56 protein-coding genes and 3 tRNA genes (2 of these 59 running past the window's edge) are annotated in these 57,671 nt (G+C 51.0%); 18 read left to right on the top strand and 41 right to left on the bottom strand.

Translation table 11 applies throughout. The features are described 5' to 3' along the window. The 10 genes from BKD14_RS07890 to BKD14_RS07840 form a co-directional block, all read right to left on the bottom strand. Positions 1-1,968 carry the 5' portion of a terminase gpA endonuclease subunit gene (locus BKD14_RS07890; protein ID WP_075655048.1) on the bottom strand. The gene continues 63 nt to the left of window position 1, outside the view, so the window shows 1,968 of its 2,031 coding nt (coding positions 1-1,968); the start codon lies at positions 1,966-1,968; its stop codon lies beyond the left edge, outside the window. A gap of 11 nt (positions 1,969-1,979) precedes the next feature. Continuing rightward, positions 1,980-2,672 carry a hypothetical protein gene (locus tag BKD14_RS07885; protein WP_022711871.1) on the bottom strand — a complete coding sequence of 231 codons (693 nt, stop codon included), beginning with the start codon at positions 2,670-2,672 and terminating at the stop codon, positions 1,980-1,982. A gap of 190 nt (positions 2,673-2,862) precedes the next feature. After that, positions 2,863-3,651, bottom strand: coding sequence for a hypothetical protein (locus tag BKD14_RS07880; protein ID WP_139316357.1), 789 nt, complete (start codon positions 3,649-3,651; stop codon positions 2,863-2,865). 505 nt (positions 3,652-4,156) lie between these two features. Beyond that, on the bottom strand, positions 4,157-4,882 hold the full coding sequence (locus BKD14_RS07875) for a GGDEF domain-containing protein (protein ID WP_075655044.1): 726 nt from the start codon (positions 4,880-4,882) through the stop codon (positions 4,157-4,159). Between the two features lie 307 nt (positions 4,883-5,189). Then, positions 5,190-5,840, bottom strand: coding sequence for a transcription termination/antitermination NusG family protein (locus tag BKD14_RS07870; RefSeq protein ID WP_075655042.1), 651 nt, complete (start codon positions 5,838-5,840; stop codon positions 5,190-5,192). After that, on the bottom strand, positions 5,837-6,976 hold the full coding sequence (locus BKD14_RS07865) for a helix-turn-helix domain-containing protein (RefSeq protein WP_075655040.1): 1,140 nt from the start codon (positions 6,974-6,976) through the stop codon (positions 5,837-5,839). The genes BKD14_RS07870 and BKD14_RS07865 overlap by 4 nt, the downstream gene beginning before the upstream one ends. Next, complete coding sequence (locus BKD14_RS07860) at positions 6,973-7,371, bottom strand: helix-turn-helix domain-containing protein (RefSeq protein WP_075655038.1); 399 nt, start codon at positions 7,369-7,371, stop codon at positions 6,973-6,975. The genes BKD14_RS07865 and BKD14_RS07860 overlap by 4 nt, the downstream gene beginning before the upstream one ends. Further along, positions 7,368-7,649, bottom strand: a complete 282-nt coding sequence (locus BKD14_RS07855; RefSeq protein WP_075655036.1) for a DUF2312 domain-containing protein — start codon at positions 7,647-7,649, stop codon at positions 7,368-7,370. Before BKD14_RS07855 ends, BKD14_RS07860 begins: the two co-directional genes overlap by 4 nt. A 189-nt stretch (positions 7,650-7,838) precedes the next feature. Further along, on the bottom strand, positions 7,839-8,327 hold the full coding sequence (locus BKD14_RS07845) for a phage regulatory CII family protein (RefSeq protein ID WP_075655032.1): 489 nt from the start codon (positions 8,325-8,327) through the stop codon (positions 7,839-7,841). A gap of 163 nt (positions 8,328-8,490) precedes the next feature. Next, entirely contained in the window at positions 8,491-8,742 is a 252-nt protein-coding gene (locus BKD14_RS07840) for a hypothetical protein (protein ID WP_075655030.1), read from the bottom strand. Positions 8,743-8,907: 165 nt separating this feature from the next. Here BKD14_RS07840 and BKD14_RS07835 point away from each other — a divergent pair, with 165 nt between their 5' ends. From BKD14_RS07835 to BKD14_RS07820, 4 genes are all read left to right on the top strand, one after another. Next, positions 8,908-9,513, top strand: coding sequence for a hypothetical protein (locus BKD14_RS07835; protein ID WP_238481608.1), 606 nt, complete (start codon positions 8,908-8,910; stop codon positions 9,511-9,513). A 129-nt stretch (positions 9,514-9,642) separates the two neighbouring features. Then, complete coding sequence (locus tag BKD14_RS07830) at positions 9,643-9,861, top strand: hypothetical protein (protein ID WP_075655026.1); 219 nt, start codon at positions 9,643-9,645, stop codon at positions 9,859-9,861. Then, positions 9,861-10,370 carry a hypothetical protein gene (locus BKD14_RS07825; protein WP_075655024.1) on the top strand — a complete coding sequence of 170 codons (510 nt, stop codon included), beginning with the start codon at positions 9,861-9,863 and terminating at the stop codon, positions 10,368-10,370. Before BKD14_RS07830 ends, BKD14_RS07825 begins: the two co-directional genes overlap by 1 nt. A gap of 60 nt (positions 10,371-10,430) precedes the next feature. Then, the gene (locus tag BKD14_RS07820) at positions 10,431-10,637 is read left to right on the top strand and encodes a helix-turn-helix transcriptional regulator (protein ID WP_075655022.1); all 207 of its coding nucleotides are present in this window, start codon (positions 10,431-10,433) and stop codon (positions 10,635-10,637) included. A 137-nt stretch (positions 10,638-10,774) separates the two neighbouring features. On the opposite strand, the gene BKD14_RS07815 is transcribed toward BKD14_RS07820, so the two are convergent. Next, positions 10,775-11,305, bottom strand: coding sequence for a hypothetical protein (locus BKD14_RS07815; protein WP_075655020.1), 531 nt, complete (start codon positions 11,303-11,305; stop codon positions 10,775-10,777). A gap of 320 nt (positions 11,306-11,625) precedes the next feature. Here BKD14_RS07815 and BKD14_RS07810 point away from each other — a divergent pair, with 320 nt between their 5' ends. The 3 genes from BKD14_RS07810 to BKD14_RS07800 are packed head-to-tail and all read left to right on the top strand — an operon-like array spanning position 11,626 to position 13,168. Next, positions 11,626-11,889, top strand: coding sequence for a hypothetical protein (locus BKD14_RS07810; RefSeq protein WP_075655018.1), 264 nt, complete (start codon positions 11,626-11,628; stop codon positions 11,887-11,889). A gap of 2 nt (positions 11,890-11,891) precedes the next feature. Next, positions 11,892-12,080 (top strand): hypothetical protein, encoded by a 189-nt coding sequence (locus BKD14_RS07805; RefSeq protein WP_075655016.1) that lies wholly within the window; start codon positions 11,892-11,894, stop codon positions 12,078-12,080. Beyond that, positions 12,080-13,168 carry a tyrosine-type recombinase/integrase gene (locus BKD14_RS07800; protein WP_075655014.1) on the top strand — a complete coding sequence of 363 codons (1,089 nt, stop codon included), beginning with the start codon at positions 12,080-12,082 and terminating at the stop codon, positions 13,166-13,168. The genes BKD14_RS07805 and BKD14_RS07800 overlap by 1 nt, the downstream gene beginning before the upstream one ends. 171 nt (positions 13,169-13,339) lie before the next feature. On the opposite strand, the gene BKD14_RS07795 is transcribed toward BKD14_RS07800, so the two are convergent. Both BKD14_RS07795 and BKD14_RS07790 read right to left on the bottom strand, forming a co-directional pair. Further along, positions 13,340-13,413: transfer RNA gene (locus tag BKD14_RS07795), tRNA-Cys, on the bottom strand. Positions 13,414-13,568: 155 nt separating this feature from the next. Next, positions 13,569-13,829 (bottom strand): hypothetical protein, encoded by a 261-nt coding sequence (locus BKD14_RS07790; protein WP_075655741.1) that lies wholly within the window; start codon positions 13,827-13,829, stop codon positions 13,569-13,571. A gap of 482 nt (positions 13,830-14,311) precedes the next feature. On the opposite strand from BKD14_RS07790, the gene BKD14_RS07785 reads away from it, so the two are divergent. Both BKD14_RS07785 and BKD14_RS07780 read left to right on the top strand, forming a co-directional pair. Then, positions 14,312-14,386, top strand: a tRNA-Asn gene (locus tag BKD14_RS07785). A 271-nt stretch (positions 14,387-14,657) separates the two neighbouring features. Next, positions 14,658-14,732 (top strand) — tRNA-Asn (locus BKD14_RS07780). Positions 14,733-14,868: 136 nt separating this feature from the next. Here BKD14_RS07780 and BKD14_RS07775 read toward each other — a convergent pair. The 12 genes from BKD14_RS07775 to BKD14_RS07720 all read right to left on the bottom strand — a co-directional run bounded on the left by BKD14_RS07775 (position 14,869) and on the right by BKD14_RS07720 (position 27,624). Further along, positions 14,869-15,564, bottom strand: a complete 696-nt coding sequence (locus BKD14_RS07775; RefSeq protein WP_075655012.1) for a response regulator transcription factor — start codon at positions 15,562-15,564, stop codon at positions 14,869-14,871. Next, on the bottom strand, positions 15,561-18,320 hold the full coding sequence (locus tag BKD14_RS07770; protein ID WP_075655010.1) for a sensor histidine kinase KdpD: 2,760 nt from the start codon (positions 18,318-18,320) through the stop codon (positions 15,561-15,563). Before BKD14_RS07770 ends, BKD14_RS07775 begins: the two co-directional genes overlap by 4 nt. A gap of 31 nt (positions 18,321-18,351) precedes the next feature. Beyond that, on the bottom strand, positions 18,352-18,915 hold the full coding sequence (gene kdpC / locus BKD14_RS07765; protein ID WP_075655008.1) for a potassium-transporting ATPase subunit KdpC: 564 nt from the start codon (positions 18,913-18,915) through the stop codon (positions 18,352-18,354). 11 nt (positions 18,916-18,926) lie between these two features. Further along, positions 18,927-20,987, bottom strand: a complete 2,061-nt coding sequence (gene kdpB, locus BKD14_RS07760; protein ID WP_075655006.1) for a potassium-transporting ATPase subunit KdpB — start codon at positions 20,985-20,987, stop codon at positions 18,927-18,929. 87 nt (positions 20,988-21,074) lie between these two features. Continuing rightward, positions 21,075-21,281 (bottom strand): hypothetical protein, encoded by a 207-nt coding sequence (locus BKD14_RS07755; RefSeq protein WP_075655004.1) that lies wholly within the window; start codon positions 21,279-21,281, stop codon positions 21,075-21,077. Between the two features lie 9 nt (positions 21,282-21,290). Further along, positions 21,291-22,988: a potassium-transporting ATPase subunit KdpA gene (kdpA, locus tag BKD14_RS07750; RefSeq protein WP_075655002.1), complete on the bottom strand. Its 1,698-nt coding sequence runs from the start codon at positions 22,986-22,988 to the stop codon at positions 21,291-21,293. Positions 22,989-23,018: 30 nt separating this feature from the next. Further along, on the bottom strand, positions 23,019-23,108 hold the full coding sequence (locus tag BKD14_RS07745; RefSeq protein ID WP_022711895.1) for a potassium-transporting ATPase subunit F: 90 nt from the start codon (positions 23,106-23,108) through the stop codon (positions 23,019-23,021). 381 nt (positions 23,109-23,489) lie between these two features. Continuing rightward, complete coding sequence (locus BKD14_RS07740; RefSeq protein ID WP_075655000.1) at positions 23,490-24,626, bottom strand: aldo/keto reductase; 1,137 nt, start codon at positions 24,624-24,626, stop codon at positions 23,490-23,492. Positions 24,627-24,685: 59 nt separating this feature from the next. Beyond that, positions 24,686-25,525 carry a transporter substrate-binding domain-containing protein gene (locus tag BKD14_RS07735; protein ID WP_075654998.1) on the bottom strand — a complete coding sequence of 280 codons (840 nt, stop codon included), beginning with the start codon at positions 25,523-25,525 and terminating at the stop codon, positions 24,686-24,688. Positions 25,526-25,561: 36 nt separating this feature from the next. Continuing rightward, positions 25,562-26,224, bottom strand: coding sequence for an amino acid ABC transporter permease (locus BKD14_RS07730; protein ID WP_022711898.1), 663 nt, complete (start codon positions 26,222-26,224; stop codon positions 25,562-25,564). Continuing rightward, positions 26,221-26,862 (bottom strand): amino acid ABC transporter permease, encoded by a 642-nt coding sequence (locus BKD14_RS07725; protein WP_075654996.1) that lies wholly within the window; start codon positions 26,860-26,862, stop codon positions 26,221-26,223. Before BKD14_RS07725 ends, BKD14_RS07730 begins: the two co-directional genes overlap by 4 nt. Beyond that, entirely contained in the window at positions 26,863-27,624 is a 762-nt protein-coding gene (locus tag BKD14_RS07720) for an amino acid ABC transporter ATP-binding protein (RefSeq protein WP_075654994.1), read from the bottom strand. A 507-nt stretch (positions 27,625-28,131) separates the two neighbouring features. Here BKD14_RS07720 and BKD14_RS07715 point away from each other — a divergent pair. Beyond that, the gene (locus BKD14_RS07715) at positions 28,132-28,980 is read left to right on the top strand and encodes a D-amino-acid transaminase (RefSeq protein WP_075654992.1); all 849 of its coding nucleotides are present in this window, start codon (positions 28,132-28,134) and stop codon (positions 28,978-28,980) included. Positions 28,981-29,452: 472 nt separating this feature from the next. Continuing rightward, positions 29,453-30,484, top strand: a complete 1,032-nt coding sequence (locus tag BKD14_RS07705) for a P1 family peptidase (RefSeq protein ID WP_075654990.1) — start codon at positions 29,453-29,455, stop codon at positions 30,482-30,484. A 58-nt stretch (positions 30,485-30,542) separates the two neighbouring features. Here the strand turns inward: BKD14_RS07705 and BKD14_RS07700 are convergent, their stop codons facing one another. From BKD14_RS07700 to BKD14_RS07685, 4 genes are all read right to left on the bottom strand, one after another. After that, entirely contained in the window at positions 30,543-30,968 is a 426-nt protein-coding gene (locus BKD14_RS07700; RefSeq protein WP_075654988.1) for an OsmC family protein, read from the bottom strand. A 4-nt stretch (positions 30,969-30,972) separates the two neighbouring features. Further along, complete coding sequence (locus BKD14_RS07695) at positions 30,973-31,968, bottom strand: LLM class flavin-dependent oxidoreductase (protein WP_075654986.1); 996 nt, start codon at positions 31,966-31,968, stop codon at positions 30,973-30,975. 155 nt (positions 31,969-32,123) lie between these two features. Then, positions 32,124-35,216 carry an efflux RND transporter permease subunit gene (locus tag BKD14_RS07690; RefSeq protein WP_075654984.1) on the bottom strand — a complete coding sequence of 1,031 codons (3,093 nt, stop codon included), beginning with the start codon at positions 35,214-35,216 and terminating at the stop codon, positions 32,124-32,126. A gap of 9 nt (positions 35,217-35,225) precedes the next feature. Next, entirely contained in the window at positions 35,226-36,386 is a 1,161-nt protein-coding gene (locus BKD14_RS07685) for an efflux RND transporter periplasmic adaptor subunit (RefSeq protein WP_075654982.1), read from the bottom strand. Between the two features lie 575 nt (positions 36,387-36,961). Here BKD14_RS07685 and BKD14_RS07680 point away from each other — a divergent pair. Continuing rightward, positions 36,962-37,267 (top strand): hypothetical protein, encoded by a 306-nt coding sequence (locus BKD14_RS07680; RefSeq protein ID WP_245293595.1) that lies wholly within the window; start codon positions 36,962-36,964, stop codon positions 37,265-37,267. 213 nt (positions 37,268-37,480) lie between these two features. Here the strand turns inward: BKD14_RS07680 and BKD14_RS07675 are convergent, their stop codons facing one another. Both BKD14_RS07675 and wrbA read right to left on the bottom strand, forming a co-directional pair. Further along, positions 37,481-37,756, bottom strand: coding sequence for an HU family DNA-binding protein (locus BKD14_RS07675; RefSeq protein ID WP_022711909.1), 276 nt, complete (start codon positions 37,754-37,756; stop codon positions 37,481-37,483). A gap of 380 nt (positions 37,757-38,136) precedes the next feature. Continuing rightward, a complete protein-coding gene (gene wrbA / locus BKD14_RS07670; RefSeq protein ID WP_075654978.1) occupies positions 38,137-38,736 on the bottom strand; it encodes an NAD(P)H:quinone oxidoreductase type IV in 600 nt (199 codons plus the stop codon). A gap of 276 nt (positions 38,737-39,012) precedes the next feature. On the opposite strand from wrbA, the gene BKD14_RS07665 reads away from it, so the two are divergent. From BKD14_RS07665 to BKD14_RS07650, 4 genes are all read left to right on the top strand, one after another. After that, on the top strand, positions 39,013-39,759 hold the full coding sequence (locus BKD14_RS07665; protein ID WP_075654976.1) for a competence/damage-inducible protein A: 747 nt from the start codon (positions 39,013-39,015) through the stop codon (positions 39,757-39,759). A 179-nt stretch (positions 39,760-39,938) separates the two neighbouring features. Beyond that, positions 39,939-40,835, top strand: a complete 897-nt coding sequence (locus tag BKD14_RS07660) for a universal stress protein (protein WP_075654974.1) — start codon at positions 39,939-39,941, stop codon at positions 40,833-40,835. Positions 40,836-41,436: 601 nt separating this feature from the next. Continuing rightward, positions 41,437-41,934, top strand: coding sequence for a xanthine phosphoribosyltransferase (gpt, locus tag BKD14_RS07655; protein WP_022711913.1), 498 nt, complete (start codon positions 41,437-41,439; stop codon positions 41,932-41,934). Positions 41,935-42,289: 355 nt separating this feature from the next. Continuing rightward, positions 42,290-42,769, top strand: coding sequence for an NUDIX hydrolase (locus BKD14_RS07650; RefSeq protein WP_022711914.1), 480 nt, complete (start codon positions 42,290-42,292; stop codon positions 42,767-42,769). A gap of 237 nt (positions 42,770-43,006) precedes the next feature. On the opposite strand, the gene BKD14_RS07645 is transcribed toward BKD14_RS07650, so the two are convergent. From BKD14_RS07645 to BKD14_RS07605, 9 genes are all read right to left on the bottom strand, one after another. Then, positions 43,007-43,753 carry an SDR family oxidoreductase gene (locus BKD14_RS07645; RefSeq protein WP_075654972.1) on the bottom strand — a complete coding sequence of 249 codons (747 nt, stop codon included), beginning with the start codon at positions 43,751-43,753 and terminating at the stop codon, positions 43,007-43,009. Between the two features lie 130 nt (positions 43,754-43,883). Beyond that, positions 43,884-46,544 carry an alanine--tRNA ligase gene (gene alaS / locus BKD14_RS07640; protein ID WP_075654969.1) on the bottom strand — a complete coding sequence of 887 codons (2,661 nt, stop codon included), beginning with the start codon at positions 46,542-46,544 and terminating at the stop codon, positions 43,884-43,886. 297 nt (positions 46,545-46,841) lie between these two features. Next, positions 46,842-47,927 carry a recombinase RecA gene (recA, locus tag BKD14_RS07635; protein WP_028233868.1) on the bottom strand — a complete coding sequence of 362 codons (1,086 nt, stop codon included), beginning with the start codon at positions 47,925-47,927 and terminating at the stop codon, positions 46,842-46,844. Positions 47,928-48,247: 320 nt separating this feature from the next. Then, positions 48,248-48,910, bottom strand: coding sequence for an OmpA family protein (locus BKD14_RS07630; protein WP_075654967.1), 663 nt, complete (start codon positions 48,908-48,910; stop codon positions 48,248-48,250). A 240-nt stretch (positions 48,911-49,150) separates the two neighbouring features. Beyond that, positions 49,151-50,152: an ATP-binding cassette domain-containing protein gene (locus BKD14_RS07625; RefSeq protein WP_075654965.1), complete on the bottom strand. Its 1,002-nt coding sequence runs from the start codon at positions 50,150-50,152 to the stop codon at positions 49,151-49,153. A gap of 62 nt (positions 50,153-50,214) precedes the next feature. Then, the gene (locus BKD14_RS07620; protein ID WP_075654963.1) at positions 50,215-51,282 is read right to left on the bottom strand and encodes a Gfo/Idh/MocA family oxidoreductase; all 1,068 of its coding nucleotides are present in this window, start codon (positions 51,280-51,282) and stop codon (positions 50,215-50,217) included. Then, complete coding sequence (locus BKD14_RS07615) at positions 51,279-52,118, bottom strand: carbohydrate ABC transporter permease (protein ID WP_022711921.1); 840 nt, start codon at positions 52,116-52,118, stop codon at positions 51,279-51,281. Before BKD14_RS07615 ends, BKD14_RS07620 begins: the two co-directional genes overlap by 4 nt. Before the next feature lie 10 nt (positions 52,119-52,128). Then, on the bottom strand, positions 52,129-53,058 hold the full coding sequence (locus BKD14_RS07610; protein WP_022711922.1) for a sugar ABC transporter permease: 930 nt from the start codon (positions 53,056-53,058) through the stop codon (positions 52,129-52,131). A 175-nt stretch (positions 53,059-53,233) separates the two neighbouring features. Next, positions 53,234-54,508, bottom strand: a complete 1,275-nt coding sequence (locus BKD14_RS07605; RefSeq protein WP_075655739.1) for an ABC transporter substrate-binding protein — start codon at positions 54,506-54,508, stop codon at positions 53,234-53,236. A gap of 646 nt (positions 54,509-55,154) precedes the next feature. Between BKD14_RS07605 and BKD14_RS07600 the strand changes: the two genes are divergently transcribed. Continuing rightward, complete coding sequence (locus BKD14_RS07600; RefSeq protein ID WP_075654961.1) at positions 55,155-56,033, top strand: BadF/BadG/BcrA/BcrD ATPase family protein; 879 nt, start codon at positions 55,155-55,157, stop codon at positions 56,031-56,033. Then, positions 56,033-56,425: a pyrimidine dimer DNA glycosylase/endonuclease V gene (locus BKD14_RS07595; protein WP_075654959.1), complete on the top strand. Its 393-nt coding sequence runs from the start codon at positions 56,033-56,035 to the stop codon at positions 56,423-56,425. The genes BKD14_RS07600 and BKD14_RS07595 overlap by 1 nt, the downstream gene beginning before the upstream one ends. Positions 56,426-56,505: 80 nt before the next feature. On the opposite strand, the gene BKD14_RS07590 is transcribed toward BKD14_RS07595, so the two are convergent. After that, positions 56,506-57,671, bottom strand: partial view of an L-serine ammonia-lyase gene (locus BKD14_RS07590; protein ID WP_075654957.1) — the 3' portion only. 238 nt of this gene lie beyond the right edge of the window; 1,166 of the gene's 1,404 nt are visible here — the last part of the coding sequence; its start codon lies off the right edge, out of view; its stop codon occupies positions 56,506-56,508.

Raw genomic sequence — 57,671 nt, 5'->3', positions numbered from 1 at the left:
TTTCTGTTCATCTGCAAGTTTGGCTACCGACACCTGAGGCTGGCGTAAAAGCTGGTCTTCAAGATCCAGCTGTGCCGGTGGCTGCTCTTGTGAAAGACGTTCTGCCAATGCGTCCCATTCATCCTCAGTCCAGTAATTGATCCCTAAGCGCAGGGTCGCGGCCAAAGACTGGTTGAGCATATCCAGCGCCTCATTGCGTTTTCCAGCTGGCAAATCCCATTCATAATAAGGATGGCCAGAACGGCCACGGCGCTGAACACGTATCTCGGATGTTGCCTGTTCAAAGAAGTCATCCCCCAAACCATGCACAAAATCGATATAGCCAGTCTGTTCCGGATCTTCCTTGCGGTATGAACGGTAAAGAGCTGCTTTCATCACCGAAGCATTGAAGTTAAAAAAGCGCCGTGAGTATTTGAGTTGCCTACCTTTTTTGTCTTTCTCTTTTTTAACTTGCGCCAGCATTGGAGCGGCTTCGCGATTATCACCACGCACCATAATCACATCCGTGATCGGATGACACCGCGCCCACTCCCAAACATCTTCGGTATAGGCATTACCATCAATCGCCGTCAGATCGACCTTGCGCCGATTACCCCAACAATCCAGCCATTCACGTTTAACCAGTTGCGACAATGCCTGTTGCACTGCAGGCTCGGAGATATGGCCGGAATGCGCTGTAAAACCCGGTAGATTACGACCGGTATTATCGTCAAATATCCCGCGATCTATCACCACGCGGTAACGGTTCTTGCCATAACCAACCAGCAGCCATTCAACACGATCCCCCTGCACGTCTATGCCAATTGTCAGGATCAGTGCCTTTGGTGGGATAATCCCACGCGGCAGGCCAGTTTGCGCTGCCCTATCGCGCAACACTTCCCAGCCAATAGATTCCCCGTCAGTCTCAAAGGGTTGTCCCAGCCAGTCATTGAAGAATACCTGCTCAGCACCGGCCTTCTTACCTTTATCATCGGGACCACCGCGCTGCACATTGAGATAGGCACGCGCCAGCGCCTCCCAACTTTCCAACGGCGAATAGGCAACCCAGATATGAAATGAGCGATGATAGCGTGCTCGTTCCGGATATTTAGCAATCCATTTGGCACCATTCTCTCTCGCTACCATCCATGCGCGATGATGCTCCTTGATTTCGCCGCCACATTTAACGCAGTAAAAACACGCTTTCTCAGGATGCTCCGGATCAATGTGATCACGCATCTGCTCCCATTCGAGCGGTTGCAACTCCAAACAATGCGGACACGGCACATGGTAACGCTCCTGCGTGCCCTGCTCAAAGTTGGAGTTGATACGGCAGCCCGGCGCAATCAGCGGCGTTGAGATTTTCAGGATCTTCGCCGCGATGAATGCTTTTGACCGGCTCTCTGCCTGACTTTCCGGATCACCTGCCTCATTGTTTTGCCATTTCGACAGATCATCCTGCACCTGCTTACGCGGTGAGATCATCGACAAGCCGGAAGGTGAATTGGCGCCCGCTGCCTGAATAGCCCCGCGCCCGTCTGCACGCTCCTTATAGTGGATGGAATTACCACCCTCGCGGCTTTTCTCAGGAAACAGTGCCGTCAAAGACGTAGTTTCGCGGATCAGCGGCATCAGCTTCTGTTTCGACCAACGAGAGGCATTTTCCTCTGTCGGATGCACATACAGAAAATCGCACGGATCCATATCCATAGTGCCGAGCGTGAAGATATTCGCCAGCACCGTGCCGCCGACCTGTGCCGATTTGGCAATAGTCACAATCCGGCACGGGTCTTCCGGTGAAATAGCTTTCAATATCTCCGAGAAGAACGGAAACAGCGTTTCATTATAGGGACCAGGAAACTGTGTGATACGATCAGAAAAGACAATATTCTGTTTTGCCCAAGCTAGATAATCAACCGGTGGCGGTGGCATCGTCTCCTGTGCCAGAATGGAATATGTCAGCCATGCCGGATTGCAAAGCAGTGTCATGTACCAACCATTCAGTCTGGGTGTTGATCCTCACTTTCAAATAAATCAGGATCAATCACGTTTTCCGGCTCTGAAGCCTGTTGCTCTATGAAACCCTGTGCTGCTCGCTCACGTACTTTGCGGAAAGCTTGCTGCAGGTGATGTAGGATGTCGCGTTGTGGTAGTTCAAACTGGCCGGCCAGATGCGTTGCCATATCAGCCAGCCCGCCCTCCATCACACGGTAAGCCATCGCCACTGATCGCGTGATTTCTGATCTGGCTTCATCCGCCAACATGAACCGGCCAGATGCTAATGCTTCTTCGCGTTTGGCACGCGCTGTCTGCATTTTGGCTTGTTCAAGCTTTTCGCGGGCTATCTGGTCAGCAACCAGATCACTTGGTGTCTGAAACACTTCCGGTGGCCGCTTTTCTGCATTCTGCAGTAAAGGTGCATCCGTTTGTTCGACTGCAGCGCGTGGTACCGGTGAAACAGATATTCGCGTGCCTAGACCATTAATGCCTACACGCTGTGAGACATCAAGGCGCCCGCTCAAGTGGCGCTTGGCGCGTTCCACTACAATACGGGCGCTTCGTCCTTCGCCTTGCAAAGCATCCGGTCCAATCTGGCCGGACGCAATATATTGAGATATTCGTCCGGCAGAGACATTGATCAGCTTGGCAAACTCGCCCTTGCTCATCGTCTGATCTGACTGGATGGCCGTCATAACTTTTCCTGAGAATACAGCCGGATATTTAATCCTCTGAGTTTAGTGCCTGACTTTAGTTCTTTAGCCTTCGACTTTAGGCTTTGATTTCACGCTCAGACTGACCAAGACCCGCGGTGCGAAATACCCGCAGGCAAGGTGCGTCAGGAAGGACCCGAAATGTTAGAAATGATCCATATCGACTGACCAACTATCGGTGGCTTCGCTTGCCGACCTCTTCCGCGAAGTATCGGGCGAAACGTTCTTCTGCCACGCGCTTTACTGTCTCATGGAAGTTAACGGTTTGAACATAGGAGCGCATACGAACAAAGAGCAGCATGGGTTTTATTGAGTTATCCATGGGGTTTCGCTGCCATACCCCCGGATGCAAATGTGATCCGCGCTCTGGCACAAAGAACCGGGCATTCTTGTATCGCGCATTGCGCTTGGTGGAAGCTGCCGTTCGCTTACGATTATAACCAGCAGTACGTTCAGCAATTTGCAAATCAGCCAGAATGCGTACAATCAATGCCACGCGAACATTGCCATACTGATCAAGAGGACAATCCTTTGAAGGAACGACATAAAGCCCCTTGTCCATATGCCCTGCGGAGATCAGCTGGCGCTCAAAGGATTTGAGATTGCGCTGACCACCGAAAAATTGCGGCGTCAGAAAATTAGCAGGCGGCGTTGAATTCTTAGCCCATGACTTTCCTGCAATGATAACAGCTGCTGAAAGACTAGAACTACTTGCCTGCTCATAGGCAACACCCCGTTTTGCAAAAGGTGTCACTCGATCAAGCTTAGCCTCCATCTCATCCTGCACAGCCAATCGGCCAACTGCCGCGGTTCTGTTCAATGCACTGATCGTTGCCTTTGGAACTACTTCCTGCTCGAACCGGTCAAGCTCCTGCTCCCACCCCTTCGTGTCAAAACTCATGAACACGGATGGACCATCAGATAACAATGGTCCACTCAATGATGAGGTGACATTCAGCATGGTCAATTATTCCAGTGAAAGAGAGATCAGCAATACTCAGTCCTGACCGCCAAATATTCGCGCATGTTGAAATGTGCATGAATCTCAACACTCATGGTCCGCACGCATTTTACCGCGCACTACATTAATTCATACGCATTTGACGGAATAATATTCGCATGATTAGTGAAAGATGCTGCTGGCGGGGAAAATAATCCGGTCGGCAATTTCTATTGTACTTACGTGCAGCAAGGTCACGACTAGAACGTGGCTTGAGTGACGGGCTCGACCCCGTCTGCACCAGAGTGTGAATACAATGGAAACAAAGTTGAAACGCAAGTTAGTCGCCGTTCGGGCTTATGTTCGTAAGCGATGTGGAAAGTTAGAATATGTATGTGCGCATTTTCGCTCACATCCTAATCAGCTTTCCTTTAACTTTTAGGAAGAGTCACGCCCTTTCCCCTCAGCCAGCAGCACCCATCACTAAGCACCTTCATTATCTGGTTTGCGCCCCGCCATAGGGGCGCTATCTTGCTCTTTTCTTGCGATACATTCGCTCATCAGCAAGAGACATAATATCTTTGAATTTCTGCTTGGATTTTAATGGCATATATCCAACAGAAAGCGATAAAACATGCGTAATACCTGTCTGTCGCTGCTGAAACTCATCATGCGCTTTCGCATTCATCTGCTCAATTGCACCATCAACATCAGCACATGAGGCCTTTGATATGAAAGCGCAAAACTCATCCCCTCCAATACGAGCAATCAAACTATCTGTCGGCAATACGTTGACCATTGCGTGAGCGACAGAAACAACAGCATCATCACCGACAAGGTGACCATATTTGTCATTGATCACTTTCAGATAATCAATATCAGCTAACATAAACCAGCCTCGAACACCCGCTGCGCTTGCTGCATTAAACTGCTCGATAAAACTACGGCGGTTAAGGATACCGGTTAAAGGGTCAACACTTGCGATGCGCGCAAGCTCATTGGCTCTGCGGATGGCGCTGCGATAAGAGAGTTCCAGTTTTTCCAGACGAGAAAACCAATAAATACCAATCGGTATTGCGATCAGAAATGGTAGCGTCAATCTGACAAAGACCGTTATTAAATCGGACTCTGTTCCTGTGATTATTCGAATACCAGTTGAAAATGATATTGAAATAGCCGCTGCAAATATTGCGACTATTGCCGTTCGTTTCAACACAAACTTCGATAACAACCGCCCACCTTCCGGGATCATATCTTATTAAAAAACTGCAATCTAGCTTTTTAATCCGCCATGCAGTTTTACCGATATGGATTTCAGAAACATCTACATTTGTGCTTCGTCCGAATATAATCCACAACTCAGGTATGATGCAGTTATATTAATTTCTTAGGGTACGAAATTTCCTCATAGCTTCGCACTGGAGGAGAAGCGGTTGCCGAGTTATCGGTCGCTTCTCCGGGATCCGCAGGGAGCTCACTGCGGCTAATGCCGACTTACACCGCTCACCGTCTCGGAAGCATTACGCTTCACAGTCTACAGGTCGTCCCTGTTCATAGGGCTATGCCGATTTGATTAAATTGGCAAGGGGCACTTCTATCGTCCGCTGTTGACCAAATATAAAGGCGAGAACACGGGCTGCTCTTGTCCCGACATAGCCTTCTATGACGCCCTCAAAAACACCTGCAGAGCCAACCGGAAACGATACGCGTTCACCGTTTTTGTAACGCGGAAAATCCTTTAAATCATTAAATGAACCAACCTCGGTCAAATATCTGAGATCATTCATATATTTATCATTAACAATAATTGCTCCATTCTGTCCAAAAATGAGAGAAATTGCCCCATCAACACGTGATAATCCCACCCAACTTTCCACACATGGGACTACTCTTACAAACAAGTATCCATTGAAAATAGGCACTTCAATTTTCTTTGAACGGCGTGTGTATTTGACTGAACGTGCCTCCGATTTCATGGGCAACCATGTCTCAATTCCAAAGTTACTCACCGATTTACTAACAGCTTTCTCTTGTTTGTTCGCAGTTTTGAGAACAAACCATTGTTTTTCAGACTGCTCATTACCGGCAGCAATAGCCAAAAATTTCTCTTGCATCCGTATTTTGATACGATCTGGATCGCGCTCATCGAGCTGTCGTGCTATTTCCAAGATACGCGCTTCCTCAAATGGTCTGTTATTTGGCATCATCATTTTTCAATTCCTCGCAACAGAGCCTGTAATTCTTCCAGTGCATCGGGACCGCCTTCCGGCAGATAGACATATTCCATAGTTCCGGTATTCGGCAGCCAAGGCCAGCCACGCGCAGCATGAGCATCAAACCACGCCTGCCACAAATCACCACCAACCTTCACCGCAATCATGCGCTCAGCCACTGGCTGAAGATAAGCCGGGACAAGCGCACCACGTCTACCAGCTGCACGATCGAACAAATCATTCACTGCCGGAAACCCGAACTTGATCTGTTTCTCAGCCAGCAAATGCTCGACAGTAAAAGTACCAGCCTCAACCATGCGCTGCTCCAACGCTGTCAACTGGCCGAGATGAGTGGCACCAGTCAGTAACAGCTCATAAACTCGTGCCGCCCACATCTTGCCGAATGGCGCAGCCTGTGCCGGAGCGTTCGCAGAAAGGTGAGCAGAAGCTGGCAGCTTTTCCCAACGCTTTTCGCTCAGATAAACCGCAAACGAGCAAATGTGCTTGCGTCCTGTTGCCCGTGCTGCCTCGACATAGCGCCCGATTTCCTCAGAAGCCAACTGCCGATTATCAACCGAAAGATTCAACCACGCCCGATAAGCACCCGGTTCGCTGTCAGTCAGCCAAGTAGGCCAAGAAGCGAAAGCTTTTTTGAACGCCTTTTCGTTCGCCTTCCGAATTTCCTTGCTTTCCTGCTCATCCCCGCGCTCTCTCACTGTTACTGGTTCTATTACTGGTTCCCTTACAAGGTTAGTGTCCGAATTCCGGACACGGTTTTCGCCATTTTCCGGACACGGCTCCGGCTGTTTTTCGGACACGGCTTCACCCTGCCCGAGTCCGGATTTCGGACACGGAAAATCAACCTGAAAAGCGAAACGATAATAGGTAGAAATCTGCTTTCTGGAGTGCCTGTCGCGGCGTTGCTCTCGCAAAATCAAACCGGCCTGCTCCAATACAGCCAAATGGTCATTCAGGGCAGAACGCGACATTTCACAATCATTTGCGAGCGTTTCCTGACTAGGAAAACAGCCATGGTCTGGGTGATAGCGGTCGCATAAGTGCCAAAGAACCAGCTTTGTAGCCGGTTTAAACCCACGCTGTTTTAAGGCCCAGCTGGTAGCGTCGTGGCTCATTGTACAGCCCTCCGCAGTTCGCGCAAATTCCGCCCCATAGCAGCCCGTTTGCGCCGGTAGGTTCTAATCCCATACAACACGGTGGTGTGATCACGATTACCCATGCGACGGCCGATCTGGGAGGATGAAAGCTCGGTCAGGCGCCAAGCCCAATAATAGATGGCCTGCCGTGCCATAGAGACTTCACTATCACGGCGTTGAGAACGGATTTCCGTTAAGCTGACATTGAACACACGGCAGAACCGGTGCGCAATCTTATCAAGACGCGGCCTATACCCCTTATCGCCTGGCATTTGTGCAATCAGGGCCGCGTCATTTACAACGGAAGCAATAAACCGCTCGAATTTGACGGCTGTCGCATTGCGCATCGCAATAACTGCAGGATTGAAATTCATATCAGCCCCCGAAACAAAGTCATGCCAAGCGCATCAGCATAGAGCTGCACCATGGCCTCCTCTTCCTGCCGCTCAAGATCCTCTTTTTTGCGTAACCGGATGATCGTGCGTACAGCCTTCGTGTCGAAGCCGGAGCCTTTCAGTTCGGCAAAAACCTCTTTGATATCAGCACCGACAGTTTTCTTTTCTTCCTCAAGACGCTCAATTCGTTCAATAAAAGCACGAAGTTGCCCCACTGCGATGGTCTGCGAGCTGTCTCCTCCAACATCGTCAGTCATGATCTTGCCTCCGCTTTTTATCGGAACGAACAGGCACGAGACAAAGCCGCTGCAAACGGCCTTCTATGGTCAGCCGCGCCAGTCGGTCAGCATTATTAGGAAATTTTTTCAGCACGGCTTTAGATTTGGCCGCACCATACCGAGAGTGGGAAACAAACGGTTCGGAGCCGTGGAAGCGAAAGTGGCACATCATGCGTCACCGCCTTTTGAAAGCGCGCCATCAACCTTCCGTTGAAATGCTCGAAGCATTTGCACGGCTTCCTCAATTTCAATGTCTATTTGCTGCTTTTCACGGGGTGTGATTGAACCGTCTGCAATCGCCTGCGCGTATTCCTGCATCACATCAGATACAGACTTACTCAGGCGCGACATATCCCCGATATCCGGCAAGGTGTTGCCGAAATTCTGATTGCCAAGCGAAACCAGTTTATAGCCGAGCTGTGCAGCCATGATGGACACAATGCCGTTCGAGCGGGTGTCGAGCATCAAATCCATAGCCACATCAATCGGCATATGGTTGATCGCCTCATCAGGTGCGCCGTATCGAGAAAGCGCAGAGGCATTAACCCGTGTCACTTTTTCAAAAGCAGAAACGCCACCGGCCATTGGCAGCAAACGGCGCACGGCCGCTTTCAGCGCCTGCCTATCATGCTCAGTTGTGGGGCGAATTTTCACCATGACAGAACCTCATAAAAAAGACCTGTCTTCGCGCACACGGGAGCCAAAGCACGAAGACAGGCCAGCATCTGCCGTGGGAGGTGCCGGCAGAGATAAGGGAAAAATCTTTTGTGTGATTTTCGGTGACAGCCGCACTGCTGTCGTGTTTTGTGAGGAGGCACACTCATTGCACCACCTCAGCAACAGAAGGACGAATGATATTCTCAGGCCACACAGCCTTTTCCGGCCAATTGTGAGAAAACCACAGGACCACGTCATCGAATTTTTTAATCGTGAAGGTTCTACCGCCACGAATTCTTGAAAAAAAACGAGCATCAGCAGCGCATTGCCTACCGACCGTTGTCTCCTGCAATCCTATCGCAGCACCATAAATCGTGCCGAGAGTAATGAGAGTATTTGCGAGTTCTTTTTCCATACCCGCACAATAGTTGGTTTAAACCAACTTTCAAGCGGAAATTTCCAATTTTTAACCAGAAGGGATTTCCAATATCTTAAACACATGACAAATTTTAGAGACATTGTTGCTAAACGACTTGAGGAATTAGACCTGGGCCCTGTAGAAGCAGCCGTCCGTGCAGGCATGGAACGCAGCTATATTCGAGATATTGTTGAGGGCCGCAAGAAATCAGTTCGCAATGACAAACTTCAAGACTTGGCAAGAGCACTCAAATTGGATGCCGCTGCCCTTGCAAGCGGCGAACTCGTACGAGTTGACACCCAAGAAGGTCTAAAAGCCACGAATGCACCGGCGGGTTACGTAGCTGTGACAGGCAAAGTTGCAGCTAATACATGGCTAAGCGTTGATGATATGGACTTTAGTTACGACGATGTTGAGTATGTGCCAAGCATAGGAGACTACCCAATCGGCCATCAATTTGGCCTGATTATTGACGGTAACTGCCTAAATAAAATTGCAAATCACGGCGATCGCCTGATCTGCTTGGATGTAATTAAGGCCAATATTGATGTCGTACCGAACGATCTTGTGATCGTTGAACGCAGCCGATTTTCAGGCCAAATGGTAGAGCGGACAGCTAAACGAATTCGCCAAACTTCTGACGGATATGAGTTATGGCCGGAAAGTAATGACCCATCCCACCAAGCACCTATAAAATTAAACGGTGCAAACGAAGATGAAACAGTACGCATCGTCGGAAAAGTCCTCTGGATAGTCAGAAAACCATAAGTATGATTCTCTTATTTTCCAACTCCTTAAGCTCCCCACAATTAAGAAAGTTGGATTAATCCATTTTTACAGTTGACGAGTTGGTTATATCCAACTAGCATTTCATCAAATCAATGATGAGGTGCATTTATGATTATTTATGAAACCAGCCCCGCCCGAACACCCACAGCATGGGATACGCTGACTGTATCTGAAATGGCCGCGACTATGCAGGATATGGATGCTGCAGGCGATCCGGTAACACCAGACAATCTTAGACTGCGCGGCTACTCATCCGAAGATATTACACGCTATGGGCTCAAAGCCGCCCATCTTGCACGTTCTCTCTCTGTCAAAACGGTGATGTGATGAGCATCGCAACAACACTGGAACCACGGCCACACCAGCTCACCGATACCCTCCGCATGAAAATCGCGCGTGAAATCGCGCAAAAACTCTTCGACGATGACCTGATCAACGGTGAGGAAAGCATAATACCATGTGCAAACGATATATCGAACAATGCTTTAATCAGCATGGACGGCTATGAACTTGCCAGAGAATTAGAAGAGCGTTGCGGCTGGATACCGACACTCGAAATCGCGCAAATTCTTGACAACTACGGAGATGATGCACGGAGCGCCATAGATGATCTGCAAAAAGATTGGGTCATCCGGAATAACATACAGCCACCCTATTCTGTCGGCACACGTGTAGCCGTAAAACGCGGCTGGGATGACCGTTGCGGAGTCATCGTTAAAATATTCGAACACGGTCCAGCAAAGTACATCGTCAGGCTTGACGGGCAAAGCGCGACCACTGGTGCAATTGTGAACTTTGAAGACGTTACAACTGAACTGAGCAACCAGCCAACCTAATCACCCCAACAACCAGACACTGCCACAATTGCCGCACCTTCCGGCAGAAGGAGAACTTGTATGCAAATTAAGGTCAATATTAAAACACGTATGGCTGAAGCAGGCATCCGCGGCCGCCAATTGGCACCACTGCTCAATATCACCGAGCCAAATGTCTCCTTGCTCATAAACGGCAAATCCAAATCCATTTCTTACAAGCAGATGGCTACACTGTGCCAAATATTAAATTGCCAGCCCAACGACCTGTTTGAGTTAGTGCAGCCATGACAAAGGAACAGGCAAAGCTCATACACAGCTACAAGCTCCTGCTATCCAGTGTCTGCTGTACGAAGCGCATTACGCTGCAGACTGTAGATCTGCAAGCACTGCTGAATGTCGCCAAGGTTAATCATGTAGCACCACGCTCAACGATTGATTTCACTCGCCTTTTGGTACGTATGCCCTTCAAAGGAGTTCCAATTTTTAAACACCAAATGCCAAAAGGGAATGACCAAACGATCATCTGCGGGCAATTCCATCGCGGCATGCGCATCATTGTAAGCCTTAGCATCAATCGCACACATCGTCGGAGGCTCATCTCCCGTAATGCGAACCATATTACTATACCAATGAGCACATTGCTGCTCATCTGGATTGAGCGTAACTTCAATATCCGCCAGCAGGTTGTAATAATCACGTTGCAATTGTTGATGTGTCCTAGCCATACCACCGAGATCGAAGACCAGCTGAGCCGCAGCTATTATAGCAACGGCCGCACCGATCCAGGATTGCGGAATAGACAGACCGGAGAATATCTCACTGAAAGCAGCCGCACCCAGCAAGACTACTGCGAAATTCATAAATCTATTCAAGCGCTCAAAACGCAAACGTCTGGCCGTGTGATACAGCGCATTTCTGAGAACGTTGAAACGGATATTCTCAAGTCTGTCTTCCATAGTTCCTACTTTCCGGGCTTCGGCGCGCTAGGCCGTGTCGCTGGCTGGCGCGGACCTACACCAGCACCAACTCCACCTGAGGAGGTTGGTCGCGGCTGGCGCGTTCCCAAACTTCAGATTTCATATTCAAGATTTCTATTCATTCAGACCGTTCCTTTGTGCTGTTTCCATGAAGGAATGAGAGGTGATGGATCGCGTTCCCGCGCGATTCATCACCGCCAATCTTGCTGCAAATATTTGATTTTGTCCGTTTATAAGGCCGCAAAAACAGCTCTCTCCCAGCTATTCACAGGCCATGCAGCACTATTGGAGGCAGGCAAATGAAACTGACAAAAAGACAGCAGGCGAAAGCGGACAAGCTGCAGGCCATTTGTGACAAATTCAATGCCTCCTATCCAGTCGGAACAGCCGTGCTTTTGAAAAAGGACGGCCACGACGAATTGTTCCCGACAAAGACACGCAGCACGGCAAAGGTATTGAGCGGCCATTCAGCAGTCATTTGGCTTGAGAATGTGTCGGGCTGCTACCTGCTCGACCGAGTAACGCCAGCAGGCCGCGCAACCTTGGCGCAAGGAGGTAAATAAGCATGGATCACAAAGCCGAAAGAGAGAAAATGCGCTACACCCGCGCGCAAATCCGTAGTGCAGCGATCATTGCCAAAGAACAGGGCGTGAGCGTGCGCCTAGAAGCTGATGGCTCTTTATCAGTGCAACCTGCACCACTCACAGATACCTATCCTCATTTGATTGAACATAAAAATATAGTGCGGCTGTAATGACCAAACTGAGACGCAAACTCCCACCTCATGTTGTGCGTGAAGTGAGCCGCCACGGCAAAGTGAAATATTTTTACAGGATCGGGAAAGGTTTACGCGTGCGCCTGCCCGATGATGTGAACTCACGGGAATTCAAAGAAGGCTACAAGCAGGCTGTAATGGGCTATAAAATCGAAGAAGCCCCGCGTGGTATTCCTGCCCAGCCCTACAGCTTGCGATGGCTTATTGACCGTTATCGCGAAAGCTCCACCTGGAGAGCATTTTCGATTGCAACACAGCGCCAACGAGAGAACATTTTTATTGAGGCAATAAAACGCTCCAATAATACCCGCTACACAGCAATTGACCGCCGCTCGATGGTTATGGCTCTTGAAGCACGAGCTGATACACCTGCCCAAGCTAATCACTTCCTGAAAGCAATGCGAGGCTTGTTCAGTTGGGCGCTCCAAAATGATTACGTGACCATTGACCCAACTGCAGGCGTATTACCATTGAAGTACAAACCCGTGGGCTTCGCACCCTGGACAATGGAGGATCTGCTACAGTTCTATGATAAATGGCCAGTAGGCACCAAAGCCCGCCTTGCTGTTGAGCTACTACTTCATACCGGATTGCGTCGATCTGACGTTGTACGAGCTGGCCGCCAGCACATGCGCGGCAATATTTTCAGCATTAAAACTCAAAAAACCGGTTCCCAGATAACAGTGGAGTTTCCTAAGGCGTTGCTAGACGTAATTTCCGTTACTGAAACCGGCATCAACACATTCCTCATCAGTGAATCTGGTAATGCATTTGAAGTTGCCAGTTTTGGAAACTGGTTCAGAGACAGATGTAATGATGCCGGCATCAAGAAAAGCGCACACGGGTTGCGCAAACTTTCAGCAACTCTATCTGCAGAAGCCGGTGCAGCCACACATGAGCTAATGGCACAATATGGTTGGTCTAATGTTAAACAGGCAGAACTCTACACCAAAGGCGCAGACAGAGTTCGCCTGGGCATTAAAAACTCCAGACGAGTTGCAGACCAGATTGAGAGTGAAATCGCTCTCACCCGCTCAAGAAGAAAAAATAAAAAACAAGCCGATTAAAAACGGAATTTTACAACCATAAATGCCAGCTAATTCTCTAGCTGGCTTTTTAATTTCATTGTTTTTCATGATAGAAATTTAGAGATTATCTACGCACTTTGCCCTCACCTAGTTGGCTAGTGAGGGATTTAAGCAAAATAAATCATATATAACAAATGCTTAGATTTTGGATGGAGGCCTCGCCCGGAATCGAACCGGGGTGCAAGGATTTGCAGTCCTCTGCGTAACCACTCCGCCACGAGGCCATCCGTATGTGGTTGAGTGCTGAATAGGTTAAGCCGCATGACTCGTCAAGTACCCCCGCCATGCTTTCCGCGAAATTTTAAATTTCCTATCAAAATAATGCAGATAGCCGGGATTTTATTCACAGCACATACAATAATCACTCAGAAAAAGCCGGTTACTCATGCTGCTCCGCCTTCTCTGCTTTCTTGCGTGCCCTGTATTCACGCCAGCGGCGCAGCAAACCAACCTCAGACTTGCGTCTGATCCGTCTGATACGGCTGGAATCACGGGAAAGTATGATCAGCCCGAGCGGAAGCATCCAAACGCCGAGCACCGGCAAAAAGCTGAATACGCCACCGACAATAAGCCCGCCGCCGAGGATTCGCCTGAGCCAGACAGACTGCGGGAGCGGCAAATGCTTCCCGAACAATCTGATCCGGTGCTGCGTAGCAGCCTCCCCGCTTTCAGTACTCTGCTGTTCTGCAGCATTATTTATATCAGCATCCGGTTTCAGCAATCTGTCTACCCTGCCTGCACTCTCTCTGTTTATATGCCCCTTATATAAGTGTCCTTTTGTTCAAAAAAATACCACTTCCGTCAAAGCTGCATTTTTCTGAAAATTACGACTGCTGTGAATGGGATTATGAAATGCTCTTCCACCGAGCATCCGGAATCAGAGCGCATAATCATTGCTCCTGATTCCGCAGCTTGTTGCGTGCAATGCACGACGCCAGCAACTCTAAGATGTTGGAAACACTCAAAGCAGCGTCTTTAAACTGCGATATTTCAGATTTTAACACCTGAAATGCACGTCTCATCCACAGTTCCGCTAAAAAGTTGATTGAAAAGCGAAAAAGGGCTTGGCAAAACCAAAATGCTTTTGCTATACGCCAAATCGCTGAAAGCAAGAGCACCTGTTCCTCGGTAGCTCAGCGGTAGAGCAACCGGCTGTTAACCGGTTGGTCGCTGGTTCGAATCCGGCCCGGGGAGCCACTCTTTTCTCATAAAGAGTGTGCATAAAATTTCCATAAGCTAAAATCAGAAATGCCTGTATTGCGTATAGCAGTTCTCGTTTTCACGCATCATCTAATTATTTGAAATAAATGATTTTTATCATTTCCAGATGATAGTCGCTGCCTTTCAAACTGAAAAACAATGCTGCCTGTCATAAATCTGCTTTTTTCCTGTACAATATCAAAATTAGGGCTTGGCAAGAGCATTTTGCGTTGCTATACGGCTGTCATTGCAAATGCAGAGCAACTATTCCTCGGTAGCTCAGCGGTAGAGCAACCGGCTGTTAACCGGTTGGTCGCTGGTTCGAATCCGGCCCGGGGAGCCACTCTTCTTTCAAGAGTTTCAATCTGCACAAATCTCCCGATCAAAAATTATCCTAATTCTATCACTCAGAGTTTCTTGACGCGTATAAAATACGTTTCGCCAGAGACTTTGTAAAATCTCCGGCGAATCCGTCACATTTAAGCGTCCGGCTCACGCAACCGGTAGCCGACACCTGTCTCTGTCAGAATATAAAACGGCTGATCTGGCGAATCTTCGAGTTTCTGACGCAACTGGCGCACATAGACACGCAGATATTGCACATCACTCATGCCGCCCCAGATCTGATTGAGAATGAAACTATGCGTCAGCACTTTGCCTGCGTGCTGCACCATGATCCGCAAAATATCATATTCTTTCGGCGAGAGCTTAATCTCCTGCCCTTTGAGCCGTACGATACGCTTCACCAGATCAACCGACAGTTCACCGGTCTGGAAGACCGGCTTTTCACCCTGCTCCTGCAATTTATGACGTAGTGCCACGCGGATTCGCGCTGCCAGTTCTTTCATGCCAAATGGCTTGGTCACATAATCATCCGCACCAAGCTCGAGTGCTTTGACGATTCCACTTTCATCTGTGCGGCTTGAAAGAATAATCACCGGCAGATCAATCAGTTCCGAACGCCACAGCGTCAGAAGATCATGTCCCGACATATCCGGCAGGCCGAGATCCAGCAGCACCAGATCAGGCCGGTCATCGCGCATAATCTCTCGGGCGATGGCCGCTGATGGTGCCTCAAGGATCAAAAAACCTTCTGTCCCCAGCCCGACGCGCAAAAGTTTACGGATTGGCGGCTCATCATCCACCACAAGGATTTTGACAATATTCTGTGTCATCGGGGAGATAATCCCTCTTCTGTTCCGCTCATCATTTCAGCGCAGCTGCTAAGCGGTAATCGGATTGTAAAAACAGCACCACTGCGACCGCCGTGATCGCTGCGATTGGCCGCTGTAATGGTGCCGCCCATCGCCTCTGTAAAGCCCTTGCAGATTGCCAGCCCAAGCCCTGTGCCGGCACGCACCTGATCGGTTTTGCGCACACGGTAGAAACTGTCGAAAATCCGCATTTCATCACCCGCCGGTATGCCCGCGCCCTCATCACTGATACGCAGCACGATATCACCCTGCTCCGCCTGCCCATGAATATAGACCAGACTGCCTTCCGGTGCGTATTTAGCGGCATTGTCCAGCAAGTTGAACAACACCTGCTCAAACAAAACCGGATCAAGCTTCAGCATCGGCAAATCGGCGGCAATATCGGTTTCAACACGGTGATGTTGCAGAATTTTCGCGGCACGTTTCAAAGCACTGCCGACAATATCCCCCAGATAATGCAGCGATTTATTCGGCTGCATGGCCCCCGATTCAATCCGCGTCATATCCAGCAAATTGGCGATAAAGCGGTTGAGCCGCTCGGACTCATCCACCACAGTTGTCAGCAGTTCTGCACGGTCAGCATCAGGCAGAGAGCCGGAATAGCTCTTTAATGTGTCTGCAGCACCGAGAATGGCAGCGAGCGGCGTTTTCAGATCATGGGAGATCGAGGTCAGCAAGGCCGAGCGCAACCGGTCTGCCTCCACTGCAAGCTGCGCACGATCCAGATCATCCACCAGTTGAATACGCGCAATCGCCAGTGCCGCCTGCTCTGCCAGCGCATCAAACAAACGTTGCTGCTCCGGCGTCAGGATAGGCCCTTGCCGGTCATCATCCAGCCCGACCACACCAATTGTATTACCGACAGCACGCAACGGCAGATAAAGGCGCTTGGCACCAGGCAAGGTGTCTGCTCCTCGTCCTGCAGGATGGTCATGCTCCCACGCCCAGCGGGCAGCAGCAATATCGGCATCGGCAAGCGTATCATCCGGCGGATAACCGGCTCGTACGGAAATAGACGTGTTGGCTGTGCCTTCATCCGGCAACAGCACCACTACCCGCACTTTGAGCAGCGCTGCAATCTGATAGACCGTTGCCCAGAGCACATCTTCCAGCGTACCGGCACCGGCCAGCTTTTTACTGAACTGATACAGCCCTTCCATTGTTCTGGCACGGTTGCGCGCCGCAGCAGCCTGCCTCTGCACACGCGCAGTCAGATTACTGGCGACCAGCGCCACACAAATGAAGAATGCCAGTGCAATCACACTCTCCGGCCCTGCAATATGCAAAGTGTAGAGCGGTGGCAGGAAGAAGAAATTGAAAACAAGCGCACTGACCAGCGAAGCGAACAAGGCAGGCCGCAGACCGGAGGCCACAGCCGTCGCCAGCACGGCCATCAGGAACACCAGCGCGATATTGCGTACATCCAGCACATGATCGAGCAAAGTGCCAACAACCAGCGCAATCACGATATAGCCAAGGCTCAGCAGATAAGGCCGCAGCGAAAATGCTTTTTCCTCTGCGGTCGCCACCTGACGCACCGGCGCAGCCTCCTGCTGCGTACCGGAAATAATATGAATACTGAGATTACCGGCCTTACGGATCAGGTCATGCGAGACTGACCCTTCAAACATTTCACGCAGACGCGACTTATTCGGCTTGCCGATAACAATATGGCTGAAATTATGCGCCAAAGCATAATTGATAATGTCCTGCGCCACATCATGGCCGGTCAGCGTAATAATTTCACCGCCGAGCTGCTCTGCCAGCCGTGAGGTGGCGGCAATACGGTCTTTCTCTTCTTCCGAGAGCGTTGCTGCGCGGGATGTCTCCACATAGAGCGCTGTCCACGGCGTACGCAGCCGGTCGGCCTGTCTGCGGGCATAGCGGATCAGTGCCGCGCCATGCGGCTGTTCATCAATGCAAACCAATACACGCTCACCCGCCGACCAAGGGCCAGAAATGGCATTGGCCTGCATATGGCTCAGCAACTGATCATCCACACGCTGCGCCGTGCGCCGCAAAGCAAGTTCGCGCAATGCTGTGAGATTACCGGCAGAGAAGTAATTCTGTGTGGCGCGTTTCGCCGTCTTGGGCAGATAGACCTTGCCTTCTTTCAGGCGCTTAATCAGGTCTTCCGGCGTAATATCAACGATCTCAATATCATCTGCACGGTCGATAATACTGTCCGGCACGGTTTCGCGCACACGGATACGGGTGATCTGCGCCACCACATCATTGAGGCTCTCGACATGCTGAATATTCAGCGTGGTATAAACATCAATCCCGTTGGCAAGCAGTTCCTCAACATCGAGATAACGCTTGGGATGACGGCTGCCCGGAGCATTGGTATGCGCCAGCTCATCCACCAGCACCAGCTTGGGATGACGCGCCAGCACAGCATCGAGATCCATTTCCTCCAGCACATGGCCTTTATAATCGACACGCGCACGGGGAATGATCTCATAACCTTCGGTCAGAGCCTGTGTTTCCTGACGACCATGCGTCTCGACAACCCCGATCACCACATCCTCGCCGTCAGTCAAAAGACTACGGCCGGACATCAGCATTTCATAAGTTTTACCAACGCCCGGAGCCGCCCCGAGAAAAATCTTGAGGCGGCCGCGTGTTTCCTGTTCGGCTTTGGCGAGCAGCGCATCCGGTGACGGTCTGTTGTCACCATTGCGCATGCTTTCCTGCAGCTGACTGTCATCATTCATCAATTATGATCCGGACTCTGCATGTTCTGTCTTATTTAACCTGATCCAGTGCGAGATTAAGCGCAAGCACATTCACAACCGGCTCGCCCAGCACGCCCAGCAAACGCTCCTGTATCTGAGCATCCACCAGTGTTTTGAGCTTGGCCTCATCCAATCCGCGTGCCTTGGCAATGCGCGGTATCTGGAACAAAGCCGCTTCCGGCGTAATATGCGGATCAAGCCCGCTGCCGGATGCAGTTACCAGATCAACAGGCACCGGCTGGTTTGGATTCTCAGACTTCAGTTTGGCCACATCTGTCTTTACGCGATCCAGTAACGCAGCGCTGGTTGGCGCCAGATTGGAACCACCGGACGATGCAGCATTATAGCCATCACCAGCCGCACTCGGGCGACCGTGGAAATAACGATCAGACGTAAATTGCTGACCGATCAGTGATGAGCCGATCACCTTATTGTCCTTCACGATCAGACTACCATTGGCCTGAGAGGGAAACAGGGTCTGCGCCACACTGGTCATAGCCAGCGGATAGGCAATACCGGTGATTACGGTCAGACTGACAATCATCACCACAGCAGGACGTAATTGTTTCAACATGGGTTTATTCCTTACACCAGAGCCAGAGCGGTAATCGCCATATCAATCAGCTTGATCGCTACGAAAGGCACGATAATCCCGCCAAGACCATAGATCATCAGATTGCGGCTCAGCAGTGCACCCGCACCAACCGCCTGATATTTAACCCCGCGCAGTGACAGCGGGATCAGCGCCACGATAATCAACGCATTGAAGATGATGGCCGAGAGAATGGCACTCTGCGGACTATGCAGCCCCATAATGTTCAGCACACCGAGCTGCGGGTAGAATGCGAGGAACATTGCCGGAATAATCGCGAAATATTTGGCAATATCATTGGCAATCGAGAAAGTTGTCAGCGCACCGCGTGTCATCAGCAATTGCTTGCCGATTTCCACAATCTCAATCAGCTTGGTCGGGTCGCTGTCGAGATCAACCATATTGCCCGCTTCACGCGCAGCTACCGTACCGGTATTCATCGCCACGCCCACATCAGCCTGTGCCAGTGCCGGCGCATCATTGGTACCGTCACCGCACATTGCTACCAGCTTGCCTTTGGCCTGCTCCTCACGGATCAGCGACAGCTTGTTCTCCGGTGTTGCTTGCGCAAGGAAGTCATCCACGCCCGCTTCTGCGGCAATCGCCGCAGCCGTCATCGGATTATCACCGGTAATCATCACCGTGCGGATGCCCATGCGGCGTAGTTCTGCAAAACGCTCACGGATACCGCCTTTGACAATATCCTTCAGCGAGACAACGCCCATCAGTTGCCCGTCTTTGACCACAGCCAGCGGCGTACCGCCCGCCTTGGCAATCTGCGCGGCAATCGACTGGATTTCCTGTAGCTGGGCAGGTGTAGAAGCTTTACTGCCTTCTGCTTCAACATATTTCAGCACCGCATCTACAGCACCTTTACGGATGATACTGCCATCCACATCCACACCGCTCATACGGCTTTGTGCGGTGAAAGGCACAAAGCTTGCATGGAGGCTTGCCATATCGCGGGCACGGATACCGTATTTCTCTTTAGCCAGCACAACGATCGAGCGGCCTTCCGGTGTCTCATCGGCCAGTGAGGCAAGCTGCGCCGCATCGGCCAGTTGCTGTTCGCTGACACCTGTAATGGCACGAAACTCTGTAGCCTGACGGTTACCAAGCGTAATTGTGCCGGTTTTATCTAGGAGCAGCGTATCCACGTCACCGGCAGCTTCCACCGCACGGCCGGACATTGCCAGCACATTAAACCGCACCAGGCGATCCATACCGGCAATACCAATGGCGGAGAGCAAAGCGCCGATTGTGGTCGGGATCAGCGTGACGAACAAAGCCACCAGCACAATCACCGGCACGGAACCGCCCGCATAAGTGGCAAAGCTCGGAATTGTCACAACAGCAAGCACAAAGATCAGTGTCATACCGGCGAGCAGAATGTTCAGCGCAATCTCATTTGGTGTCTTCTGGCGTTCTGCGCCTTCGACCAGTGAGATCATCCGGTCAATAAAGGTCGATCCGGCAGCAGCGGTAATACGCACCCGTATCCAGTCGGACAGCACTTGCGTGCCGCCGGTCACCGCCGAACGGTCACCGCCGGATTCACGGATTACCGGCGCGGATTCACCGGTGATAGCCGCCTCATTCACCGAGGCCACACCTTCGATAACCTCACCGTCGGAAGGGATAATGTCTCCGGCTTCCACCAGCACCACATCACCGACTTTAAGGCTGTTGCCCGCAATAACCGTATAATTGGTCTTGCTGTCACCACTCAGCAATTTTGCTTCGGTTTCGGTACGGGTGCGGCGCAGGGATTCCGCCTGCGCTTTACCCCGTCCTTCAGCCACCGCTTCGGCAAAATTGGCAAACAAAATGGTAAACCACAGCCACAGAATGATCTGGAACGAGAAGCCCAGATCCGCTCCGCCACCCGTCAGATCGCGGATAAAGAGCACCGTGGTCAGCACGGTGACAACGGCAACGACAAACATGACCGGATTTTTCGCCAGCACCCGCGGATCGAGTTTGCGAAAAGCACCGCCAATGGCAGGCAGCAGGATTTTGGCATCCAGAATACTGGAAGATTTTGACTGGCTCATGAGAGCCCTCCGTCTTGATTTTATGCAAGTTAATTCAAAACTGCATAGAATTTTCATTGATGTAGAGTGATAAGTTAATGTTTTAACTTAAACTCCGGTCAGCGCCTTCACGAGGAAAACACCGGCCAGCATCGCCAGCACAAGGATCAGCATGATACTGGTGAGTTTGGGACAATCATCCTTGTCCGTGCCGCGCAGATTTTGCTTCTGCGCGGTATTGGAGCCGCACAGATTTTTCTTCTGTGCAGTTTTGGAGCAGAATAATTGCTTCATCAGAAAAGAATTCTTCGCCATCACGCACCTTTAAAACAGCTGACCGGAGAGCATTGCGAAATGCTCGACAACCGGCCCCAGCGCCAAGGCCGGAAAGAAAGTCAAACCGCCGACAATCATCGTCACACCAAAGACCAGACCGACAAACAACGGGCCAGTGGTCGGCAATGTACCGGCAGAGGCAGGAACAGTTTTCTTGGCGGCCAATGAACCGGCAATCGCCAGCACCGGCACGATCAGAAGAAAACGCCCCATCAGCATCGCAAAACCGATGGTGAGATTGTAGAAAGGCGTATTGGCATTGAGACCGGCAAAGGCACTGCCGTTATTGTTGGCACCGGATGAGTAAGCGTAAAGCACTTCGCTGAAGCCATGCGGACCTGCATCCTGAATGCTCGACAGTCCTTGCGGCAAAACCACAGCCAATGCAGCAAAACCGAGAATGGCAAGCGATGGTCCGAGCGTGGCCAGCAGGCTCATCTTGACCTCTTTGGCCTCGATTTTCTTGCCCAGATATTCCGGTGTGCGGCCAACCATCAGACCGGCAATGAAGATCGCCAGAATGAAGAACAGCAACATACCATAGATACCGGCACCAATACCGCCGAGATTTGGAATCTGCATATTGAATAGCGGCACCAGACCACCGAGCGGCATCAGGCTGTCATGCATATTATTGACCGCACCGGTGGAAGCCGCAGTCGTCACTTCTGAGAACAGCGCCGACAGCGCAATGCCGAAGCGCGCTTCTTTGCCTTCCATATTGCCGCCAACAATGCCCAGAACCTGCATCAGCGGATTACCGCCGGATTCAGCCCAATAGAGCACCGAAGTCCCCAGCACCACCAGCACACCGAAGACGGCGAACAATACCCAGCCCTGACGCTGATTGCCGACCATACGGCCGAACACATTGGTCATGGCAGTAGAGATCACGAAAATCGACAGCAGATGGATAAGGTTAGTCAGTGCAGTCGGGTTTTCAAACGGATGTGCCGAGTTGGCATTGAAGAAGCCGCCGCCATTGGTGCCCAGATGCTTGATAATCATCTGCGAGGCTACAGGCCCTTGTGCAATAGTCTGCTGCGCGCCTTCAAGTGTGGTTGCAAGCGTATAGGCATTGAGATTTTGCGGCACACCCTGCCAGACCAGCACAATCGTGCCGATAATGCAGATCGGCAGCAGCACATAAAGCGTGGCGCGGGTCAGATCGACCCAGAAATTGCCGATTGTATTGCTCGAAGAACGGGCAAAACCACGAGTAATCGCCATAGCACCGGCAATACCCACCGCAGCAGAAACAAAGTTCTGCACTGTGATACCGGCCATCTGGGTGAAATAGCTCATCGTGCTTTCACCACCATAACCCTGCCAGTTGGTGTTGGTCATAAAGCTGATGGCCGTATTAAAGGCAGAAGTCGGCTCCACAGCCTGCATACCCGCAGGATTATAAGGCAAAGCCCCTTGCAGGCGCTGCAACAAATAGAGCGCTACAAAACCGGCAATGCTGAACATCAGCAGTGATGCTGCGTAAACCGTCCAGTGTTGCTCTTCTTTTTCATGGGTTCCGGCCAGTTTATAGAGGCCGCGTTCAACCGGTGCGATCACCGGCGAGAGGAAGGTTCGTTCACCGGTGAACACGCGGGTCAGATACCCGCCGACCGGTTTCACCAGCAGAATTGTGAGCCCGAACAGGATCGCAATCTGCAATATTCCGTTGAAAGTCATTGGAAAATACTTTCCGTTTCTAAAACAGTTTTAAAAGCGCTCAGGTCGTGCCAATGCGTAAAGCAGATAGAGGCTGAGCAATGCGGCTACCGAGCCGCCGAGAACATAATCAAACCACATGACGCGCCCTCACAGCCGGTCGCAAACAAGGGCGTAGAAATAAGACAGGCCGATAAATCCGGCGCCTGCGGCAATCATGATGACATCCATTTTTCGAACTCCTGAATTTCAGCCGGTGCAAGTGCAGCGGCCACTTCCGGCAGCAGCGCTAAGCGCGACGAGCCGAAATCAGGCGGAACTATGGCGCCAAAACGCATAGTGGTTCGAGAGAGGGAAAGAAGGAGAGATATAAAAATCTCATATATAAAATGCTGTTGCCTTGCACATCACGCCAAGTAAATAAATCATAATTAATTGTTATAATTCAAAAATTTATTTAAATTTCTTAATGTATAAATTTAAATAGAGAGGCAATATATACCGCTCTCCGTATAATAAAAATCAACCCTTGCCATAGGTGAAATCATCCACCTTCGGCATCCATTGCGGCGGCGCGTAAGAGGCTGGCTTATCACCGACTGACGTACCGGTATTCAGCACCCCCGCCTGATAATCCGCATCAAACAAAGCATAAGGCTGCGGTGAAGGCAGAGCACTTGCGGCATCCAGTCTTGCGCTCAGTTCCGCAGGCATCTGCAATTCAAAGGCCGCAATATTATCCTGCAACTGTGCCAATTTACTCGCACCGATAATCAGTGATGCAACAGACGGGCGGTTCAATACCCAGCTCAAAGCCACCTGCGCCATCGAACGCTCAAGCTCTGCTGCCACATGCTGCAAGGCCGAGAGAATGGCGTGATTGCGCGCCGTAAACAGCCCCATGCCTTTGCCGGATGCATCAGTAGTCAGGCGACCTTCTCCTGCCCAGCGATCACCCTCAACGCGGTATTTTCCTGAAAGCAGCCCCATGGATAACGGGCTCCAGACGGTAATGCCCAAGCCCATATTCTGCGCCAGCGGCACAAATTCCTGTTCAATATTCCGCTCGGCAAGTGAATATGGCAATTGCAGACTGATCAGCGGTGTCAGCGCATGGCACTCCGCCCATGTCTGTGCCCGAGCCGCATACCATGCAGGCACATCAGACAGTCCGCCGTAACGGATCTTTCCTGCCCGCACCAGATCATCCAGCGTGCGCACCACCTCTTCCGCTGGCGTTATACGGTCCCATGTATGTACCATATAAAGGTCGATATAATCGGTTCCCAAACGGCGCAGGGAATCTTCAACCGCCCGCATCATGGCCTTGCGGCTGTTGCCACCTGCATTGGGATTGCCGGGCTCAAGACTGTTGCTGTATTTCGTTGCCAGCACCAGCCGTTCACGATTACCTTTCTCGCGCATAAACTGCCCGATCAGACTTTCACTGGCACCTGCACCATAGGAATTGGCGGTGTCAATAAAATTGCCGCCCATATCGGTATAATGATCAAATATCGCGCCTGATATCTCATCGGCGCTGCCCCAGCTGCCGCTGATCCCGCGAATAGCTGCATTGCCGAAAGTCATGGTGCCGAGCGCCATCCGGCTAACCCGCAAACCTGAGCGACCAAGCGTATAATAATGATCCAGCGCCATGTACTTTCTTCCTGCAAAAGAGAGACCGGACTAAAATTAATCCGGTCTCAACATTATTTTTAATCAATCAGACGTGGCTCACCGACATCACCGGCTGAAGCTTCCATACCATTGGCAGTCAGAATAGATTTGATTGTACCATCTTCATGCAGTGCCTTGATATTGGCATCAAGCGCCGCACCAAGTTCCGGATTTTTCTTGGAATATGGGAAGCTGCCCTGTCCGGCCTCAGTCGTGGCTTTCACACGATCATCGCTCTTGGCAACCTTCACTTCAATATCCGGCATGGCTCCGGCCTTCTTGGCGACAACACCGGTAGAATAACCGTCAATGCCAACAGCAATACGTCCGGCAGCCAGATCCTGCTGCATGCTCACGGAATTCGGATAGAGTTTGAGATTGCTGCCAAGCAGCTTCTTCAGGTCAGCAACCCAGAGATAACCCTGTACGGTGCCAACGCTTTTCCCCTCAATATCCTTGACCTCTTCAAAACCTTCCTTGGTATAAATACCCATCTGGTCATTATAGAGCTGCCATGAAAGGTTCATCACCTTGGCGCGTTCTGCCGTGCGATACCAGTCACCGGTGGTGATATCGGCCTTGCCAGACAACACATATTGAATACCGGCAGCGGTATCCACGGCAACGGCCTTAACCTTCAGGCATTCCATCTCGGCGATCTTATTGGCAATATCGCCGTCAACGCCTTTGGCTTCGCCTTCCGGTGAGAGATAGGAATAAGGCGCATAAGTGGTAACAGCGATGGTCAGCACACCTTCTTCAACAGTTTTAAAACTGTTTTTCGGTGTGCAGCTCTGTGCATTGGCCTGCACTGCAGCCAGTGCCGTCGCACCGGCAAGAACCGATGCTGCGACAATCATTTTTCCCATTAATTTCATATCACTACCCCATATTGTTTATGTTTATTGTTATATTTACCGCGAGAAACGTCCCGCACGTTTTTCAACCCAGCTTACCAGCATAGATGCCGGAATGCAGATCATTGCATAGAGAATACCTGCCGCCAGCAGAGCCGGAAAATACAGGAAAGTCGTCGAACCGATTTCATAGGCACGGCTTATCAGTTCCGGCATAGCAATGGTGAAACACAGAGATGTTGCCTGAAAAATCAGGATCGAAAAACCGAGCAAAGCAGGTACGGCCACACGCAATCCCTGCGGCAGGATCACATAGCGCAAACCGTCAATCCGGCTCATATTCAGCGCCATCACCGCTTCTTTCTGCCCTGCAGGCACGGATTCAAGCCCTGCACGGATGATCTCGCTTGTATAGGCACCGGTATTCCAGCTCAGCGCGGCAATCGCTGCCACAATCGACGTCATCGTGATACCGGCACTCGGCAATCCGAAATAGATGAATTGCAGCAGGATCAGAGCCGGAGCACCGCGCCCGATTTCAACAATCACCAGACACAGCCCGCGCGTGAATTTCGACTTTGCCTGCACACCCAGCGCCAGTAGCAAGCCAAAAGGAATGCCAATCGCCAGACTGGCCAGTGTAACTTTGACGCTCAGAGCCAAACCGTCGAGCAGTTCCGGCATCCATGAAATGACATCATCAATCGGAAAATCAATCATCGCGCCACCTTTGCCCGCAGATAGATATCCGCAGTCCGTGACAGCCATGCAACCGGCAGGCTGAGAAGAATGTAAAGCAAAGCCACCACGGCAAATACCTCAAGGCCGCGGAAGGTCATCTGTGACAGCTGGCTGCCCTGATAGGCCAGTTCTGTCACGCCAATGGCTGAGGCAATCGCACTGTCTTTAAGCAGGCCAATCGCATAACTGGCAGCAGATGGCAGCGATACGCGCAGCATCTGCGGTGCCACCACATCCTTGAAAGCATGATAACGGCTGAGATTAAGCGCTTCTGCAGCTTCAAACTGCCCGTGATGGACAGCCATCATGCCGCCGCGAAAAATCTCCGCCATATTGGCTCCGGCAATCATGCCAAAACCGGTCAGCGCCGCCATAAACGGATTGATTGTTATGTAACCGGTGCCAAGACCGAAAAAGATCACAAACAGCCACACCAGTGGCGGGATACCGCGAACCAGATTGATATAGGCGGTTGCCAGCAGGCGCAGCGGCCAGAACTTGGAACGCCGCATCAGCATCAGGATCAGTCCGAGTATCGTACCGACAGCCAGAGCCGAGACCGTGAGTGCAACAGTCCAGGGCAATCCGCGAATGATATAGGAGAAATCTGCCAGCATTTAACGCTCATTCACCGCTTTGAGGAAACGCTGCGCCCGCTCCGTCTGCGGATTGCGCATCACTTCGCGGCTGGGCCCGCTTTCAATCACATTACCGTCGGCCATTACCATCACTGTGTCAGAGACGTTCTCGGCAAAGCCCATCTCATGGGTCACAACAATCATGGTCATGCCGCTGTCAGCCAGCCTGCGCATGACGCTCAGCACTTCCAGCCCCAGCTCGGGATCAAGCGCCGAGGTCGGCTCGTCAAACAACATCACTTTCGGATCAAGTGCCAGAGCGCGGGCGATAGCAATCCGCTGCTGCTGGCCACCGGAACAGCGCATCGGATATTGCTGCGCTTTGTCAGCAAGACCGACTTTCTCCAGCAGATCCATCGAGCGCTCATCGGCCTCTTTCTTCGAGCGGCCAAGCACACGCTCCTGTGCCAGACTGACATTGCGCAGCACACTCATATGCGGAAACAGGTTAAACGACTGGAACACCATGCCGATCGAATGGCGCAGATCATGCAATTGTTTGGCAGAGGCTTTTTTCTCGGCCTGCAGGGTCACATCACCAACCGTGACAATACCGGCATCCGGCGGCTCGATATAATTGATGCAGCGCAGCAATGTGCTTTTGCCCGAACCGGAAGGCCCGATGATCGCCAGCACCTCACCGGAGGTCACAGTCAGATCGATCTCTTTGAGAACAATATGCGCGCCATAATGCTTTTGCAGTTTTTCAAGCCGGATAACCGTTTTCTGACTGGTTTTCACCCGCAGTTTCTCCCCTTATGCATTCTCCATGCCTGTCCGCAGCATTGCACAACCGGCACAGGATATTTCAACGGATCACAGCGTTCTTTTATCTGATTGCAGACCGACGCTTTATGCCGTCCGGCTTGTTTTTGTTTTTATTGTTATAAAACAAAGCCCGTCATACATATTTATAAACCGGACAGACTGAGAGCCTGTAACCGGCATAGTTCCTCTTATGCTTATCAGCTTAGGCAAACTGGCCGTGCCAGCGAGAGCATAAAAAATAGCGGTTCCGATAACCCGTGGTTATGACTTGACCACTATTAAAAGTTATTGCTCTTTTTGCGCCCCGAAACACGCTTTTCCGGCATTATATGTCGCATTATCACAGACAGAATATCTGTCATGCAGAATATGCAAATCTTGCATAACAACCAAAAAACAAAGCATTGGCTCTGCCGGATTTTTTTTCATAGCTTCAGTTTCAGCAGATTCCCATAAAATTTTAACGCCAAGGAATGCGTTGTGAGCCGAATTGTATATGTAAACGGTGCCTATGTCCCTGAAGAAGAAGCCAAGATCTCGGTCTTTGACCGCGGTTTCGTATTCGCAGACGGGATTTATGAAGTCAGTGCAGTTATCGATGGCAAGCTCGTTGACAATGATGCCCATATGGCGCGTCTCGGCCGTTCTTTGAAGATGATTGATGTACCGGCGCCGATGAGCGACGAAGACATCATTGCCATGCAGAACGAACTGATCAAGCGCAACAATCTCACTGAAGGTGTGGTCTATATGCAGATCACCCGCGGTGCTGCGGATCGCGATTTCGTTTACAGCGCGGATATGAAACCGACACTGGTTGCTTTCACACAGGTGAAAAAGCTGATCGGTTCCGCCTCCCAGCAGAACGGTATTGCCATTCACGTTGTGGATGATATCCGCTGGCAGCGCCGCGACATTAAAACTGTGATGTTGCTGGCTCAGGTACTTGCCAAGCAGGAAGCAACCGCGCATGGTTGTCAGGACGCATGGATGCAGGAAGACGGCTATATTACTGAAGGTGCGTCCTCCAGTGCATTCATCATCACCGCAGAAGGCTCACTGATTGTGCGCCCGAATTCGAATGCAATTCTGCCGGGCTGCACACGTCTGGCCATGCTTAAAATTGCTGAAGAACAGAGCCTGAAGATTGAAGAACGCCGCTTTACGCTTGAAGAAGCCTTCAAAGCGAAAGAAGCCTTCCAGACCAGTGCTTCCGGTTTTGTGACCCCTGTTGTGAAAATTGCAGGCACAGTCATTGCAGACGGCAAGCCGGGTGCAATTACCCGCAGCCTGCAGGAAAAATATATCGAGATTGCTAAAGCAGTTTAAAAAACGGAACCGGTTTTCTTTGAAAACTGTGTCTCTAAAAACTGTCGGCTTAAATCTTCGATAAAACTGAATTCATCCGGCCATAATTTCGTAATTCTGGCCGGATACCGTCATGATCGCAAGCGCCCCGTAAACGGTTCTGATCTTTTGGGCCTCCCCCGGAAAAGACCGTTTAATTTCCTTGGCACTGATCATATGTCGGGCATTAGCACCACACTGAAACGGCAGTATCGCCGCAGAAGTGATACTACGTTTCTTTTTAATGCCTGATGATAATGCCCTGACAGCCCCTCCGGAAACCGGTCGGGCTGTCATTCTTTATCTGCGATCTGTTTCTTACCTCATGCCTCTACGGATTTAGAGCCGTTGCATTTAAGATGGATTTTTAACCGCTCTAAATCTTTGTTTTCACGCATTATCCGACGCAATCCGCTTCGCACTTTTGTTGGAAATGCTTTAACAGGAGTATCCTATGTCTGCTTCAGCACGCGATTTCGGTATTGTTTGCGGCATCATGCCGACCGGTGCGCATAATGCCATTACCGATGTTCCGGGCGTTAAAGTCGGTCACACCACCATCCGTGAAGGCAATATCAATACCGGTGTTACTGCGATTGTGCCGCATGACGGCAATATGTTCCGCAAGAAGGTTCTGGCAGCATCCGAATCCATCAATGGCTTTGGCAAAAGCGCCGGTCTTGTGCAGGTCAACGAGCTTGGCTCACTGGAAACGCCAATCCTGCTGACCAATACACTCAGCACCGGCACCTGCGTGAATGCACTTATCAAACGCGCTATTGCTGCGAACAGCGATATCGGCCGCACCACCTCAACCGTTAATGCGGTTGTCGGCGAATGCAATGACGGCCCGCTTAATGATATTCAGGCTATGGCCGTTATCGAAGAGCACGCTTATGCGGCACTCGATGCTGCAACCACGGGCGCAGTGGCACAGGGTAATGTCGGTGCCGGCACCGGCATGACCTGCTTCGGTTTCAAAGGCGGTATCGGCACTTCATCCCGCCGCATCAAACTGGATGGTAAAGACTATCATCTGGGCACTTTGGTACTCTCCAATTTTGGTCGCAAAGGCGATCTGACGCTGCCGGATGGCCGTCATCCGACACCGGATTTCCCCGACAACGAAGAAAAAGGCTCGATCATGATGATTATGGCAACCGATATTCCGCTGGAGCACCGCCAGTTACAGCGCGTCATTCGCCGCTGCGGTGCGGGTATCGCACGCCTTGGTGCATTCTGGGGTCATGGCAGCGGGGATATTGTGATCGGCTTCACCACCGGCAACACTATTGATCACGACCAGAAGTCCGATCTGGTGACCATGCAGGCGCTGAATGAAGATAAGATTGACCAGCTGTTCCGTGCAGCAACAGAATCCACTCAGGAGGCCATTCTCAATTCCATGTGCGCCGCAGAGAGCTTTACCGGCCGCGACGGCAACAGCCGCAAATCACTGGCGGACTGGCTGAAGCTCAACAGCTGATCGTCAATATTCTGCTCAAAGAAAAAAGCCTGCTGTGATTTCACAGCAGGCTTTTTATTTATCTGCCAATTGTCAGCACGACATCAGCACTGGCTTTGAGTGTATTACTGACCGTACACATGGCTTCTGCTGCTTCTGCCAGTTCATGGCGCTCATCATCAGACAGTTCACCGGCAATCAGAAACTGCACATTGAACCGTGTAATGCGGTATGGCTCATGCTCAGTTTTCTCACCGCTGACTTTGACCTCATAGCTGGTGATCCTCTCAATCAACCCCAGTTTTCGCGCAGCTATGCGTGCACTCATTACCAGACAAGCCGAGAGAGAGGCATAAAGCAGATCAATCGCATTAAAACCCGCACCGGAAACCGTATTTTCCAGTGTCAGCTCGCCGCCGGTCAGTGAGCGGATCAGCGGCTTCTCCTGCCCCTGTAATGTCGCTACAGCGCCTGTTTCTCTGGTACGTACTGCCAATCCAACCATGCTCTTATTCCGGTTTCAGTCCGACTGCTTCCGCCAGCAATTCAAATGAATGCAGACGCGCCTGATGGTCAAAAATTTGCGCTGTAATCATCAGTTCGTCAACATCAGTACGGGCAACAAAAGCATCAATCTGCTGACGCACAGTTTCTTTATTACCCACAGCCGAGCAGGCAAGCGCAGCTTTGATGATCGGAACAAAGCGCGGATCGAGATTTTCCTCATAGCCTTCGACCGGCGGCGGCAACTGCCCTGCATTACCGGTGCGCAAATTCACAAAAGCCTGCTGGATGGAAGTGAACAGCAAACGGGCTTCCGCATCCGTATCGGCTGCAAAGACGTTAAATCCGGCCATCACATAAGGTTTATCGAGATATTGCGACGGCTCAAAACGGTGCCGGTAAAGCGCAATCGCATCATCCAGATCACCCGGGGCAAAGTGGGAAGCGAAAGCATAAGGCAGACCAAGCATAGCCGCCAGTTGCGCCCCGAACAGGCTGGAGCCAAGAATCCACACCGGCACATTCAAGCCAGAGCCCGGATAAGCACGCACACGCTGTTCTGTAGTCGGCTCGCCGAAATAGCCCAGCAGCTCCACCACATCCTGCGGAAAGGACTGCGCATCCGAGCTGGAATTGCGCCGCAAGGCATAGGATGTCACCTGATCCGTGCCCGGTGCACGCCCTAGGCCCAAATCAATACGGTTCGGATAAAGCGAGGCCAAGGTGCCGAATTGTTCGGCAATCACCAGTGGCGAATGGTTGGGCAGCATAATACCGCCTGCCCCGACACGGATGGATTTTGTGGCACCGGCCACATGGCCGATCAGCACGGCTGTCGCCGCACTGGCAATGCCCGGCATATTATGATGCTCGGCCAGCCAGTAACGCTGGAAGCCGAGTTTCTCGGTATGTTGTGCAAGCTCAACGCTGTTCTGCATGGCTTGTGCTGCGGTGCTGCCGAGTGTGATCGGCGCGAGATCAAGAACGGAAAATTTGGTCATGGATCATATATATATAGTAATGACTACACAATACCAGAGCCTGAAATCACCACAGTGAAAAATTTTGTATTTTTACCGGTAAAATTTGGAAGCAACATCTTCAAATAAAAAGGCCGGTCTTTTGACCGGCCTTTTCCTTATTTTATATAACCGCTCTAGTGATGGGCAGACTGCACTTCCGCCTTCAGTTCTTCCTCTGTCGGAACCGAAACCAGAGGTTTAACGGTCTTCGCAGAGATCAGCGTGTAGAACATCGGCACCACAAACAGGGTGAACATTGTACCGACCATCAGACCGGTGAAGATCACCAGACCCATGGAGTAACGCGCTGCCGCACCGGCACCGGTTGCCATCATCAGCGGCACAACGCCGAGCGCCATAGCTGCAGTTGTCATCAGGATCGGACGCAGACGAGTTTTAGCCGAAGCGATAATCGCATCGTGACGACTCAGTCCGTGTTCATGGCGCTGCTGATTGGCAAATTCCACCATCAGAATACCATGCTTGGTAATCAGTCCCACAAGGGTAATCAGACCAACCTGCGTATAGATATTCAGCGTACCGAGACCAAGGTTCAGCGGCACAATCGCACCGAAAATCGACAGCGGAACGGTCATCATAATAATGAACGGATCGCGGAAGCTTTCGAACTGTGCAGCCAGCACCAGATAAATCACGATAACAGCGAGCGAGAAGGCGATCAGGATTGTATTACCCTGCTCGATTTCCAGACGTGACTGACCCGAATAGTCAATGAAGAAGCCTTCCGGCAACTTGGCATTGGCAATATCAAGGATCGTTTTCAGACCGTCACCGGTTGTAACACCTGGCAGCGGCAGAGCCGAAATCGTTGAGGAGTTCAGCTGGTTGAACTGTTCAATTGCAGTCGGGGAAGCCTGATTTACAATCTTCACCACGGCAGACAGCGGCACCATCTCACCCGAAGCACTGCGAACATAGAATTCACCGAGCTTGGACGGATTGCGGCGATACTCATCCGGCACCTGCATGATAATATCATAGCTGTTATTATCACGGTCGAACTGGGCAACCTTACCACCACCGGTCATCAGACCGAGGGTTGCACCGATTTCGCTGACAGTCACACCCATTGCGGATGCACGTTCACGGTCAACTTCAATCGTTGTCTGCGGAGAATTGAACGACAGGGAGTTCTGAACAATGATGAACTGTCCCGAAGCCTGCGCTTCATTCTTGATTTCCTCAGAGATTTCGAAAACCTGATCAGACGAACCTGTCGACTGGATAGCGATCGAAATCGGCAGACCACCACCGGTACCCGGCAGCGACGGCGGAGCAAAGATGAAGGCCTGTACGCCGGTCACATCTTTAATACGCTTGGTCAGGTCTTCCTGAATCTGCTTCTGCGAACGGTCACGCTGCGACCAGTCTTTCAATGCCCACAGAGCAATACCTTCGTTTGTCGCACTGCCGAAACCGACAATGTTAAAACGGGCTTTCAGTTCAGGCAGATCTTTTGTCAGTTCATCGATCTGGTCTGCATAAAGCTTGGTATAGTCTGATGTCGCATATTTAGGGCCGCTGAACATCGAGAACAACGCACCGGAATCTTCTTCAGGAGCCAGTTCCGATGAGGTGTTCACGAACAGGAAGCCCATAACACCAACCAGAGACACAACGACCAGCATGGTGATCGGACGATAGTTCAGAGAACCGGAAACCCAGCGTTCATAGCCGTTTTCAAAACGGGTGAACAAACGGTCTACAAACTGGGCAAAGCGGCTGGCTTCACCATGTTTCAGCATGCGCGAACACATCATCGGAGAGATGGTCAGCGCCGCCACACCGGACAGAATAACCGCACCGGCAAGTGTGAACGCAAATTCACGGAACAGCGAACCGGTCAGACCACCGGTAAAGCCGAGCGGTGCAAACACCGCAGCCAGTGTAATCGTCATCGCCACGATGGAAGAGGTAATTTCCTTCATGCCCACAAAGGATGCATGGATCGGTGTCAGACCTTCTTCAATATGGCGGTGAATATTCTCAAGCACCACGATCGCGTCGTCCACCACCAGACCGATGGCCAGAACCATCGCCAGCAAGGACAGAAGATTGATCGAGAATCCGAGAATGAACAGGAAGAAACACACACCGATCAGCGAGATCGGAATGGTAACAATCGGGATCAGAACCGAACGGAACGAACCAAGGAACAGCAGGATCACGATAACAACGATAATCATCGCTTCAGCGATTGTTTTGAAAACCTCAACAATCGAAGAAGAAATCTGCTCGGTCGCATCATAAACCAGAATGATGTTCATGCCCTGCGGCAGGCTGTCCTGAATGCTCGGCAGTTCCTTGTTCACGGCTGTTGCCATGTCAATCGGGTTAGCCGAAGGCGTCGGGAACACACCGATAAATGTACCGCTGGAACCGTTGAATGTCACAACAGTATCCGTGCTCTTTGCGGCCAGTTCAACATTGGCAACATCGCGCATACGGATAATATCGGAACCTTCCGCACGGATAGGCATCTCCGCAAAAGCCTCAGGCGTCTGCAAAGTGGAACGCAGGGTAATCGCAGTTGCGAAATATTCGTTCTTTGTCTTACCCGGTGCCGACAGGAAGTTGGATGCTTTAATCGCAGCCAGCACTTCCGAAGCTGTCACATTACGGGCAGCCATACGGATAGGATCAACCCATACGCGCATGGAATATTCCTGACCACCGAGGATCTGTGCATCGGCCACACCTTCAATGGTGGACATGCGCGGACGGATCACGCGGTCAATATATTCCGTGATCTGCTCATTGGTCATATTCGGGTTCTGAACGGCGAGATACATGGTCGCAAAGGACTGACCGGTACCTTTGGAGATGACCGGATCTTCCGATTCACTCGGCAGATCGCCGCGAACCTGATTGACCTTGGAGATAACCTCTGTCAGCGCCGCATCGGGATTAGCCCCGAGCTTCATCTGAACCGTAACAGTGCTGAGTGACTGGCTACTTTTGGAAGTCACATAGTCAACATTTTCAGTCGTCGCCACTGCTTTCGCAATAGGCGCGGTGATGAAGCCCTGAATGAGCTCCGCGCTGGCACCGGCATAGGCGGTCGTAACGGTAATAACCGTTTCGTCCACTTCCGGATACTGCCGCACTGACAGATTAAAAATCCCCTGCAAACCAAGCAGGATAATCATCAGCGCAACAACAATCGAAAGAACCGGCCTGCGTATAAAACTATCAGAAAAGCTCATCTCTCGACCTTATGGTTTCTTCTGGGCATCAGCAGGATTGACCTTATTGTCAATATGCGCACCCATCCCGTTGCTCAGGCGGTTCTGGCCGGAAGTCACGACAATATCGCCTTCCTTAACGCCGCTCAGAACTTCAACATTATTACCGGTACGGCGGCCAAGCTTCACAAACACCTGATGCAGGATCAGATCATCAGCTGTTGCTGCTGCATCTGTCTTTGGTGCATCTGCTGCCTGAGCGGTATCGGTTTTCGCAGCTTCTTTTTTCACAACAGTGAAAACATAATCACCATAAAGGCTGGTCACGACACTGGTCAGCGGCAGAACAATCACATTGTTTTCTTCCGGCAGCACAACACGAACCTGTACGAACTGACCCGGTACCAGTGATTTTTCAGAATTATCAACCTGTGCCTGAATGGAAACCAGACGGCTTGCAGGGTCGATTTTCGGGTCAATACCGATGATTTTGCCTTTGAAAGCATAATCCGCAGCGGATGCACCGATCTGAACTTCCTGACCGATCGACAGGTTCTTCAGTTCCTGTTCCGGCACGGTGAAGTCCACACGCATCGTGTCAACATTCTGCAATGTTGCCACAACATTGCCGGGTGCCATGAACTGGCCGATATCCACGCGGGAAATACCGATCACACCGGAGAAAGGTGCAATAAGGCGTTTCAGATCAACTGTTGCCTGTGCCTTGGCAACATTTGCCTTTGCAGAAGACAAAGCCGCAGCGGTTGTATCAACATTGGATACAGCGCCGACGCCCTGTGTGCGCAATGTCTGTGCACGCTTGTAATTCTGCTCGCTCAGCTCGGCTTCAGCCTTGCTTGCTGCGAGATCAGCTTTCTGGATTTCATCATCCAGCTGCACCAGAAGATCGCCTTTTTTGACGTGCTGGTTAGGCTTGAAGAGGATTTCTTTGACAATACCGTCGATCTGGAAAGTCAGATTGACACCGTCTTCAGCACGGGCGGAACCGATTGCTTCAACGCCGGGCAGCCACTGGCCCGGTTTGACCTCGAGGGTTGAAACCGCCTGTGACGGCTGCTTCATATTTGCAAAGAAGTCCTTAATGGCCTGCGCACGGAACAGGTTAAACCCGATCAGCCCTCCGCATACCAGAACAAGCAATATAATCGCGATGATGAAACGCTTAATCATCTTATGTGGCACTCCTGCCGCAGAATGGATACAGAACGAAGAATGTCCAATCGGCATGGCTGGACACACGTTTTTATTAAATAGGGTGCGATAACTGTACGTTAAGCTGAAAATTGTCAACTCATGCTTGGTCACGCTATGGTCATCAGCATTGTCCGGCAACGAAATTACCGGCTCATATCAGGCCGGTTGATAAACCCGTTTCCGGCTCAACGCATTCACAAGAAGGAAAATGCGGATCAGAAATGTCAGGATTTGCCCAATTTCGGCGCAAGATTTTGTCTGCAAACGGTAAATTTATCTCCGATCAATATAATTTTTGCCGTTTTCACATCAATTCTTTGAAGCTTAGACTAAAAACCGGATTTTTACACCTTATATTATCGGCCGCGCATCTTCCGGCATTACTCACGAAATTGTTATGAATTTTAACCATTCCGCCGGCGCGATCCGGCGGTTGTGCACTACGGGAATTGTTTTCCTGCACTATATTATGCCATGATTCATTGCTGATTATGAAGACAGCTATTATGTCAAATTCATCTCAGCCTGTAACAAACGGACAATGCTTTCCCATGAGAAAACGACAAACGGCAACATTATCCGCATTCATGACAGGGGCAGCCCTGCTGCTGATCTTGCCCGCCTCAGCTCAGGACATGCGCGTACCGGTAAAGGCAAAGCAGGAAACTCCCGAACCTGTCTACTCCCTGCCCGGTGTTAAACCTGCCAAACCCATTGTGACGCCGCCGCATGCAGAACCGGATGAAACCTATCTTCAGAGCAATCCGGACGGCAGCTTTATGGTCGGCAAGACCAGAGTGAAAATCAGCGGCTCGATCATCATGGATATCGGCAACAATCCGCCGAGCAATAAATAACAAGCGCCGCTCAAAATTCGGGTCACATATATTCCTGCATAAAATAAAAGCCGCAGAGACCAGACAGTCTTCGCGGCTTTTTTATATCAATTCAGATCGGCCGGAAATTACCGGCACTTGCTGCTCTTGTTAAAAATCACAGCAATGCCGTTTCCGCAGATCTCTGGCAGAGCAGGAATAATCTGAATTTCCCCTGCCCTCGTCACAGACTGATTAGCTGTTAACAGCGTCTTTCAGGCCTTTACCAGCCGAGAATTTTGGTACGTTGCGCGCAGCAATTTCAACTTCCTTGCCGGTCGAAGGATTACGGCCTGTGGAAGCTGCGCGATGGGAGACGGAGAAAATACCAAAACCTGGCAGACGAACTTCGCCGCCGTCCTTCAATGCACCGGTGACGGATTCAAGCACAGCGTCAACGGCTGAAGCAGCATCGGTCTTGGTGAGACCTGATTTTTCTGCAACGGCAGCAACCAGTTCATTCTTGTTCATGAGGTAATTCCTTTCGTGTTTTTTTCCGCTGGTTACGACTCAGCCGGATTGGCGAAGTTTATTCAAAGAAACAGCTGAACCAAGCAGAGTTTTCCTTTTCGACCCCGCAAAAGCAGGGTTAAACACAGAAATAACCCCTGAAAACCGGCATTTTGCCCTCTGTAGCACCAAGAGGTTCCCAATTTTACACGATCCAAGGCACGAAATGCCGGCATTGCGAATCTGCAGACTGCTAAGGGATTCTGTCGCTGACAGGCCAGAATTCACCTGTTTACCGGTCATTTTTCACGCAAGTTTCCGGTCGTGAACACGCAATAAAAAAAGCGGCCGGAGCCGCTTTTTCAGATTATCCGCGAGGGCATTCCTGCCCTGCTCTATAATCAGCCGTGAACTTTAGCGGCGATTTCAGCAACGCGCTTGCCCTGGAAACGTGCACCTTCGAGTTCCTGCTCGGAAGGCTGACGGGAGCCGTCACCATCGGCAGTGGTTGTCATACCATAAGGTGCACCACCGCGAACAACATCATTACCGAGCTGCCCCTGATAGGCATAGGACAACGGAACGATAATCATACCGTGATGCTGCAGCTGCCACTGGGTGGAGATCAGCGCCAGTTCCTGACCGCCATGCTGTGTTGCAGACGAAGCCATAACGGAACCGATTTTGTTCACCAATGCGCCTTTGGCCCACAGACCGCCGGTCTGGTCAAAGAAGTTTTTCATCTGCGAAGACATGGTGCCGAAACGCGAAGAAACGCCAACGATGATCGCATCGTAATTTTCGAGATCTGCAGGTGTTGCAACTTCTGCTTCCTGATCCAGCTTGAAGCCGGAAGCCTTGGCAACTTCAGCAGGCACCAGTTCTGCAACGCGTTTAATATCCACCTGAGCACCGGCTTCGCGCGCACCTTCTGCAGCGGCTTTCACCATCTGTTCCATGTGACCATAAGCGGAATAATAAAGTACCAGAACCTTAGCCATATTCGAAAATTCTCCGTTCTAATCAGGTCTGCCGATGCTGTTCTGAGACAAAACCGACAACCACATTGATATCCATGCATCCTATTTAATACAGAAATTGAAATGCACCAGTCGCGACTTACAGGACGCACTGTTCAACATTCAGGACAATAACCGGCCGTTAGCACAGCAATGCTTCCGCTTTATGAAACAATGCGGATCGCAAATCAGCACATCAGCATCACTTGACGATCGGTGCCCAGTCCGGTCATGTTCTGGTTGTGAATGGAGTCTCCCATGACGAATAAACAACCCGTGATTATCTGTGCGGCAATGCTGGCAATCGGCGACGAACTGCTCTCCGGCCGCACCAAAGATAAAAATATCGGCTATATGGCCGACCGCCTTTATGATGCCGGTATCGACCTGACCGAAGTTCGTATTGTCGCCGATGATCAACCGGCCATTGTTAAGGCCGTGCTTGAGCTGAGTGAAGCATATGACTATCTGTTTACGTCCGGCGGTATCGGCCCGACCCATGACGATATCACTGCGGATGCCGTATCTGCCGCTTTCAGCCTGCCTTGTATTTATGATGAAAAAGCCATGGCCTTGCTGGCTGCTCATTATAAATCCAGAGACATGGAATTCACGCCGTCGCGCCAGCGCATGGCGCGTATGCCGCAAGGCGCACAGCATATTGAAAATCCGGTCTCTGTTGCCCCCGGCTTCATTATTGCGAATGTCTATGTGATGGCCGGTGTGCCTTCCGTTTTTCAGGCAATGGTCGAGAATATTCTGCCAACTTTGCGTACCGGCAGCCGCTTTCATTCCCGCACAATTATCTGCCCGTTTGGCGAGGGTGTGATCGGCATTCCCCTGCGTGAAGTTCAGGAATCCCATCCTGAAACAATCATCGGCTCTTATCCGAAATTCGAGAACGGCAAGTTTTCGACAGAGCTGGTTGTGCGTGCACGCGATGAGGAAAAACTCGCCGCGGCAGCCGCAGCCGTTGAGAAAATGCTGGCAGATATTCAGCAATAATTGCAAGCATTTGCGTTTATCACCGCCATAAAATACGTTATAATACACGTCAGGTATTATTGAGGAAACGGACAGCAGATTATGATTGATCCCCCGCTATAAAAGGGGGATTGATGCCGAGAAATAAAGTCATCTGAATTTGCGCAGCTTTCACGCGTAACGAATACGGAGTGTTATCCATGTCCTATCGTACCGTCATCGCCTATATCCGCAGCACACAGGAATTGCAGAGAATATACAGGGCTCTTGCGCTGCTCGCGCAAGACGGGGAGCCCATGCATGTAACCGGGCTCTATGTTATTCCGACACCGGTTATTTATTCTGATGCAAGCGGCTTTATAGATGCCAGTTTTTATGAAGGGCATCTTCGGCATCATCAGAAAAATGCCGAGGCTGTTGCCCACCTCTTTCAGGAACAGATTACCCGCTATGCCACAACGTCTGAATTCCTGATCGTCCGCTCCGAAAGCGACAATGCGAGCCAGACCATCAATGAATTCGGCATGGCTGCAGATCTCATCCTGGCCGGACAGGCCGATCCGGATGATCCGGACACACAGATCACCCCTCTGGATCAGCTCGTATATAATACCAAAACCCCGACACTTATCGTGCCGTATAATTTCCATCCGCCCCGCAGCATCCGTCAGCTCGCAATCGCTTTTAACGGAAAATATGAAGCGTCCAGCGCTGCTTTCGATGCTTTGCCGCTGGCACGCCATTGTGCGACTGTACGCATTGTCTGGGTCAATGCGCCAAAACCCGAGAGTGAAGAAGCGGCAACAACGGTTATCCCTGACCCGCATCGCGACCCTGACGCGCCGCGCGAAGCACCGGAAATCGCGGTCAGATTGCAGCAGGCCTATCAGCGCCACGATATCTCAGCCAGAATTGATCTGATCCCTTCCGAAGGGCAAACCGTTCAGGATCGTCTGCGCGCCTATGTCGAAGCCAATGAAATTGATGTGCTGATTATGGGGGCCTACAGCCAGTCGCGCTTGAAAGAGCTGATCTTTGGCGGTGTCACACGCTCATTTCTGGCGAACATGCCCTGTCTGACACTGTTTTCACGCTGATCCTTGTTTCCAGAGCATTTCCGGCAAAAGTGCGAAGCGGTTTTGCGTAGGATCATGCGACAAACTAAAGAATCTAGAGCGAGTATTGCGATCCAGCATGGACGTAAACCGCTCTAGAGCGTGTTGCATTGAATTGCATTCACTGCGCTCGCTCTATCTCTTTGTTTTTACGCATGTCACTATCGGAAAACCGGCACCCGCTTTTCCGCGACATGCTCCAGCGCAGAAGTGCTCTATATCCGGCACCAGAAACGAAAGAAAACGAAAACAAGTGAAAATCACGTACAACAGCAGATTTATCTGCGGTTGTGGCAAAGTTAATATTGCCAGAAAAGTGCTTTTTCGTTTATCACGGTAAATCACCTGAAAACGGTAAATCTGCAATGATGTGCCGAATTTAGGGTCTTGTACTCTGCCGGAATACCGTCATTATTTCTGATCAGAAGCGGATGTAATGAATCCGGTTCCCGGCGGATATTTTACTGTTTTCAAACTCTCTGCCGGTTTGAATCATACTGAAACGAAACAACAGTACAGAGCCACCGCAACTTTCATCTGAGACGGCGGATCTGTCAGACTATTTTATAAACGGAGCATTTCGATGTCCTTGCCTGATAAAGCTTTCCCGGTTTCCTGGGACCAATTTCATCGCGATGCCCGCGCACTCGCATGGCGTATTTCCGGACAGGGTAAAGACTGGCACGCAATTGTCGCCATCACCCGTGGCGGTCTGGTACCGGCAGCCATTATCTGCCGTGAGCTTGGCATCCGCATGATCGAAACCGTCTGCATTGCCTCCTATCATGATTACAGTGAACAGGGTGAATTGCGCGTTATCAAATCCATCGGTGAAAAACTGCTGGAAAACGGCGGCGAAGGCGTTCTGGTCATTGACGATCTCACCGACACCGGCAAGACCGCAAAAATTGTACGTGATATGATGCCAAAAGCACATTTTGCGACTGTTTATGCCAAGCCGCAGGGACGTCCGCTGATTGATACATTCGTCACCGAAGTCTCGCAGGACACATGGATTTATTTCCCTTGGGATATGGGTTTCACCTATCAGGAACCGATTGCCAAAGGCCATCGCGGTTAAATGATTTGTGTCGCCGTCAGATTTTTCTGATGGCGACACTGCAATGCCGGCTCCGAGCAACTGATAAAACCGGCAGCTGTGCTAAATTTTTATCTGCGTAAACTACAAAAAATAAGCGCTGCCAGATCATACTGACCGGAATGGGTGGTCAACATGATATCCTGACAGATAAAGCGCCGGAACTTAACAAATATAATTCGCCTTATTCTTAAGACGATCACACCTCAGACAATTTAAAACCATATTGATGAGGATAATGATTTGCATAAACAATATGCATCTCAGAATAAGCATATGAATAAATGCCATATATTCAAAATGGCCAACAAAATATATAAAAAGGTAAGTAAACTCAGTGAATATACAGGGAAGCGGAATTGTCGCGACAGATAAACGGATTTTAACAGCTGCAGGACGCCTTCTGCAGGTTGCGGCATTGGTCTATCGAAATCCCGGCCCCTCTCCTGAAATTCTGTTGATTACAAGTCGCGGCACCGGTCGCTGGATTACACCAAAAGGCTGGCCTAAAGCCGGCAAGACATTGCATGACATGGCACTGCGTGAGGCTTTTGAGGAAGCGGGCATTCGCGGCTCTGTTAATCCTGATCCTGTTGGTCAGTTTGATTATATGAAATATGATCTGCCAGCCGAAGCCATTCCAAGCTTTACCGTTAATGTCTATGCCGTTGAATTTGAACGCATGGCGAAGAACTGGCCGGAGCGCGGTCAGCGTATCAGTGAATGGGTCAGCCCTGAAGAAGCTGCAGCGCGTGTTGATGAACCGGAATTGAAAAAACTGCTACTGAACCTGCCGGACTTCATCTACAGCAAATAAATTTCATTAGAGCGCCGTGTGCCGGACCTGGCACAGAAAACTCGCTCTAACACTTTAAAATCAGAGCATAATGTTGCCTTAAACTGATCCAAGTTTAAAGAAATATGCTCTAAAATTGTAAAGGCGCTGTGCATCAAACACAGCGCCTTTTACTTTGTCTCAGATTTCCGCTGCAATGCTGCGTACGCCTCACATTTTCACCTCTGCTTAAAACAGCGCGACTTGGGGCATTATGCTTCAACGACCACCGGATACATCCAGCAGCGCACCGGATGTATAAGATGAAGCATCACTCAGCAACCAGACAATTGCTTCGGCAATTTCAACGGCTTCACCCGGCCGCCCCATTGGCGTATTCACACCCAGCCTGTGTGCTCTGTCCGGCTGCCCGCCGCTGGCATGAATATCCGTATTCACCAAACCCGGCCGCACAGCATTGACGCGCACCTTCTGGGCACCCAGCTCTTTTGACAGGCCGAGCGCCAATGTATCCACGGCAGCTTTTGAACCGGCATAGTCAATATATTCAAACGGCGAGCCAATCCGCGAAGCAACGGATGACACCAGAACAATCGAACCGCCCTTGCCGCCCCGTTCAACAGACAGGCGTCGTGCACTTTCACGCGCGCAGAGATAGGCACCCAGCACATTTACGTCGAACATGCGTTTCAGCCGTTCCGCACTCATATCAGCCAATTGCTGTGACGGCGCAACAATACCGGCATTGACCACAACGCCATCCAGCTGACCAAACTGCTTTTCAGTCTCGTCAAACATCGCGATGACATCGGCTTCAACAGCGACATCGCCCTGTAAGATGATCGCTTGTCCGCCTGCTTTGCGCACATCCTCGGCAGTCAGCTCTGCAGCTTCGTGATTTCCGGCATAGTTAATCCCGACCGACCAGCCTCTTTCACCGCCCAAAATTGCTGCCGCCCGCCCGATACCACGGCTTGCACCTGTAATCAGAACAACTTTACTCATAGTTCTCCGCCCGTTTCCTCAGCCCAAATTCGTGATGAAGATACCTCCTCCGGCATCTTGCATATCTTTTACAAACAAAAAGCCGCCGGAAAATTCCGGCGGCTTTCTTATTTCAGCATTTTCTCAAAGCTCAGCCTTCAATGGCTTTAGCAAGGGCAGTCAGTGCTTCATCAGCCTTGCTACCATCCGGGCCACCAGCTTGCGCCATATCTGCACGGCCGCCGCCGCCCTGACCGCCAAGCGCTGCCGACGCAACACGCACCAGATCAACAGCACTGAAGCGGGATGTCAGATCATCCGTTACAGCAACAACTGCACTGGCCTTACCGTCTTCGCTTACACCGATGAAAGCAACAATGCCGGAGCCGAGTGCTTTTTTACCTTCATCCGCCAATGGCTTCAGGTCTTTCGGTGCAACGCCGGTCACACTGCGCCCCATGAACTGAACACCATTAATGGTCTTCGCTTCATTGTCCGATTTGGAGGAACCGCCGCTAAGAGCCAGTTTCTTACGAGCTTCTGTCAGCTCTTTTTCCAGCTTACGGCGTTCATCAATCAGACTGTTCACGCGATCAAGCGCTTCCGACGGCGTGGTCTTCAGAGCAGATGCAATCGCTTTAACACGGTCATCCTGCTCTTCCAGATAAAGACGTGCGGCTTCACCGGTCAACGCTTCCATACGGCGAACACCGGCCGCAACCGCACCCTCCGACACGATGCGAACCAAACCAATATCACCGGTCTGACGAACATGCGTACCACCGCACAGTTCCAGAGAATAGGTTTTACCGGCTTTATCGCCCTGTGTCGCAGTGCCCATGGAAACCACGCGCACTTCGTCGCCGTATTTCTCGCCGAATAACGCCATAGCACCGGCTTCAATCGCATCATCCACGGCCATCAGGCGGGTAACAACCGGCGAGTTCTGCAGAATGATTTCATTAGCAATGCTCTCAACCTTGCGCAGCTCTTCTTCGCTGATCGGCTTCGGATGCGAGAAGTCAAAACGCAGACGTTCAGGAGCAACGAGAGAGCCCTTCTGCGCTACATGATCACCAAGCGTTTCGCGCAGTGCTTCATGCAGAAGATGGGTTGCCGAGTGATTGGAGCGCATACGGCTGCGGCGATCATGAGCAACCACCAGCTCAACGGCATCACCGGTTGCGAGCTTGCCTTCGCGGATCACAGCCTGATGGACAAATACACCATCAGCTTTCTTCACTGTGTCGGTCACTTCAATGACAAAACCATCGCCATAGATGAAACCGGCATCGCCCTGCTGACCACCGGATTCCGCATAGAATGGTGTCTGGTTGACGATAATGCTGACAGTTTCACCCTGCGCAGCCTTGTCAATGATCTGACCATCACGCACGAGAGCGGTCACAACGCCCTCAGCCTTTTCGGTATCATAGCCGAGGAACTCTGTTGCGCCGACTTTATCACGTACCGAGAACCAGACTTTTTCCGTTGCTGCGTCACCGGAGCCTGACCAATTGGCACGGGCTTCAGCCTTCTGGCGTTCCATAGCAGCGCTGAAACCATCGGTATCAACAGTAATACCGCGCTGGCGCAGTGCATCCTGCGTCAGGTCAAGCGGGAAACCATAGGTGTCATAGAGTTTGAATGCAGTCTCACCATCAAGGCTCTGACCTTCGCTCATATTCTCTGTTGCATCACTTAAGAGACCAAGACCGCGCTCAAGTGTCTTACGGAAACGGGTTTCTTCAAGCTTCAGCGTTTCAGAAATCAGAGCTTCTGCACGCACCAGCTCCGGATAAGCCTGTCCCATTTCACGAACCAGTGTCGGCAGCAAACGATACATCAGCGGATCGCGCGCACCAAGCAACTGTGCATGACGCATGGCGCGACGCATAATACGACGCAGCACATAACCGCGGCCTTCATTGGACGGCAGAACACCATCAGCAATCAGGAAGCTGGCAGAACGCAAATGATCGGCGATAACGCGATGGCTGGCGCGCTGTCCGCCTTCAGCTTTCACGCCGGTTGCTTCTTCCGACGCACGGATCAGTGCTTTGAACAGATCAATATCATAATTGTCGTGCACGCCCTGCAAGACAGCAGCAACACGCTCCAGCCCCATACCTGTGTCGATCGACGGACGCGGCAGGTCAATGCGCTCTTCTTTTGTAATCTGCTCGAACTGCATGAAAACGAGATTCCAGATCTCGATAAAACGGTCACCGTCTTCATCAGCTGATCCCGGAGGGCCACCCCAGATATGGTCGCCGTGATCGAAAAAGATTTCCGAGCAAGGGCCGCAAGGGCCGGTATCACCCATCGACCAGAAATTGTCATTGGTAGCGATACGGATGATACGGTCATCCGACAGACCGGCAATCTTCTTCCAGTAATTCGCAGCATCGTCATCCGTATGATAAACGGTAACAAGCAGCTTATCTTTGTTCAGACCAAATTCTTTGGTGAGCAAATTCCATGCAAAGGTAATTGCCTCCTCTTTGAAATAATCGCCGAAGGAGAAATTCCCCAGCATTTCAAAGAATGTGTGGTGGCGTGCAGTATAGCCGACATTATCCAGATCATTATGTTTACCACCGGCGCGCACGCATTTCTGCGCAGTTGCAGCACGGCTGTAAGGACGTGTTTCAAGACCGGTAAAGACGTTCTTGAACTGAACCATACCGGCATTGGTGAACATCAAAGTCGGGTCATTGCGTGGCACAAGCGGGCTCGACGCCACCGCTTCATGGCCATTCTTACGAAAATAATCGAGGAATGTTGACCTGATCTCGTTAACGCCGCTCATTATTCACCTTTGGGTTCTGCCCGATTTAAACCGTAGTAACACGGCCTGTCATATCTCAAATAAGTATGGGATCCGGTTTGCGCAACAGCTTGATCCGGCCAGATAATTACCCGATCGCCTTCAGCATGTAACCATATCCGTTATTGTTACTGCCTGCTTTTAAACAGATGATCATGCAGTGTCCAGATATCCGCCCATATATCTGCATGTATTGAAGTGCTGCAGCAACAAAATACCCCGCATCACGGCATGTAATGCGGGGTATTGCGATCTTATCAATGATCTGAGCGCAATAAATTACGCTTCAGCGGCATCCGGTGCATCATCTTCACCGCCGCCATTGTCGAGCATCTGCTCGGCAATCAAACCGGCATTTTGGCGCAAAGTCAGCTCGATCTCATTAGCCACTTCCGGATTTTCCTTCAGGAAGTTTTTCGCATTATCGCGTCCCTGACCAAGGCGCTGCGAATTATAAGAGAACCATGAACCGGATTTCTCAACAATACCGGCCTTTACGCCAAGATCGATCAGCTCACCGGTCTTGGAAACACCGGCACCATACATAATATCAAACTCAACCTGCTTGAACGGAGGAGCCAGCTTGTTTTTAACAACCTTAACGCGGGTCTGGTTACCTACGATTTCATCGCGCTCTTTGATCGAACCGATGCGGCGGATATCCAGACGAACAGAAGCATAAAACTTCAGCGCATTACCACCGGTCGTGGTCTCAGGTGAACCGAACATCACACCGATCTTCATACGGATCTGGTTGATGAAGATAACCATCGTATTGGACTTGGAAATCGAAGCGGTCAGCTTACGCAGAGCCTGACTCATCAGACGTGCCTGAAGACCCGGCAAGGAATCGCCCATCTCACCTTCAATTTCCGCACGCGGTGTCAGAGCTGCAACGGAGTCGACAACCAGCACGTCAATCGCACCGGAACGCACCAGCGTATCGGTAATTTCCAGCGCCTGCTCACCGGTATCCGGCTGCGAGATCAGCAGGTTTTCAAGGTCAACGCCGAGCTTGCGGGCATAGACCGGATCAAGTGCATGCTCCGCATCCACGAAGGCACAAATGCCGCCTTTTTTCTGCGCCTCTGCGATTGTATGCAGCGCCATTGTTGTTTTACCCGAGCTTTCAGGCCCGTAAATTTCAACAATACGCCCTTTAGGCAAACCACCGACGCCCAGCGCAATATCCAGAGACAGCGAACCGGTCGGGACAGTTTCAATTTCCACTACCTTGTCATTCTGGCCAAGGCGCATGATCGAGCCCTTACCGAATGAGCGCTCAATCTGTGACAGTGCCGCGTCCAGAGCCTTTGATTTGTCCACTGATTTATCCTCAACAAGTCGTAATGAATTCTGAGACATTTTACACTATCCCTTTGCGTCACTTGAAGTCCGCAGAATGAAACTTTATGGATAATATGTATCCTATTTGTTCTCAATCTGCAATAGGATTAAGTCATTGATTTTAAATCAATATAACATTTTGTTCTTCTGATGTTCTAATTTATAAATAATGCAACGCTAAAAAAGATTTCGAAAATTAAAACAAGACGGGAACGGATTTAGCCAAACGTCGATTCGATCATATTGTCGTAGCGGCACAGACTTAGCCCTCTTCCAGCAGGCAATAAAAAACCGCCCCGGCATGACCGGAGCGGCTCTTTGAAACAGCTTTAAAAGCCTTACACGCCTTTGAGCGGAGAAATCTCGATTTCCACGCGACGGTTCTGCGCACGGCCATCCGGTGTTGCATTGGAAGCAACCGGCTGGGTTGAGCCAAAGCCCATAATCGCAAAACGACGGCCATCGATGCCCTGACCACTCAGATAATTACCAACGGACATAGCGCGGCGCTGCGACAGATTCTGGTTATGTGAAGCAGAACCGGTTGAATCCGTATGACCTTTAATATCAACCAGTGTCTTGTCGAATTTACGCAGAACAATCGCCACTGAAGACAGTGTCGAATAGAATTGCGGCATTACAACATCCTGATCGGTGTTAAAGGTAATGCTGGAAGGCATGTTCAGGATAATGCGATCACCGTTACGGGTAACCGATACGCCGGTGCCTTGCAGCTGCGCGCGCAGTTCATTTTCCTGACGATCCATATAGTTACCGATTGCACCGCCACCCAGCGCGCCAAGACCGGCACCGATCAGAACAGCATTACGCTGCGCAGTGCTCGAGCCGCCGACCATCAGACCGCCCAGCGCGCCGACAGCAGCACCGATACCTGCACCGCCGGCGGTGTTGGAGATCTTCTGTTCACCTGTATAAGGATCTGTTGTACAACCGGCCAGAAAGGTCGCTGCGGTTGCGGCAATAGCAATCTTTTTCAACATGGTTCAATTTTCCTGATTCAAGATGTGCCGCAGGATAACGGCAAATACGGCAGCATGTTGGTTAATTTTGGACGTAAGGTCAAATTCATATCGCGAAAAGCATGTTTTAAAGTTTCACACTTCAATAAACACGCTTTAAAGCTGATAATTACATCCATAATTGCCCGTAATATTGGGCAATACAGAAGTGCAACCGGAAAATCCGCAAGGATTTTACGCTTATTTCAAGAATCGCGGCGCTTAGCGGATCGCACGCCCCTCGCCGTCAAAGCGATGGATTTTATCGCTCTCCGGCGTCGCATAAATCACAGTTCCCGGCTCCACACGATACTGGCCGAAAATACGCACTGTCAGCAGCCCTGCAGTTTCGGTATCCAGATAGACATTGGTATCAGCACCGAGTTGTTCAACGTGAACGACAGAGCCTTTCCACTGACCTGAATTGCTGTCCAGCGTAATATGCTCAGGCCGGATGCCGATGCGCTTTGCCTGATCGTCATTCAGCGCAGTAGCATCGACGAAGTTCATCTTCGGTGAACCGATAAAGCCTGCGACAAACTCATTGTCCGGTGCATTATAGAGATCCATCGGTGCACCGACCTGCTCAATCCGCCCTGCATTCAGCACAACAATTCGGTCTGCCAGCGTCATAGCTTCCACCTGATCATGAGTCACATAAATCATGGTTGCAGACAGCTGGCGATGCAGCTTGGCGATTTCCAGACGCGTATTCACACGCAATGCCGCATCAAGATTGGAAAGCGGCTCATCGAACAGAAACAGTTTAGGCTCGCGTACCAGCGCACGGCCAATCGCCACACGCTGACGCTGACCACCGGAAAGTTCGGCCGGACGGCGCTGCAAATAGCTCTCAAGCGACAACATGCCGGAAGCCTGCGTAACCCGTTCACTAATTTCAGCTGCCGGTTTTCCTGCCTGTTTAAGACCAAGCCCCATATTGGCTTCAACCGTCAGGTGCGGATAGAGCGCATAGCTCTGAAACACCATGGCAATACCGCGCTTGGCAGGCGGCGTCTGATTAACCACCTGATCGTCAATACGCACTTCACCGGAATTGGCATCCTCCAGCCCCGCAATAATACGCAGCAGTGTGGATTTTCCGCAGCCGGAAGGCCCGACGAAAACGACCAGTTCCCCGTCCCGCACATCCAGATCGATACCTTTGATAATATCGACCTGACCATATGATTTACGGATATTATTGAGTTTCAGAGTTCCCAAAGTCGTTTTCCTGTCAGAATGTTTTCAAGGCCAAAGCTACGCAATGCAAATCGCAGGCTGTTTTATAATTTCACAGCCAGACCGCTGCGCACACTTTCATCCGCGGCAAGACAAATACGCAAAGACTGTACCGCATCGTCCATATGACGGGTCAGGTCAATATTCTCAGTGATCGCTTTCAGCATGAAAGCCTGCTCGCGGTCACACAATTCCTGATGATCCGGCTCACCCTGCATAGATAAAAGCTCGTCGTGCTTTTTGAACTTGCCCTCTGCATCAGTTTCAGCCTGATGCACGCGGATCACAGAGGTTTTGGTGTGGGTATTGATATCGGCAGAGCTTGCGCCCTCTTCCATCACGATGGAAACACAGCCCTTAGGCGAGATCACATCTTTCACGAAGAAAGCTGTTTCCGACATCATCGGCCCCCAGCCTGCTTCATACCAGCCGACCGAGCCATCGGCGAACAACACTTGCAAATGGCCGTAATTATACATGCCTTCCGCAACTTCATCGCTCAAACGCACGCCCATGCCGCGCACTTCTACAGCCTTGGCATCGGTGATCTGGCACATCACATCCAGATAATGCACACCGCAATCAACAATCGGCGATGTGGTTTTCATCAGCTGTTTATGCGTCTGCCAATGGGCACCGCTGGACTGCTGGTTCAAATTCATACGGAAAACATATGGCCCGCCGAGATTGCGCGCTTCTTCAATCAGGCGTACCCATGACGGATGATGGCGCAGAATATAGCCGATCACGAGCTGGCGGCCTGTTTCCTTGGCTTTTGCCACCACACGTTCCGCATCAGCCACAGTTGTCGCTAGCGGTTTTTCAACGAAAACGTCACTGCCGGCTTCCATTGCCATAATCGCATAATCAGCATGGCTGTCCGAATAGGTCGCCACGCAGACCAGATCAGGCTTCAGCTGCTGCAATGCCTCTTCATAGGAAGTCAGCAGCGGATAGGAGCGCAGTTCCTCTGGCAGATTAACGCTTGAACGATTGACCAGACCGACAATCTCAAAGCCCGGATTTTTATGATAGGCCAGCGCATGGCTTAAGCCCATATTCCCCAGACCGGCGACCATTACGCGCAGTTTTTTTGCCCCGACTTCACTCATTTGACTGCTCCTGCGGTAATGCCGCGAATTAACTGACGGGAGAATATGAAATACAGGATCAGTACCGGCAGGATTGCCAGCGACAGCGCGGCCAGAACCGCATTCCAGTTGGTTACATATTGCCCGATAAACATCTGTGCGCCCAGCGTAACGGTTTTGGTTTCCTCAGACGGCGCAAGGATCAGCGGGAACCAGAGATCATTCCAGATCGGGATCATCGTAAACACCGCAACTGTTGCCATAGCCGGACGCACCAGCGGCAGCACGAGGCGGAAGAAAATACGATATTCACTCAGACCATCCATACGGCCGGCATCTTTGAGGTCTTTCGACACCTGCCCCATAAATTCAGACAGGATGAAAATCGCCAGCGGCAGTCCCTGCGCCGTATAAACAAGGATCAGCGAGGTCAGCGTATTCACCAGACCACTGGCCACCATCAGTTCCAGAATGGAAACTGTGCCGAGGCGGATCGGGATCATAATACCCAGCGCCAGATATAGCCCCATCAGTGTATTACCGCGAAAGCGATATTCCGACAGTGCGAAGGCGGCCATTGCTCCGAAAATCAGAACCAGCGCAATCGCCACAACAGTGACAATCATACTATTCTGAAAATAGAGGAAGAAATTCCCCTGTGACGTGACGGTCTGATAACCGATCAGACTGAATGTTTCCGAATTCGGCAATGACAAAGGCGAGCGAAAGATTGCTGCCTTGGTCTTGAAGGAGTTGATGATGATAATCACCACCGGAAACAGGGCGATCAGCGTATAGAGGATAAGGATCGCATGGGCGGCGATACTGCGTACCGGAGACTGTGTTGCGCGGCTCATATTAATATCCTCAGAATTGGTAGCGACGCAGACGTCGCTGAATACCGAACAGATAGACACAGACGCCGATCAGAATGATGAAGAACATCAGCGAGGCGATCGTTGCACCCATATTCTTGTCGCCAACCTGAAGCTGGAAACCGAAGAAGGTGCGGAACATGAATGTGCCGAGAATATCGGTGGAATAATTAGGCCCAGCCAGTGCACCCTGCGCCGAATAGATCAGATCGAACGCATTGAAATTGCCGACAAAGGTCAGAATGGAGATAATTCCGATGGATGGCAGGATCAGCGGCAGCTTGATCTTCCAGAACTGTGATGCGCCGGTAATCCCGTCGCATTCCGCAGCTTCAATAATCTCATCAGGAATAGACAGCAGCGCCGCATAGATCAGCATCATCGGAATACCGATAAACTGCCAGACCGAAATCAGGCCAAGTGCTGTCAGCGCATATTCTTTCTGGCCGAGCCATGGTGCGAACAGGCTCTTCAGCCCCACCAGATCCAGCATATTCGGCGCCACGCCCCAAAGCGGTGACAGGATCAGCTTCCACACGAAACCGACAATCACAAAGGACAGAATGGTCGGAATAAAAATCGCCGAGCGGTAGAAAGCGGCAAAGCGCAGTTTCGGATGGCTGAGCAATGCGGCAAGCAAAATACCGATCGGGTTCTGCACCACCATATGGATGATAAAGAACCACATATTATTGCCCAGCGCGTTCCAGAAGCTCGCCGACCAGCGCTCATCACCGAGCAATGTGCGGAAATTATCCAGACCGACAAAAAAGCTTTCCTGATTTTCAACGCGGAACAGCGACAATTGCATGGTTCCGAAAAGCGGCAGGATCATAATAGCCGTATAAACCAGCACCGCCGGTGCCAGAAAAACCGCTATATGCCAGCGGAAAGGCGGTTTGCTTGTCGAATTTCGCGCCATACCGGTCGTAAGCTTTCAAACAGGGCATTTCCGGCAGAGCGACTTTTGTCTTGTGCCGGAACATGCATAAAAAACAGGTAACAATAATAACACGGCAAAAAAGCCACCCGCCTGCCCCCGCACCACATCTTCATCAGACAATGGCACGGGTTGCGGCGAATGGCTTCAATTCATGTTATTTCGCAGGCTTGTACCAGCTGTCGAGGCCTTTTTGCAGCTTTTCGCCGGCCTGTTCAGGTGTCACTGTACCATTGATAACATTGGCGGATTCAATCCAGGTTTCGTTTTCCAGATTTGGTGTACCGCGCGAGAGGATCTGGTAGGTCGAACGGATGGTCGATTTACAATCCTTACGCCAGCCAACCATTTCCGCAGCCAGCGGGTCTTCCAGCTTGATTTCGTTGGAAGACAGGCTGAAGAAGCCCGGCAGCGCATTCGCATAAATGGTTGCGAATTCATCCGATGCCACCCAGTTCAGGAACTTGGCTGCAGCTTCCGGATTTTTGGTCTTGGCATTCATGCCGATACCCAGATCGTTGTGATCGGAGATATAGCAGGTGTCGCCGTCTTTACGAACCGGAGGCGGAAACGCGCCCATTTTGAAATCAACCTGCGGGTTGAAAACGCTGATTTCCCATGAACCGGTCGGATAGATTGCGGCGCGGCCGAGGGTGAACAGGTTCTGGCTGTCCGGATAGGTCTGTGCTTCGAAACCGTCGCCCAGATAATCTTTCCATTTTGCAAGGGTCTTATAAGGGTCAACCCAGTCTGCATCGGTCAGCTTCTGTGTACCGGCGATCAGAGCCTTACGGCCTTCCTCACCCTTCCAATATGTCGGGCCGATATTCTGGTAGCCCATCGTTGCGGCTTCCCAAAGATCTTTGGTGCCCATAGCCATCGGAATATAGTTGCCGTCAGCTTTGAACTTGTCGAGCGCTGCGAAGAATTCTTCTTCAGTCTTAGGAACGCTGACGCCTACTTTTTCAAAGGCATCTTTGTTATAGATGAAGCCATGAATAACCGAGGCAACCGGCACGCAGAAAGATGTCTTGCCGTCATCGGTCTGCCATGCGGATTTTGCCACATCGCTGAAATTCTTCATACCATCGAGATCGTTGAGCGAAGACAGCTGGCCTTTTTCATAAAGCGCCAGTGACTTGTCGAACGGACGGCAGGTAATGATGTCACCGGCAGTACCGGCATCAAGCTTGGCACCCAGCGCCGCATCATATTCGGTTGGTGTAGAAGGATTGAAGGTAACTTTAATACCCGGATTGGCTGCTTCAAAAGCCGGAATGAGCTTTTCCTGCCAGATCGGCAGATCGTCATTACGCCAGCTTTCAATGGTCAGCGTTACATCCTGCGCCGAAGCGGCCGATACAGCACCCAATACGGAAGCACCAAGAACACTTGATGCCAGCGAAGCGGAACTGAAGTTTTTAAAGTTCATTTTACTCTCCCCGCGCGCACTCATTCAGAGGCGTCATTGAAATATGTTTGTTTCTGTTCTCAGAGCACTTCCGATTTTCCGGATAGTCACTTTCAGATCTTACCGTTGCAAAAAGCCGCACCGGCTGTTCATTATCAGCTGCCAATTCCGGCATACGGACAGGAAATCATGTCCCTCAGCCTCAGAACAGAACCATTGATTGCAGAAAGAAAAACTTCGGGAGTTTTCATGATGCAGGTTACGATATATTTCTCAAAATACCCCATCCGGCACTCACGGCTCCCTTAAGACCTCTTCTCCCGTCTGTCCTCGCATAGAGTAATGCGTAAATATCTTTTCCTGTCCAGCAAAAGCAAAGAATTTATCACCATTACTTGCATTCTCAGGCAGTCGTCTTATTCAAACAGCAATATTGGTTCTATTTTTTTCGACCATATGGATCATCATAAAAGACCATCCTTGAATACCAATTCACACAATCCGAGTGAAAGCAGGATTGTGCGACTCGCAAAAGCATTTAGCGGGCAATTAACGGGCCTTGCGGATAATTTAAAACGGTTTAAATGAAAATATTCTCGGAATTGGCAATTTGTGTTACCTGCAATAAAACCCGTATCAGAAACGGGCAGAGAATCGGGAGCATAATGTGGCGGATTATATTCTTGGCATAGACGGTGGCGGCACCGGATGCCGTGCAGCAATTGCAGATACAACAGGTAAAGTCTTGGGTACCGGTCAGGCAGGCCCTGCCAATATCATGACCGACATGGATATATCCGTGGTGAATATTCTTGCCGCTACCGATGCCGCACTACTTGCTGCCGAATTGCCGGTAAAATCCTATAGCCGCATTACTGCCTGCCTCGGTCTGGCAGGTGCCAATGTTTCCGGCGTTGCCGAACAATTGCAGCAAGCCCTGCCCTTTGCCAGAAGCAGTGTGGTCTCCGACGGTATTATCGCTTTGCAGGGTGCTATCGGCGATCAGGATGGGGTTGTAGTCATTCTCGGCACCGGCTCCGTCTATATTTCCCGTCGTAATCATAATGTTACTATGAAAGGTGGCTGGGGTTTCAAAGTCAGCGATCTGGGCGGCGGGGCGCGCCTTGGTCAGAAACTTCTGGAAGAATCCCTGCTGGCCTATGACGGTATTTATCAGCGCACACCGCTCAGCAATGCGCTGCTTGCCCATTTCGACAATGAGCCGCATGCCATTGTGCGCTTCGCCCATGATGCACGTCCGAATGATTTTGGTCGTTTTGCGCCAATGGTTTTTGAATATGCTGCGCAAAAAGACCCGCTGGCAGAAAAAATCCTCAAACAGTCAGTCGAGACGATTGAAGCCGCTCTCGACGTATCCATGAGTGACGATCAGCCGGTTTTATCTCTGATTGGCGGTCTCGGCGCGCTTTATGGCCCGCGCCTCTCTGCACGCTATCAGCCGCGCCTGCGTACACCAGAAGCCGATGCTCTGACCGGTGCAGTTGCCCTTGCAGCCAAATTAAACAGCAAAACCACCGCAATCTGATGACCCGTATCAATTGCATACCACCGCAGGAGCTGACGGGCCCGCATCTGGTGGCAGAATATCGTGAGCTGCCGCGGATTTTCACCCTTGCCCGCGCAGCCATCGAGCGCGGAGAAAAACCGGATGATCCGCGCAATCCGCGCAGCTACACTTTGGGCAAGGGCCATGTGCGGTTTTTCTATCCGCGTCTGGGCTTTCTCGTGCAACGGCAACAGGCATTGATTGATGAAATGCTGCGCCGCGGCTATCAGCCGTCTTATCAGTCAACAGCACATCTTATTGAAGGCATTCCGGCACAATGGTGCACTGACTGGCAACCGGATGAAACAGCAATCGCCATCAATAAAGAACGGATTGCCGAACGCCTGAATAAACTCAATTCAAAAGATTAAAATATTTCTATATCGTATTGATAAAAATAAAAAACTCCGCATTCATCATGCGGAGTTTTTTGTATTCTATAAAGCTGAAATCAGCACTCAACCACATTCACGGCAAGCCCGCCGAGACTTGTTTCCTTATAGCGCTCATTCATATCCACGCCGGTCTGGCGCATGGTTTCGATACAGGCATCCAGCGGCACGAAATGCGTACCATCGCCCTTCACGGCCAATGATGCACCGGTCACAGCCTTCACCGCACCCAGCGCATTGCGCTCAATGCAAGGCACCTGCACCAGTCCGGCAATCGGATCGCAGGTCATGCCCAGATGATGTTCCAGTGCGATCTCAGCCGCATTCTCGATCTGCTCAGGTGTTCCGCCCAGCACAGCAGCAAGCCCTGCGGCAGCCATAGCCGAAGCCGAGCCAACCTCACCCTGACAGCCAACCTCAGCGCCGGAAATCGACGCATTGTGTTTGATAATGCCGCCAACCGCTGAAGAGGTCAGCAGAAAGTCACGAATGCCCTTCTGGTCAGCATCATCATGGAAATGCAGATAATAGCGCATGACGGCAGGTACAACACCAGCTGCACCATTGGTCGGTGCGGTAACAACGCGGCCACCGGCAGCGTTCTCTTCATTTACCGCCATCGCATAGACGGACAGCCAGTCATTAGCGAGCAGCGGATTATGACGGTTCTGGCGCCATTCTTCATTGAGCCGGTCATGCAACTGCTTGGCACGGCGGCGCACCTTCAGTCCGCCCGGCATAATGCCTTCCTGTGTCAGTCCGCGCTCAATACAGCTGCGCATGGCATCCCAGATTTTATCCAGTCCCGCATCCAGCTCTTCACGGCTCATGCGGGTTTCTTCATTGGCGCGTTTCATTTCCGCAATGGAAAGGCCGCTTGCCGCCGACATTTGCAGCATCTCTTTCGCTGTGGAGAAAGGATAAGGCACATTATCGTCAACCTGCTTTTTGCCGCCGCTCACACGCGTTGCATTCAGCTCTTCCTCGGTGACAATAAAACCGCCGCCGATTGAATAATAAACGCGGCGCAGCAAAATACGGTCGTCACGATCCAGCGCTTCAAAAGCCAGACCATTGGCATGTCCCGGCAAAGCCACTTTACGATCCATTACCAGATCGGCTTTGGGATCAAAATCATAGGCGGGATGACCGCTCGGGCGAATTTTGTGCTCTTCATTCACTTTGGCCAGCAGATCGTCCATTTTATCCGGATCAATATTGGCCG

Source organism: Pseudochrobactrum sp. B5, from assembly GCF_001939785.1.
GTDB lineage: Bacteria > Pseudomonadota > Alphaproteobacteria > Rhizobiales > Rhizobiaceae > Pseudochrobactrum > Pseudochrobactrum saccharolyticum.
Note: the sequence above shows the minus strand (reverse complement) of the source record. Positions and strands in the feature narration are given on the sequence as shown.

What these genes read in the sequence shown, in the direction of transcription:
- BKD14_RS07885 (WP_022711871.1), bottom strand. Translation starts at nt 2,672, where the DNA reads ATGACGGCCATCCAGTCAGATCAGACGATGAGCAAGGGCGAGTTTGCC.
- BKD14_RS07880 (WP_139316357.1), bottom strand. Translation starts at nt 3,651, where the DNA reads ATGCTGAATGTCACCTCATCATTGAGTGGACCATTGTTATCTGATGGT.
- BKD14_RS07875 (WP_075655044.1), bottom strand. Translation starts at nt 4,882, where the DNA reads ATGATCCCGGAAGGTGGGCGGTTGTTATCGAAGTTTGTGTTGAAACGA.
- BKD14_RS07870 (WP_075655042.1), bottom strand. Translation starts at nt 5,840, where the DNA reads ATGATGATGCCAAATAACAGACCATTTGAGGAAGCGCGTATCTTGGAA.
- BKD14_RS07865 (WP_075655040.1), bottom strand. Translation starts at nt 6,976, where the DNA reads ATGAGCCACGACGCTACCAGCTGGGCCTTAAAACAGCGTGGGTTTAAA.
- BKD14_RS07860 (WP_075655038.1), bottom strand. Translation starts at nt 7,371, where the DNA reads ATGAATTTCAATCCTGCAGTTATTGCGATGCGCAATGCGACAGCCGTC.
- BKD14_RS07855 (WP_075655036.1), bottom strand. Translation starts at nt 7,649, where the DNA reads ATGACTGACGATGTTGGAGGAGACAGCTCGCAGACCATCGCAGTGGGG.
- BKD14_RS07845 (WP_075655032.1), bottom strand. Translation starts at nt 8,327, where the DNA reads ATGGTGAAAATTCGCCCCACAACTGAGCATGATAGGCAGGCGCTGAAA.
- BKD14_RS07840 (WP_075655030.1), bottom strand. Translation starts at nt 8,742, where the DNA reads ATGGAAAAAGAACTCGCAAATACTCTCATTACTCTCGGCACGATTTAT.
- BKD14_RS07835 (WP_238481608.1), top strand. Translation starts at nt 8,908, where the DNA reads ATGGAACGCAGCTATATTCGAGATATTGTTGAGGGCCGCAAGAAATCA.
- BKD14_RS07830 (WP_075655026.1), top strand. Translation starts at nt 9,643, where the DNA reads ATGATTATTTATGAAACCAGCCCCGCCCGAACACCCACAGCATGGGAT.
- BKD14_RS07825 (WP_075655024.1), top strand. Translation starts at nt 9,861, where the DNA reads ATGAGCATCGCAACAACACTGGAACCACGGCCACACCAGCTCACCGAT.
- BKD14_RS07820 (WP_075655022.1), top strand. Translation starts at nt 10,431, where the DNA reads ATGCAAATTAAGGTCAATATTAAAACACGTATGGCTGAAGCAGGCATC.
- BKD14_RS07815 (WP_075655020.1), bottom strand. Translation starts at nt 11,305, where the DNA reads ATGGAAGACAGACTTGAGAATATCCGTTTCAACGTTCTCAGAAATGCG.
- BKD14_RS07810 (WP_075655018.1), top strand. Translation starts at nt 11,626, where the DNA reads ATGAAACTGACAAAAAGACAGCAGGCGAAAGCGGACAAGCTGCAGGCC.
- BKD14_RS07805 (WP_075655016.1), top strand. Translation starts at nt 11,892, where the DNA reads ATGGATCACAAAGCCGAAAGAGAGAAAATGCGCTACACCCGCGCGCAA.
- BKD14_RS07800 (WP_075655014.1), top strand. Translation starts at nt 12,080, where the DNA reads ATGACCAAACTGAGACGCAAACTCCCACCTCATGTTGTGCGTGAAGTG.
- BKD14_RS07775 (WP_075655012.1), bottom strand. Translation starts at nt 15,564, where the DNA reads ATGACACAGAATATTGTCAAAATCCTTGTGGTGGATGATGAGCCGCCA.
- BKD14_RS07770 (WP_075655010.1), bottom strand. Translation starts at nt 18,320, where the DNA reads ATGAATGATGACAGTCAGCTGCAGGAAAGCATGCGCAATGGTGACAAC.
- kdpC (WP_075655008.1), bottom strand. Translation starts at nt 18,915, where the DNA reads ATGTTGAAACAATTACGTCCTGCTGTGGTGATGATTGTCAGTCTGACC.
- kdpB (WP_075655006.1), bottom strand. Translation starts at nt 20,987, where the DNA reads ATGAGCCAGTCAAAATCTTCCAGTATTCTGGATGCCAAAATCCTGCTG.
- BKD14_RS07755 (WP_075655004.1), bottom strand. Translation starts at nt 21,281, where the DNA reads ATGGCGAAGAATTCTTTTCTGATGAAGCAATTATTCTGCTCCAAAACT.
- kdpA (WP_075655002.1), bottom strand. Translation starts at nt 22,988, where the DNA reads ATGACTTTCAACGGAATATTGCAGATTGCGATCCTGTTCGGGCTCACA.
- BKD14_RS07745 (WP_022711895.1), bottom strand. Translation starts at nt 23,108, where the DNA reads ATGTGGTTTGATTATGTTCTCGGCGGCTCGGTAGCCGCATTGCTCAGC.
- BKD14_RS07740 (WP_075655000.1), bottom strand. Translation starts at nt 24,626, where the DNA reads ATGGCGCTGGATCATTATTATACGCTTGGTCGCTCAGGTTTGCGGGTT.
- BKD14_RS07735 (WP_075654998.1), bottom strand. Translation starts at nt 25,525, where the DNA reads ATGAAATTAATGGGAAAAATGATTGTCGCAGCATCGGTTCTTGCCGGT.
- BKD14_RS07730 (WP_022711898.1), bottom strand. Translation starts at nt 26,224, where the DNA reads ATGATTGATTTTCCGATTGATGATGTCATTTCATGGATGCCGGAACTG.
- BKD14_RS07725 (WP_075654996.1), bottom strand. Translation starts at nt 26,862, where the DNA reads ATGCTGGCAGATTTCTCCTATATCATTCGCGGATTGCCCTGGACTGTT.
- BKD14_RS07705 (WP_075654990.1), top strand. Translation starts at nt 29,453, where the DNA reads ATGTCTGCTTCAGCACGCGATTTCGGTATTGTTTGCGGCATCATGCCG.
- BKD14_RS07700 (WP_075654988.1), bottom strand. Translation starts at nt 30,968, where the DNA reads ATGGTTGGATTGGCAGTACGTACCAGAGAAACAGGCGCTGTAGCGACA.
- BKD14_RS07695 (WP_075654986.1), bottom strand. Translation starts at nt 31,968, where the DNA reads ATGACCAAATTTTCCGTTCTTGATCTCGCGCCGATCACACTCGGCAGC.
- BKD14_RS07690 (WP_075654984.1), bottom strand. Translation starts at nt 35,216, where the DNA reads ATGAGCTTTTCTGATAGTTTTATACGCAGGCCGGTTCTTTCGATTGTT.
- BKD14_RS07685 (WP_075654982.1), bottom strand. Translation starts at nt 36,386, where the DNA reads ATGATTAAGCGTTTCATCATCGCGATTATATTGCTTGTTCTGGTATGC.
- BKD14_RS07680 (WP_245293595.1), top strand. Translation starts at nt 36,962, where the DNA reads ATGAGAAAACGACAAACGGCAACATTATCCGCATTCATGACAGGGGCA.
- BKD14_RS07675 (WP_022711909.1), bottom strand. Translation starts at nt 37,756, where the DNA reads ATGAACAAGAATGAACTGGTTGCTGCCGTTGCAGAAAAATCAGGTCTC.
- wrbA (WP_075654978.1), bottom strand. Translation starts at nt 38,736, where the DNA reads ATGGCTAAGGTTCTGGTACTTTATTATTCCGCTTATGGTCACATGGAA.
- BKD14_RS07665 (WP_075654976.1), top strand. Translation starts at nt 39,013, where the DNA reads ATGACGAATAAACAACCCGTGATTATCTGTGCGGCAATGCTGGCAATC.
- BKD14_RS07660 (WP_075654974.1), top strand. Translation starts at nt 39,939, where the DNA reads ATGTCCTATCGTACCGTCATCGCCTATATCCGCAGCACACAGGAATTG.
- gpt (WP_022711913.1), top strand. Translation starts at nt 41,437, where the DNA reads ATGTCCTTGCCTGATAAAGCTTTCCCGGTTTCCTGGGACCAATTTCAT.
- BKD14_RS07645 (WP_075654972.1), bottom strand. Translation starts at nt 43,753, where the DNA reads ATGAGTAAAGTTGTTCTGATTACAGGTGCAAGCCGTGGTATCGGGCGG.
- alaS (WP_075654969.1), bottom strand. Translation starts at nt 46,544, where the DNA reads ATGAGCGGCGTTAACGAGATCAGGTCAACATTCCTCGATTATTTTCGT.
- recA (WP_028233868.1), bottom strand. Translation starts at nt 47,927, where the DNA reads ATGTCTCAGAATTCATTACGACTTGTTGAGGATAAATCAGTGGACAAA.
- BKD14_RS07630 (WP_075654967.1), bottom strand. Translation starts at nt 48,910, where the DNA reads ATGTTGAAAAAGATTGCTATTGCCGCAACCGCAGCGACCTTTCTGGCC.
- BKD14_RS07620 (WP_075654963.1), bottom strand. Translation starts at nt 51,282, where the DNA reads ATGAGTGAAGTCGGGGCAAAAAAACTGCGCGTAATGGTCGCCGGTCTG.
- BKD14_RS07615 (WP_022711921.1), bottom strand. Translation starts at nt 52,118, where the DNA reads ATGAGCCGCGCAACACAGTCTCCGGTACGCAGTATCGCCGCCCATGCG.
- BKD14_RS07610 (WP_022711922.1), bottom strand. Translation starts at nt 53,058, where the DNA reads ATGGCGCGAAATTCGACAAGCAAACCGCCTTTCCGCTGGCATATAGCG.
- BKD14_RS07605 (WP_075655739.1), bottom strand. Translation starts at nt 54,508, where the DNA reads ATGAACTTTAAAAACTTCAGTTCCGCTTCGCTGGCATCAAGTGTTCTT.
- BKD14_RS07595 (WP_075654959.1), top strand. Translation starts at nt 56,033, where the DNA reads ATGACCCGTATCAATTGCATACCACCGCAGGAGCTGACGGGCCCGCAT.